The sequence below is a fragment of the Rheinheimera aquimaris genome (assembly GCF_020531985.1).
Taxonomy (GTDB): Bacteria; Pseudomonadota; Gammaproteobacteria; order Enterobacterales; family Alteromonadaceae; genus Alishewanella; species Alishewanella aquimaris.
In genome coordinates, this window is record NZ_JAJAVQ010000002.1 from 461,372 (window position 1) to 519,042 (window position 57,671).

The window sequence follows — 57,671 nt, forward strand, 5'->3', positions numbered from 1 at the left end:
CCGGGTACAAAATCACCACAAAAGCCGCCGTCGGGCCACTGATGCTGTAACGGGAGCCACCGGTCAGCGCAATAATAAAGCCAGCGATAATAGCGGTGTACAAACCGTACTGTGGTGCTACGCCTGACGCAATGGCCAGTGCCATGGCCAGTGGAATGGCAATAATGCCAACGGTCAGGCCCGCCAGCATATCTTTGCTCAGTTTATTGGCGTTATAGCCTTCAGCCAGTACTTCACGCAGGGCATGGCACAGGCGTAGCGAGAACAGATGAGAACGGTCAGACATGACAGCATTCACTTTAAAGCTGCTAAGGAATAAACGTAGTGTAACGCTGGTAAAGGCTTGCGCCTATGCGCTTTTAGTATGGTTGTGTTGCTTTAACAATGGCGCAATACTGCTTAGCTACAATAACTGCCCAGCTAAGCCAAAAGGAATCGTTGTGACTAAAGCCGTTAACTTTGTTTTGCTGTTTGCGCTGTGTAGCCTGATGTTCAAAGTACATGCCACTAACCTGGTTATTGAAAGCTTTAATATTCGGTACGACAACCCTGCAGATGCACCAAATGCCTGGCCCGACAGACAACAGCTGGTTTATGCCCACTTAAACACACTGCAGCCTGATGTGCTGGGTTTACAGGAAGTGTTGCACCACCAACTCAACTGGTTAAGTGAACAACTGCCTGATTATGACTACATTGGTGTTGGCAGAGATGACGGCGTTAGTGCCGGTGAGTTTGTGCCATTGTTTTACAATAAAAATACCCTGACAAAACTGGATGGCGGCAACTTTTGGTTGTCTGAAACGCCGCAGATAGCGGGCTCGATCGGCTGGCAAGCCCATCTTCCCCGTGTGGCCAGTTGGGGGCATTTTGAGAAAAACGGCAGTGATTTTTTTGTGTTTAACGTGCATTTTAGCCATGTAAGTGATGTGGCACGGCAAAAAAGCGCAGCGTTTCTGCTTACGCATATTCCGGCCATTGCAGGCAACAAACCGGTTATTTTATTGGGTGATTTTAATATGCTGCACAATAGTGCTGCTTATAAAACGCTTACCACAGGCCCTTTGTTGCCATTAACTGACACTGCTATACTGGCAAACGCAGAGGGCGCAGGTACTTACAATGGTTTCGCTGCCGGCGAACGGGAGCGTATCGACTATATTTTTATCAGCAAGGGTTTAAAAAGTTCCAGCTACCGCACTTATCAACTGAACGTCGGCGGTGTGTATATTTCTGATCACTTTCCCATTTCGACAGTCATTACCTTACCGTCAAAGTCGTAAAAAATGGCACTGCACTGAGGTTTTCCCCGGTGCAGTTTTCCATTGTTGTTATCGATTTGATAAACAGGCAGCAGCCGTGATTACGGCTTAAAGATATTGCTTAAGCCAGGCAGCGGTTTCCGCATCGGCTTCGGCGTGGTTGGGTATCAGATAATGATCGGCACCTGTATATTCAATATATTTATGCGGTTGCTTTTTCTGCTTAAGTGCTGCGGCCATAGTTCTGGCCTGGGACACATCAATTCGGTCATCCTTCTCGCCATGCAACAGTAAGATGGGCAACTGTTGCGGCAGTTTATCCAGCCAGCGTAAAACCGAGCGCTTGGCTAATTCGGCACTTTTATTGTTGGCATAGTCAGGAATAAATTTTTCGTATACGTTGTTCATTGAAGGTCTGGTTTGCAAAGCAATTTCAAGATCTGAACCGCCGGATTTAATCACCAGAGCTTTTAACTGCGGCATTCGGGTTGCTGCGAGATAACTCATAATACTACCGCGACTTACACCAATCATTGCTACACGTTGGCTGTCTGCTGTTGGCATGCCTTCAATAAGTGGGAAAAGGTTGACGACGTCATTAACATCTGTACCACCAAACTGGTCAAGCATGATGTCGCGGGATGCCGATGCTGTCCAGCCCGCCGCCCCACGGTATTGACTGGCGATGACAATGTAGCCTTGCTCGGCAAAGCGCATTAGGTTTTGCTGAATAGCCCCATAATGAATTTTACTCAGTGTCGCGTTCCCGCCGCGGTTATAAATGATAACAGGTAGTTTCTGATTATTTTGTGCGGCGGCTTTCGGTCGCAGCATAACGCCTTCAACCAGAATGCCGTCCGACTCATAAACAAAGATCCGGCAATCGATATTTTGCTGGCGCGTTTCAACAACCGCTCTGGGAAATTGCTCTTCAAACGCAGCGGAATTAAATTTGGGCTTGTTACTCAACATAGCTGCCCAGCTGTCATAGCTGGCAAAGGGGCCGATATAACAGCTGAAATTTTCTTTTAGTGAACTCGCACTGGAAAACGCCGGTAATAACTCCGGCCCTTTTTTCGTTTTGGCCGGTTCTGCTTGCAGCACAGGGCTTAGTAGCATAGCACTGAGTAAAATCAGTAAAGGTTTCATTAACTTTCCTTGTTGCATTTGGTTGTTAAATGTCAAGGTACAATAAATTAACAAGATGAATCTGACAAGCAAAGAAAAAACCGCCGCTAATAAAAGCCGGCGGTTTCAGGGAGAACATGTTGAAGGGATATTTACTGTGTGCTTTGTAAAATCAGTACGCCATTGGCGGCGAGCTGCTGGTTTTTAAGATCAAAAGCCCAGCTGGCGCTCAGGCCATCACGCGCTATATCGCTGACATCCTGCGCGCTGTCACTCAGGTTCAGCAGAAACAGGCTTTTGCTGCCGTTAAGCTCGCGGTTTATTTGCACCAAACCGTTGTCGTGCTGGGTGACCTGATAGCTGCCTTGGGTACCCAGTTCCGGCCGCTGCTTTTTCAGAGCAATCAGCAGTTTATATAGCTGCCAAATCGAATCAGGTTGTGCCTGCTGCGCAGCGACGCTGCGATCCTGCGCATTAAGCTGACTGGCCAGAAAGTCCGGGTACCAGTTGCGGAAGTTAGCGCCAAACAGCTCTTGCTGCTCTACCCAGCTGGTATCGCTTTGCGTAAAGCCCGCCTGTTTGCTGTTATCCCACAGCATAGGCGCACGTTTATACACATCGTGGCCTGTGCCGCCCTGGGTTAGGCCAATTTCTTCGCCGTAATAAATGTAAGGTGTACCCGGTGAGCTAAACAACATAGTGGCTGCCTGTTTAGCTTTGGCATCCTGCTCACTCAGCTGGTAGGCGATACGCTCTTGATCGTGGTTGGTCAAAAACGGTGCGAAAAAGCTAAGTGGCGCGACTGAGTCAAGGCGCTGCTGTACATTTTGTTGTAACACCGTGGCATCGGCGGCTGTTTGTTTGTTCGAGCCCATAGTGCCAAACTGCGCTTCAGCGCCGGCATCTGGTTTTAACAAACCCAGAATTTTATAACCCACTTCAAAATCAAAACCCTGATCAAGCGCTTTGCCATCGCCATAATAACGCGCGGCTACCGGTATATCGACCCAGGCTTCACCCACCAGGTATGCTTGTGGGTTCACACTTTTAACGTATTGATTAAAGTCTTGCCAGTAGGCGATGGTTTCATCGGTATCGGCCTGCGCATCCGGGCCGCCTTCCATTGCAAAACGCACGGCATCTAAACGGAACCCGGCGACACCCCGGTCCAGCCAGAATTTAGCCATTTTTTTCATTTCTGCAATTACATCGGGGTGGCGCAGGTTTAAATCCGGCTGGCTGGCACCGAAAGCCGCGTAGTAGTAAGCATTGCGGGTTTTATTGTAGTGCCAGACTGCACCAGGCTGGTCGTTGTTACTCCAGGCGTGGCCCCAACCACTGCCAGCGGCGGGCATGTCGTCGCGCCAGATAAAATAATCTTTATACGGTGCTTCACCCGCGGCTGAGCGTTTAAACCAGTCATGCTCGCTGGAAATATGGTTGATCACCAAATCCAGAATCACTTTCATACCGTGGCTATCGGCGGCGCGCAAAAAGGCGTCAAATTCTGCCATGCTGCCGTAATCGCTTTCTACCTGATAAAACTCGGTAAAGTCGTAACCGTGGTACGACGGTGCTTCAAACATCGGCGTTAACCACAGCGCATTTACGCCCAGCTCCTGCAGGTACGGCAGTTTGGCGGTCATGCCGTTAAAGTCACCATGGCCGTCGGCATCGGTGTCAAAGAAACTACGCGGCCAGATCTGATAAAACACGGCTTGTTGCCACCAGGCTACATCAGCTGTTTGTTGTTGCGCAGCGGGTACTACCGGCTTAGTAGCTTGTGGCTCAGTTACCTGTGCTGGTTTGCAGCCTGCCAGTAACAAAGACAGTGCCAAGGCAGATAATGTAAAAGCTTTCATCAGATCCCCGTTTAAACTTTATTTGTGCACCATAGCGCTGCAACGTGGCGCTACTATGCTTGATAATGGTTCGTAATAACGCCAAAACAGTGCAACAACAAGATGAATACGTATGCACAGTTTTGCGCAATAGCGCTGCCTTCGTGTAGCTTAGTTCGATCTGTTGCGCTTACACAGAATAATAAAATCATCCGGGGAGCGGGTATGAAACAACCTAAGCTATCTTTCTGGCAGATCTGGAACCTCAGCTTCGGCTTTTTAGGGGTACAGATAGGCTTTGCACTACAAAATGGCAACGTCAGCCGTATTTTGTCAGATCTTGGCGCCGACTTATCGTCATTATCATTATTCTGGCTGGCCGCACCTATTATGGGGCTGTTGGTTCAGCCAATAGTTGGTGCAGCGTCAGACCGCACCTGGAACCGGTTGGGCCGCCGTCTGCCGTTTATGCTCGGTGGTGCTGTGGTGGCGGCTACCGCTATGGTGCTATTGCCAAACTCATCGATGATGGTGGCGTTTATTCCGCCGATGCTATTTGGTCTGGTCATTTTTGCCATTAAAGATGCCGCTTTTAACGTGACCTTTCAGCCGTTTCGCTCCCTGGTATCGGATATGGTGCCACCAGAGCAGCGCAATCTGGGGTACTCGGTACAAACCTTATTGATTAATATCGGTGCTGTTTTTGGCTCTATTCTGCCTTTTGTGCTGACTAACGTGGTTGGGCTGGATAATGCCTCTAAAGCCGGGGAAGTGGCGCCGTCTGTCATTTGGGCATTTTACATTGGTGCGACAGTACTGCTTGGCAGTGTGCTTTGGACAGTATTTCGCACCAGAGAATATGCACCGGAGCAGTACTTTGCTTATAAGGGGCTGGATGCCAAAGCGCACGAGTTAGCCGTGCAAACGCAAAAATCGCGCTCGCTGGGTGAAAAACTGACGGATTTCTGGCAAACCATGCTGGGTATGCCAAGCATTATGAAGCAGCTGGCCCTGGTGCAATTTTTCTCCTGGTTTGCGCTGTTTATTATGTGGACTTACTTTCCGGCCGCTATTGCACAAAATACCTGGGGTGTTGGTACCGAGTGGTACGATGCTGCCTATATTGCCCAGATGGGTGGCATACCGGCGCATATCGCCGCGGCAAAAGGCGCTGCCGGTGACTGGGTCGGCATTTTGTACGCCGGCTACTCGTTATTTGCGGTGCTGTTTTCGCTGGTGATGGCTAAACTGGCCAATGTGTTCGGCCGTAAGTTTGTTTATTCAATGGCATTGCTGGCGGGTGGCGCAGGTTATTTAAGTTTTGCGTTGTTTACCGACCCCAGCATGACCCATGTTGATCTGTTCATCACTCAGGTAGACATTCCGCAGGGCGCTTTAGGGCTAATGTTCCCTATGGTCGGGGTTGGTATTGCCTGGGCTGCCATTCTGGCCATGCCCTATGCGATACTGGCAGGTGCATTACCGGCAAATAAAACCGGGGTTTATATGGGCATTTTTAACTTTACCATCGCCGCACCGCAGATTGTGTCCGGTCTGATTGCCGGCTGGATTTTAGGCTCGGTATTTGAAAATCAGGCAGTCTATATTGTCATGCTGGCTGGTGCGGCTATGGTGCTTGGCGCATTGTCGGTATGGCTGGTTAAAGAGCAAGACACGCAAGCGCAGGTTTAAGCCGGTGTCCCGTTAAATATCTCGCCCGGTTTAGTCACCGGGCTTAGTCTCGCTAGTGCCGGTTGGCAGCGTCAACCTGGCAATGGCCCCTCCTTCAGCGTGTTCCAGACGGCCGAAACTGCCGCCGTGCTGGCTGGCCACCCGGGCGACAATAGCCAGTCCCATACCATGATGAGAAACACCGTCGCTGACATTCTCATTGCTATGCCAGCCGGCACCGTCGTCAATAATGTCAATCTGGCAGTTACTGCCGTTATTATTAACTTCAACCCAAACATGGCCGTGGCAGTAGCGTAGCGCATTGCTGATAAGGTTTGACAGTGCGCGTTGCAGCAGTTTTTTATCGGCCTGAATATGTACCGGCGCGCCGGGGAGCAGACTGAGCCGGTGTTCAGAGTTGGCGGCGAATTTCTCCAGTAGCTCTTGCAGCAGCGCATTGACATCAATATCCGTTAGCTGCAGATCAGAGCGGAAACCCTTTTGCGCCAGACGCAGATAATCGTAGACATTGTCTTCAATTTCCTGCAAGTTGCGGCGGATCTGTTTGCTGTCACTGTCCGGTAGTTGTTCCTCCAGCCGCAGCATAATAAAGCGCAACCGCGCCAGCGGCGTTTTTATATCATGGCATACTGTGTCGGCCATTTCGCGCTGCAGCAGGTTTAAATCCGCAATGGTTTGGTTCATCCGGCTTAACGACAATGCCAGCGGCTGCAGGTAAGATTTTTCACTTAGCTGAAATGCCGGCAACCGGCCTACAGCCACTTCTTTCAATGCGCTCTGGCGCAGTATTTCTACGTCACGAAATACATTGCGGCTGAGCCAGAACAAAAACAGCAGTAACAACAGAATAAATACATGCACCAAATCGACGCTGAAATCCAGATTCTGCGGCAGGTTAAGCCGGGTCATACAGAGTAATTCGTCATCCGGCATAGCGCCACACAACGAGGCGTTGCCCAGGCTGTCGCGCATAATTTCCAGCTGGTAGTCAAAACCAGCCAGCGGTTGCCACATACCGGCAGGGTAGGTAATAAATAAGCTGTCGGGGCAATCGTCGGTATCGCTTATCCGGCAGCTTAACCGCAACTGGTTGTCTTTATCATGCAGATAAGCCTGCTGCAGAATACTCTGTGCCGCGACGACAATGTCATTGCGCTGATACATCAGGCTGTATAACTGGTTTAAGCTAAAAAACAGCAGCAGCACCAGCAACACTATGGCGAAGTAAAACCTCAGCATGGCAGAGTTCATTCGGTACCTGCCTCATTAGCGTTATAGGTAATGCAATAACCTTTACCCCAAATATTGCGGATATTCCATTTATTGTCAGCGGCTTGTAGCTTCTTGCGCAGCCTGGACGCCCGGCCGTCAAAGGTGCGGTCAGCACCGTCGTATTCACGGCCAAGCTGCTCGCGGAACAGCCGTTCGCGGCTGACCACAACAGCATAGTTTTCAGTAAGGGTGATTAGCAGTTGCAACTCGGCATCGGTCAGGCTGAGCTCTTCGCCTGCTACGCTGACGGTAGCGCTGCGCTTATCAATGTGCAGATTAGCCTGTTGCAGCACATCGCCTGTGGTTTGCGCGCTATGCGCTTCAGATAAAAAGATACGCACCTTTGCCAGCAAAATGCGCGGGTCCAGCGGTTTTAACAGATAATCCTGCGCCCCCAGTTGCAGCCCCTCTAACTGGGCCGCGACCGAAGTGACTGCTGTCATAAATAAAATCGGCCCTTTAAATTGCTGGCGAATTTGCCGGACTAAATCAAAGCCATTACTGCCGGGTAACATTACATCACAAACGATCAGGTCAAATCCCTGCGCCAGCAGCACCTTTCTGGCCTTTAGTGCATTGCCGCAATGGGTAACCTGGTAGCCTTCATGCTGCAGAAAATCCTCTACCAGCTTTGCCAGTTCCAGATCGTCTTCAATCAGCAAAATATGGCTATTCATTGCAGTAACCACCAGCCGTTACGGCTTTTATTCAGTAGTTGCTCGCCTGACTCAAGATCAACGCGTAATAACCTGACCTGCCGCTTTGCCAGTACTTTGCCATTGTGCGGGTTTTTCAGAAAAAATTGCGTATCTTCAGCGATTGGCAGTGATAAGCTGACATTGTCAGCCTGTTGCCGGCATAGCAAAGGCGTATCGGGTTGCTGTTGTTGATACAGGCAAACTTCTTGTGCATGCTGCCAACTGGCAGTCAGCTGCAGTATGCAGGGCTTGCCGGCATGTTCAATACACAGCCTGGGTTTTATCAGCAGCTCATTGGCGGCTGAGGGCAGGGCCAGCAGTAAAGCCAGGGTACAAAGCAGCTTCATGGTATTGAAGTTTCCATGTTCAGGTTAGCTTGAGTGTGCCGTGCAGCTTCGCCAGAGTAAAGCCCCAAGCTGTTGTTGCCGATCTACGGCCAGGGGTGCTAAGCCCCGGCCGCTTATGCTCAGAACTGATAACGGATATCGACACCGACAGTGCGCGGTGCGCTGATACTGGTTACCGGTGTGCCAAGGGCTGCGGCTGCAAAGCCGCCGATACCGCCAATACTGTCATGATCGGTCAGGTTTTTACCCCATACTGCCAGCTGCCACTGCGCATCTGTTGTAGCCCAGCTCAGCCTTGCATTCAGGCTCTTCTGATCAGCAAAATAGCCCGGAATGCTGTAAGCGATATCCAGTAAATCCGGGTCGTCTGCGCGGGTGTTCTCTTCGTACACATAGTCAACATGCAGTTTAAACTGGCCGTTAGCCAGCGTGTACTCCGGTGCCCAATCGGCGGCTAAGGTATAAGAGTCGGCTGCAGAGCTTTTCTCAACATCTGTCACCAGGTCGCCATCGGCGTTATAAAACGGCTGCCATTTCGATTCGGTTTTACGGTATTCGGTAATCAGGCCCAGTTTCAGCGTTTGCGTTGCCTGCCAGTCCAACACCAGCTCGCCGCCGTGGATGTCCTGGTCGCCGTTTATCACTATTGGAATGGCCACACCGGCATCAGGTTCTTTACTGCTGACAGAGCGCTGGCGGTTGGTTAAGTCCATCTGGTAAGCCACCAGCTGTACACGCAGGCTTTGCCACAAATCAGCTTTGTAGCCAAGCTCAATATTGGCGACTTCTTCCGGCTCAAAGGGGGTGATGGCTGATCTTGGATCTAATGAATCATAACCACCTGATTTATAGCCGGTTGAATACGACAAATACAGCATATTGTTTTGATTGACGTTATAGCGCGCCACGGCGCGACCGGTCAGTTTGCTCCAGCTATCGCTGGCATTCAGCTGTGGCATCAGCGGAAACAGAAATTCAGTGATACCCGGCAACGGCGCAGCAAAGGGGCGCTCAGTAATTTCCCAGCTGAAATCTTTCTCATCACGGCTGTAGCGTAAGCCGGCAGTAAACCCCCAATTATCGTTAAGCTGAATATCCAGGTCGGAATAAATACCATAAGAGGTAAAATCACCGGTATTGATAATATCTTCGCTCCACATTTTGCCCGCGTTGGACGGGCCAAAGATTTCCGCTACCCCCAGGCCGGCGCCTATTGCATCGTATGTCAGGTCACCGGTTGCGCCAATCGCTGCCACCAGCTCCGGGCTGAATGGCTCGGCACCCAGCATCTGTAGCAGGCCTGCTACGGAAGGGTCTACCATTGCCATCACGCTGAGCATGCTGGCCCAGTCGGTTGGTTGCCAGATATGATCGGCAGGTAAGCCTAACTGGCCTATCATTTCATCCGGGATGCCGTTTTGTTGCAGGGCGCCAATCAGCTGCTGGTTCAGATTATCGGTGGTGAGCCGGGCGATTGTATCCGCCAGAATGTTCAGGCTGGTTTTCTGATACACCTTTTCTTTGCTGTACGTTACGCCACCAACATAGTTAATATTGCCATGCTGGTAATTCAGCTGTAATTCGTTATAGAAAATATCCGAGTCTTCAAAGTTAATGGTATCCAGATAACGGGTTTTATCAGCGGTACCGTCAGCATCGTCACGGCCAGATACCTGCCACTGCCGTTTTGAGCTTATCAGCTTACCTGACCACTGCTCGTTAAAGTCATGATACAGCTTCAGTGAAAACGCGGTCATGTCACGCCATTCATGGCCGTCAACCACATCGTTTTCAATGCGGCGATCTGCCGGGTTCATGCTGTAACTGTAACGGCTGATGCCAATGCCCGGGGCATAGCCTTGGTCGACATCGTCCCAGTCGTAACTGAGTTGTAGTTTAGTGGCTTCAGTTATCTGCCACAGTGCAGCCAGCCTGGCCGAGCGGTGGTTGACGCTGCCGAGCTCTTCTCCCCGGTAATCCGGGTTAACGTTGTCGACATAAGCATCGCGCTGATTGCTCATCAGGTTTAGCCGTAGTGCAAAATTATCACTCAGCGCTTTGTTACCCATCAGCTCATATCTTCTGAGCGCATAATCGCCCAGTGTCGCCTTAACAAAAGCTTCATCATCTAATGCCGGTGCGTTAGGGATCATATTCACTACGCCTGCAGCCGCATTTTTACCAAACAGGGTGCCTTGCGGGCCTTTTAAGATCTCGATGCGCTGCATATCGGAAAACAGCACGCTTTGCGCCGCGCGCGGCAGGTAAAAATCATCATAAAAAATGGCTACTGATGGGTCGCCGCCGGTGCTGATGTTACTGCTGGAGATACCGCGTATTTCAGCCGAGGCCTGAGCAACCGCCTCTTTGCTGAATTTAAAGCCCGGCGTGTAGTCTGCTATATCGCCAAGCAGGACCGAGCTGGTTTCTTCCAGATCAGTAGCGGTAATGCTGTCGATAGCCAGCGGCACATCCATCACATTCTGCACCCGCTTCTGAGCGGTTACCGTGATGGTTTCAATAGCAGCTTTGTTCTGTTCTGTCTCTGTTGCGGCTTGTTGAGCACTGGCCTGATTTAACGCCCCTGTCAGGGCCAGGCCGATACATAGTGCTATCGGTGTTCTGCTGAATATTGTGATGTCGCGCTGTAGTGCTGCCATGCCATTCCCCTGACTTTTTGTTGTTCTAATTATCTGCCGGTTGCTGGCCTGACCGCGTTATTTCCGCGCTGATTTAACCGCCCCTGCAGTACAGCTGATAGTAAACCTGCCGCTGCTGAAATAAACCGATCTGGACAATTTTGTACACTTTTCAGTTTGAACCTGAGCTGGCGAAAACGCACTCTACCGGCAAGACGGCACGGCCTTCTGCTGACAAAAAATGGGTGCTCTATGCAATATAAACTGATGCTCTGTGCGTTGTTGTGTGCTGTATTCAGTGGCGATGGCCAGGCTGATATGCCTGTTGCCGCGGCCACTTGCGGCGCCTGTCACAATGCGGCTGTGGCTACCGCCACCGGCGCACCTGAGCTAAATGGTCAGCACGAATTCTATTTACGTAAGCAGCTTGAGCAATGGCAAAACGGCAGTCGCGGCCAACACCCCGATGACAGCCGTGGCCAGCAGATGGCCGCGATTGCAAAGACACTAACCGCCGATGATATCAGCACGCTGGCGCGATACTTTAGTCAGCAGCCTTCAAGCCGTGTTGCAGAACCTGGCAGTGATGCCGCATTGCTAGATAAAGGCAGGCGTATATATATCGGCAATTGTGGCGCCTGTCATGGTGACAAAGCCCAGGGCAACGTGGCGTTGAATGCACCGGCGTTATCTATGTTGACTAAGGATTATCTGGCATTGCAGCTTAGCCATTTTCACAGCGGCGTGCGTGGCACTGCGAAAAGTGACCGGCCCGGCCGGCAAATGGCTCTGATCGCCCGCGGTTTATCACCGGCCGATATGCAGGCCGTGGCTGCCTACATTGGAGCTGGCCTGCCATGATAGTAACTGCATTGCTTTTTAGCGCCCTGACGTTAGCTGACGGCTTTAGTTTAAGTACGCATTGCCCGCCCAGTTTTGAGCTGACGGCAGATAACCGCTGCACACTGGTGACCCGTTACGACGCTTACGATTCTTTGCAGAATAAAGGCGTCGGCGGCACCCGTACTGCATTGCCGGCACATCGCGATGGTTTCAGCCCACAGCAAATTGACCTCGGCCGCTATTTGTTTTTCGACCCGCTGTTGTCGGCAAATCACAAACAAGCCTGTGCCAGCTGTCATCAGCCCGCACGCGGTTTTACCGATGGCAAAGCGCTGAGCACCGGCACCTATGGCGATATTGGTACGCGCAGTGCGCCCAGTTTGTGGAATGTTGGCTTTTTAAAAAAATTGTTCTGGGATGCCCGTGCCGGTTCACTGGAACAGCAGGCGCTTATTCCCATCGTAGCGCCGCATGAAATGGCGAACTCGCCGGCGCAGCTATTAGCTGATTTGCAGGCCAATGCATATTACCCGGCGCTGTTCAGGCAGGCTTTTGCAGGCACGGATCAGATAGATATGACACAGGTTGCCACGGCGCTCAGTGCATTTCAAAGCTCACTGATTTCCCTTAACAGCCGTTATGACCATTACGCGCACGGCTATCATCAGGCGCTGACCAAGCAGGAAATTAAAGGCATGAATGTGTTCCGCTCTTTTGTCGCCCGCTGTGCCGAGTGCCATACCCCGCCGCTGTTTACCAATCAGCAGATAGCAGTGATAGGCACACCTGAGCCCGATGGTATGGCCTTTGATGCCGGCGCCGGGGCAGAACCGGGCCATCAGAAGCTGCGTGGCGGCTTTAAAGTGCCGACGCTGCGTAATATCGCGCTGACTGCGCCCTATATGCATTCCGGTCGTTTCGCCTCACTGGAAGAAGCGACAGAGTTTTACACCAAAGGCCGCGGCCATGCGGTGCCAGCGGGAGAAAACCTGCTGCTGCACTGGCATATCTGGGAGCCAAAACTGACGGCGGAAGAAATCAGCCAGATAGCGGCGTTTCTGGGCAGCCTGACCGATCAAAGCCTGCTCCCGGCCACGCCGGCACGGCTGCCGTCCGGCCTGGCGTTACCTGATGAATTACAACAACCCGAACCAAAAACAGGGGTAACAGAATGAAAAAATCAACTTGGGTACTGGTGATATTGCTGCCAGTGGCGTTTATTGCTGGCCGTTATCTGGCAGGTGGCAGTCAGCAGGCACCGGCGCTGGTAGCGGAATCAAGCTATGGCGGCGGGGCGGCGGCAGGTAATGGTAAAAAGTCGGTGATTGATCATGGCGCGCCGGGCAAAGTGCATCAGGTCAAGCCCGGTCAGTTGATTATGGATGCGGTGCGGGCGGCAGAACCGGGCGATATTATTCAGGTGTTTCCCGGCGATTATATTGAGACGGTGTATATCGACAAAGACAATATCCGTTTAAGCGGTGTGATTATTGAAGGCAAAAGACCACGCCTGGTGGGCGAAGAGCGTTTAAACGATGCCATTTTGTATTCCGGTAATAATATCCTGATCGAAAACTTCTTAATTACCAAATACAAAGGCAATGGCATTATGGGCCAGGCCGGTAATAACTTCGAAATCCGTAACAACATTATTGTCGATACCGGTGTGTACGGCATTTTCCCGCAACTGGGCGAAAACGGCCTGGTAGAGCACAATATTATCTCTGGTATTGAAGATGCCGCTATTTATGTTGGCATGAGCGACCACGTGCATGTGGCGAACAATGAAGTGTTCGACAGTGTGGCCGGTATTGAAATAGAAAACAGCCGCCATGCGGTGGTAGAAAATAACTTTGTGCACAATAACACCGGCGGCATACTGGCTTTTGTTACGCCGGGTTTGCCGATCAAAGACACTGTAGATGTCATTATCCGCAATAACTGGATCAGCAATAACAATACAGCTAACTTTGGCGCTGTCGGTTCTATGGTGGCAGGCATCCCGGCTGGTACCGGTATTTTGATCATGGCGGCGGATGAGGTCATCATCGAAGATAACCTGATCGTCGGTAATAAAACGGCGGGTATTATTATTACTGACCATCAGAATGCACCAAACACCACGCTGGATCCGGAGTCTGACCCGACACCAGACAAAGTGATGATTTTAAATAATCTGCTGTATAACAACGGTTTTGATACTATCGCTGAAGCCAAAGTGTTGATGGCAACCGAGTTTAAGCAGGGCCAGCCTGATATTATCCGCGTCGGCGACAGCAATGGCAGCTGCATTAATAACCCGCAGCAGTATATTACTGTGGGTGTAGACAGTTGGCCGGCTTGCAGCTATACCAATACCGACAGCATCGTTAATTATCTTTTGGACCAGCCTGCCGCGCCGCGCTCTGTAGCGGCAGAGGATAAAGGCAAATATGCTTATCTGGGTATTTGTACCGGTTGTCATGCCTATACCGGGCGCTTAATTGGTCCACCGGTACAAGTTATTCAAAGTCTTTATATGGATGACCCGCAAGGCCTGGCAGATTACATTGCCAACCCGGTGAAAAAGCGCGACGACTATCCGCATATGCCGAAACAGGACTATCTGGACGCGGAAACGCGGCTGGCGGTAGCTGAGTATATGCTGCAGGTTGCCAACTAAAGCACGGCCTGCGTGAACAGCGGCAGGGTTAGTGTTCTAACGCCTGCTGACGCTGCCGCTCATACTCTTCATAGCTTTGCGCCATGCTTTGCATACACTTGTCGTATTCCGCTGCTGGCGCCCGCATACATTCGTTGCGTTTATTCTGCTGCAGGTTCTGATAGGCCGCTTTGTTACTGCAGCTGGCAATGAAAAGCAGCATAAGCGTTAAAACGACGGTTTTCATAGGTTCTCCTGTTATATCAGCCAGATGTTGCCACAGTATAGCTAGCTTTGCGCCATTGGCGGTAGCGCTACCCCAGACAGTAAAAGGTTACCGTATTACGGCCGCTGCGTTTTGCGTCATACAGAGCATCATCGGCCTGTTTTAGCAGCCGCTCAAACTGACCGGCGCTGAAGTGGCTGCTATAAACGGCGCCGATGCTAATTGTCAGGCCAAGCGCTTTGCCATCCACAACCCGTGCTTGCTGTTCAACCTGCAGGCGCAGGCGCTGGCTGATATTGCGGGCTTCTGTTTCAGTGGTATCGGGTAAGACGATAGCAAATTCTTCGCCGCCAAGGCGGCCGATAAAGTCTGTTTTACGCAATTCCTGTGTCAGAATTTGGGCTACCTGCCTTAATGCCACATCTCCGGTGTTGTGGCCATAGTTGTCGTTTATCGCTTTAAAATGATCCAGATCCAGCATCATGACTGTCGCGGCAGTGTTATCGCCTTTGCGCGTAAGGTAGGCAATGGATTCCTGCAGAAAATAGCGCCGGTTTGGTAATTGTGTTAATTCGTCCTGATTGGCCTGGCGTAGCAGTGTTTGCTCGCGGGTTATGAAAAATATCAGGGGTAACAATACTGCGGCAACGGTAGTCAGTAACAGGTGGCTGCTCAGTATCCATTGCAGTATGTCAGCGACAGCAACGGGCAGCGCAGTGTTCCAGTAGCGCAGGTACAGGTAGATTTCCATCAGCATGGTAAGGGCATGCAGCGCCAGCACCGTTTGCAGCAAACGATTAATAAATCTGGGGGGCTCGATCTGCTGCAGTAGTTTCACGCCCCAGACACAGCTGGTGACGATGACCGCAGCATTTAATACGGCAGCGCTATAGTGATAGCTATAGCTGCTACCCAGTGCAAGCAGATAAACCAGCATCCAGCCAGTTATTGGCGGCCATGGCAGTTTAGCAAGAGGGCCTTCAATAAAACGCAACAAACCGGTGGCTACCAGCAGTGGTGGCAGCGCCAGCAGAGCATGCGCCAGTAACACGCTAAATACAGCTGGCACCTGATACACCCGGCCAGTGGCAAGCAGGCTTGCTAATACAAAAATAAAGCAGGCCGCAGCCCAGTGCCGAAATGCGCTTTGCTGAGGCTGCAACCTTGCCAACAGAGCCATATAAAGGGCAACCAGCAAATTGACAACCAGTGTCACGACGATAAGCGTGGCTAAATCGAGATCCGGCATATCCAGCTTGGGTATTGGAAAAGACCCGAGTGTAACCAGATGCTAACAATTTGGCCAGTGTTTCTGTTGTAGGAATAGTGGCACTGGTACTCAGTGCCAGCGCAACGTTTAGCGGTGCTGATCCAACATAATCTGGTTGCCGTCTGGGTCTTCCAGGATGATATGCTCCGGGCCGCTGCTGTCCAAATCGGCAGGCTTTTTAAGCTTTACACCCTGCGCCACTAGCTGGCGCTGAATATCGCGGATATCGGTAAACTCCGACAGATGCTGTGCATTGCTATCCCAACCCGGGTTAAAGGTCAGAATGTTTTTGTCGAACATACCCTGAAACAAGCCGATTACGGCAGTACCATTTTTTAATACCAGCCAGCCCTGGTTTTCGTCTCCGCCTTTGTAACTAAAGCCCAGCTTTTCATAAAATTCTTTTGAGGCGGCCAAATCTTTTACTGTCAGGCTGACTGAGAAAGCTCCGAGTTGCATCATCACTCCTGGAAAAGTTTTTTATCAGCTTAGACGGCACTGGCTTGTTATGCCAGCCTGCGGATCTGAGCCCGGCTGCTACACTTGGAGGACTATTCAACTCAGAGGAGGCATAGTGACTGTGAAACCTGCTAGCACTTCTGCTGCCCGGCTTCACCCGTTTCATGGGGTACTGCTCGGCGGTGCATTCGCATTCTTCTTCGCCACGTTGCTGTCAGACTTTGCTTATATCGCCAGCTACCATATTCAGTGGAGTAATTTTGCATCCTGGCTGATTACTGCCGGTTTGCTGTTTTCCGCGTTGATATTGCTATCGGCCGTCGTCAGTTTGCTGCGGCCGGCATATCGCGTTAAAGCTTTTGTTATTTACACTGTCTTGCTGTTATTGATCTGCGCGCTGGCGCTTTTAAATGCGTTAATTCATGCCCGGGACGCCTGGGCTGTCATGCCAACAGGCGCGGTATTGTCAGGCATTGTTATGTTATTGGCCGCGCTGGCAAGCTGGCTTGGCTTTTCCCGTTTCGGGGTAGGAGGTGCAGCATGAAGCCATTATTCCGCTGGCCGGTGACCGTGCTGCTAGGGTTGTTATTGTCGGCTTGCACAGATAACGACGATGCACGTGGAGAGGCTAATTATGGCCTTAATCCGGTATTGCCGGAGCCTCAGTATGGTTTGTTACCTGATATGAACATTGCTGAGCCTGCGCCCTGGGGCAACCTGACACCACAGGTGCCCGAAGGATACAGCATTGCTGCTATCGCGACTGACCTTAAAGTACCCAGACAAATGTTACTGCTGCCAAATGGCGACATTCTGGTGGCGGAAGGTAAGGGCGGCAATGCACCGGCACTAAAACCCAAAGATGTGATCGCAGGTTATATAAAAGCCAGCGGCACCACGGCGGTTGAAAGTGGCGACCGGCTGACACTGCTGCGTGATGCTGACGGTGATGGCCGCTATGAGTTACAAACAGTATTTGCCGACAACTTAAATGCACCATACGGGTTAGCGTTGATAAATAACACCCTGTATGTCGCGAATCAGGATGCGGTGGTGTATTTTGCCTACCGTGAAGGACAAACTCAGGCTGCGTCAGCCGCCAAAACGTTAACCGGCCTGCCAGCAGAAATTAACCATCACTGGACCAAGGCCATGACAGCCAGCGCTGATGGCCGGTTTTTATATGTCGGCATCGGCTCCAACAGTAATATCACTGAGCGCGGTATGATAGCAGAGGCTGGCCGCGCGATGATCTGGCAGATAGATGTCAGCACCGGTGCCCACCGGCCATACGCTACCGGCTTACGTAACCCGACAGCGTTGACGATTCAACCACAAACAAGCCAGCTATGGGCTGTAGTGAATGAACGTGACGAGTTAGGGCCAGACCTGGTGCCGGATTATCTGACATCGGTTAAAGACGGCACCTTTTACGGATGGCCGTACAGTTACTGGGGACAAAATGTCGATCAGCGGGTTCGGCCACAAAACCCTGAGCGGGTAGCCGCTGCCATTAAACCCGACTATGCGTTAGGTGCCCATGTGGCAGCGCTGGGGCTGGATTTTTCCGACCCTGCTTTGGGTGAACGCTATGCAGATGGTGCCTTTGTGGGTATGCATGGCAGTTGGAACCGCAAAAAACCGGTTGGTTATAAGGTGGTATTTGTGCCATTCAGCGCTGGCAGCCCGGCTGGCGCGCCGGTGGATTTTGTCACCGGTTTTCTTGGCACCGACGGCAAAACCCGTGGTCGTCCGGTGGGGGTACTGGTTGACCCGGCCGGCGCCCTGCTGGTTGCTGACGATCTGGCGAATGTGATCTGGCGGGTTACGCCTGACGCAGGGGCTGGCGCTGCAGATTAATGATGTTAACCACCGCATTGGCTGAGCGTACGGCGGATTCCAGTAGCGGTACGCCGTCATGTGCCCAGGATCCGCAGAAAAACACTTTGCGCCCAGGCTGCAGGTGCCACTCAGTCAGTGCAGCGTGCACACTGGCGGTACCTGCATGCACAACGGCGCGCTGAAGTGGAATACGCGCCAGCACTTTATCGTTGTCAGGGGCAAACAGTGGATTCCAGGTTTGAAAGATGTCGTCGCTGCCATACAACGACGGCTCTACCTGATTCACCCAAACAGTGAACATGGGTTTGCGCAACGCTTTATCCATCTGAAAATTCAGCGCTGTCCAATCCTGCTGCCTGGCCGGCATTAACCGGTTGTCCTGGTGCACCCATAGTTCGCCAGAGTCAAAGCGGATAGTGCTTAATATCTGGCGTTCATGGCTGAACTGGCTCTGATCCAGAAAATCCAGCTGATTAGCCTGGGTTGCCACTATCACCCGGTCGAAAATTCCGCCTTCACCTTTGGCGTTAGAAACGGCTACGCCTTGCTCAACATAACGCAGCTGTTGAACCGGACTGTTACTGAAAAAACGCAGGCCTTTGGCCAGTTGTTTAGCCAGTGCCGGTGTGCCGCCGGTTAACCGGCACAGTGCTTTGCCGTGCAAGATGCTGTGCAGTAGTGGCAATAACTGCCGCGCCGGCCAGTTCAGCAGGTGCTTTTCTTCACAGGTACAGATGGTCGTTAAGATAGGCAGGATCAGGCCGCGCCAGAATAAGCGGTCAAAGCTATGTTGTTTCAGCACCTGTGCCAGCGTAATGTCGGTGGGCTGCCGTACAATACCGGCAGTAATACGGCGTAATTGCCACAGGCCGAAGCCAAGACGCAATGCCCGCCGGTTCAGATAACGCCAGGAGCCAACGACAGGCCAGTGCAACAGAGGCAACGTACTGCTGCGAAACCAGGTAGCACCGTTGGTCCAACTGCAGGAGCTATGGGTTTGTACATCGAAGGTATCTACTCCCACGGCTGTTGCCAGCTGCAGTACGCTGGGCCAGCTATCGGGGCTGAGTACCCGTAGCGGTATATCAACCAGTCCGTTGCCGGCTTGTAATGAGTGTGCATCCATGCCATGGCTGCCGCGCGCTTCAAACACCGTAACGGCATGACCACTGCAACGTGCTTTATAAGCTGCTGCCAACCCTGCCATGCCGCTGCCAATCACTGCAATCGAATAGTTTGCGCCATTCGCTGTCATATCACTCCTCCGTTACAGCATTGTAAACACAGTGTAGTGGTAAATCGGCAGTGATGTACCAGACAATATGCAACCAAATGGTTGCATATTGTCTGGTACTGTGCTTTAGTTAATGCACAATCATCATCAACAACGAAAGGAAAACACAGTATGCAAAATGTTATTCAGCGTGAACTGACCATCAATGCCAGTGCCGAGCGCATTTATAACGCCATCGCCGATGCTCAGCAGGTGGTGAAATGGTTCCCCGAAGCGGTCAGCGGTGAGTATCGTGAAGGTGGCCAGGCCATAATGAGCTTTGGTGACATCGGTCAGAGCAGTATTTATATCGAAGCAATGACACCATATCGCTATTTTGCTTACCGCTGGGTGCCGGGCAGTAACCATTTTGTCGGCGATGTGCGCACTGTGCCTAATACTCTGGTAGAGTTTCGCATTGAAGAGCTTGCCAGCGGTGGCTGCAAAGTCAGCTTAACCGAAACCGGTTTTGCCGATTTACCCATGGATATTGCTGAGGTTAGCTATGGCCAGAACTGCAGAGGCTGGGATTTTATGCTGCAGCGGCTGCAACAATATTTCAGCACGGAGACAAAATGAGCCAGACAGCGGTTGTACAAATTTTTAAAGCCCTGGGCGACCCGGTGCGGCTGCAGATCGTGCAGCGGCTGTCGAACGGTGTGCCACTGTGTATGGGCGAGCTGTCAAAAGATCTTGGCATCAGCCGCCAGGGCGCGCGTAAGCAAATTCAGGCTCTGGTGTCGGCAAACGTAGTACAGCTGCACCCGGGCGGGCGCGAAGTAAAAGTGCAGTTAGATGCGGCAACACTGGCACAGGGGCGCGATTTTATTGCCGCGCTGGAAGCACAGTGGGATCAACGCTTACAGGCATTAAAGCAATTTGCCGAGCAGTAAGCTATGCCTGAAGAAAGCACGGCATTATCGCTGTGCTTTATTGTAGGCAACCAGCGCATTGGCATGGCCGTGGCCAAGGCCATGTTCTGTTTTTAAAAACGCGACCTGCTGCATATGTGGCAGCGTTTGCACTGTGCTGAGTAAATCCAGCCAGTGTTGCACCGGCTGGCCATAGGTTTTTTCTATCGATGGAAAATACGAGGCAGGGCCTTTTACTGAGTTCGCTGTTGCCATGTTGTTGCTCCGGTTATCTGGTTATCGGCAAAGCATAGTCGGTTAAGCATAGGCCTATTCGACAACGTTTAACGTTTTTGCGCAATAAAATAGGTATGTAGCTCGGGGTACTGGTCATACTCGACATGGCGGATAGTGCAGCCGGCGTTTAGCAGCAGTTCAGTAAAACCGTTAATACCCAGACTGGCGTAATACACTTCCGGGCCCATCGCGGTATTGCTGTGCTCACCAGCCTGTTCAGTGCCGCCGCAGGAGAAAATCAGTACGCCACCACTGCTGAGGCTGGCGATCAGTTTATGCATTAAGACAGCTTGTTGCTGCAGCGGCACATGCCAGATGCTGTCCCAGGCGCTGATAAAATCGTATTTTGCGCTGATTTCCCATTTGCAGATATCCTGCTGATGAAAGGTCAGCTCAGGCTGGCGCTGCCTGGCTAAAGCAATCATCTTTGCTGACACATCCACGCCTTCAGGGGTAAAACCTGCATTTAGCAGCAAATCGAGAATACGGCCGGTGCAGCCACAGCCGACATCCAACGCTTTACCACGGTTTTTAACGAAGGCCAGCGCGCGCTGATGTTGGGCAATACCATTGCTGCGGTCAAAGCCATCGCGCAGCCATAAGTGGGTTATCTCATCATAAGCCAGGCCGGTTTGTTCTGGTTGCATAGGAGCCCTGTATTCAGCTGTTCTGTACTGGAATAGTTGGCATCAGTTTACGCGCTACCGTCGTGTTCGACCACCAGTATGCGCGCTTCGCCACGGGGATGGGCCACATGCTCGGTACCGACAGCGGCAAAAAAGATATCGCCGGCGCCAAGCTCGGCCGTTTCTTCAATACCATTGTGCCGGTAATGCATATCGACAACGCCATCCAGCACGACAAACACCTCCTCACCGTCGTTAACGTGCCAGCGGTAAGGCTGATTCGTCCAGTGCAGCTTAGTGGTAATGCCGTGCATATTGGCGATAAGCTGTGAGCCCCAGGCCCGGGGCGCGGTAAAGTCTTTGCTTCTTATCACTTGCATGGGCTGTGCACTCCAAACTATTAACGGAAATGCTTCTGGTATTCGCCGGGGGTGCAACCAAAGGCTTTATTAAACATGCGGATAAGGTTGCGTGGGTCGTTAACGCCAACCTGCTGGCTGATATGCTTTAGGCTGTAGCCATCGCACAGTAATAAACTGCGGGCTTTATCCAGCCTCAGCTGCTGCAGGTATTGCATTGGCGACATCGCAAACCGGCTTTGAAATACCCGCCGGAACTGACGTTCACTTAATGCGGTCTGGGCTGCCATATCGGCAACACTGACAGGTTGCGCCAGATTATCCAGCAACCAGCTTTGCAGCCGGGTAAAACGCTGTTCGGCACTGTGTTGTATCTTCAGCGGGCTGGCATATTGTGATTGCTTGCCGCTGCGGCGCAGGTACATGACCAACTCTTGTGCGATTGCCTGCGCTATCGCCACACCCAAGTCTTGCTCTATGACTGCCAGACAAAGATCAATACCTGCTGTCATACCGCCTGACGAGTAGAACTTATCGACCATTACATACAGCTCAGTCGCGTTAACCTGTACCTTGGGGTAGCGCTGTTGCAGGTCTTTGGCAAAACGCCAGTGGGTGGCAAGCGGTTTGCCGTCGAGCAAACCGCTATGCGCTAGCAAATAAGCACCGGTACAAATAGACAGCAGCTTTTGTGCACTGCTTGCACACTGTTGTAGCCAGGCCATAAAAGCAGGATCGGCGGCTAAGGGGCGCGCCCCGGCGCCACCGGGCAGCACCAGATAGTCAATCGCCGGGCAATCCTGTAGCGTATATTCGGCACTCAGTTGTAAACCGTTCTCCGCTTTTACCGCTGTAGTGGTTTGTCCGATGGTAAACAGCCGGTAATACGGTTGCTGTCCGGTTGACTTAAGAGTTTGATTAACCTGACCAAAACAATCGACTGCCGCTGCAAGATCCAGTGCCTGGATCTCTGGGTAAATTAACACGCCAACGTTTATCATATTGCGCCCGAATGAATAACCAAGGCTGCACTGTAACAAAATTAATGCTGGCCGAGAGGACATTTAATTCGCAATTCCGGCCATTGCAGGTGCCACAAACATGACGCTGGTTTTTACGGCTAAATTCACGCTGACATTGCGGGCATTGCCACATTACTGTCTCCATGCTGACCTCGCTGCTCACTATTATGCAGTAGCAGTGTAGCGTACAGCGTTAATCTGCTGCCGCAGCTTCTGACCGCTGGGCATGATATGCTCCCCAATCCCTCATCTGCAGTAGCAAAGGGGTTAAGGTTTTGCCGTATTCTGTCAGCGAATACTCAACATGAGGCGGAACAACTTCTAACACTTCACGGCTAATTACGCCGTCATCAACCAGTTCTTTCAGCTGCATTGTTAGCATGCGCTGGGTGATGCCATTAATCATTCTTTTCAGGGCATTGAAGCGGCATTTTTCATTTTCTAACAGGTTAAACAGGATAATCGGCTTCCAGCGTCCGCCAATCACCTTCAGCGTTACCGTTACCGAGCAACCAAAAGGTTCGTCATAGTTCATTTTCCAGCGCTCATTGCAGTATAAAAAATGATACTACATTACAAAAATGTGCGTACTTATGCAAATGAAACTATTGCTGTAGACTGCGGAAAATGTAAATTTTGGAGAAAAAAATGAAAGCTGTAGTGATAGAACAATTTGGTGCTTCAAATGTCATGAAACTGGTTGAGCAGGCCACGCCTAGCCCGGGTTATGGCGAAGTGCTGGTCAGGGTAAGGGCGGCGTCTGTCAACCCTGTTGATATACAAACCCGCAGAGGCGACTATAAAAGTGCTGTTACCTTACCGGCCCGGCTGGGTGTTGATTGCGCCGGTATTATTGAGAAAGTGGGAGAAGGTGTCGCTGACTTGAAGGTGGGCGATGAAGTATTTTATGTGCCGAGATTACTGGAAAATGAAGGTAGCTATGCAACGCACCATGTCGAGAAAGCGTCAATAGTAGCGAAGAAGCCAGTAAGTATCTCTTTTGAACAAGCGGCCACCTTACCGCTGGCGTCTGGTACCGCATGGGAGTGCCTGGTCGAGCGCGGCCGGCTGAAAAAAGGCGACAAAGTGCTTATTCATGGCGGGGCCGGTGGCGTAGGCGTATACGCTATTCAGGTAGCCAAATATTTTGGCGCACATGTTGTTACCACTGCCAGTGCAGATAACGCCGACTTTGTGAAAATGCTCGGTGCTGATGTCTGTTACGATTATCGCAGCGAATCTTTGTATACCGATCTTCAGCGCGACCATAGTGCTGGTTTTGATATTGTGCTGGATACCGTCGGCCAAAAAACCATAGAAAACAGTTTGTCACTGTTGGCTGCAGCGGGAAGAGTGGTATCGATAGTTGACATGGCGGTACCGCAAAACCTGATGGCGGGCTGGTTAGCCAATGCCGAGATCCACTTTGTTTTTACCACCCAATCGGCCAAGCGGCTGACTGACATCGCCAAGGCAGTCGACGCAGGCGGCATTAAACCGATCGTCGAGCGGGTGATGAAGCTAACGGAAATAGTGGCGGCGCATAACCTTATTGAAGCCGGAAGCCGCAAGGGCAAGATAGCCATCTCGGTAGACTAGCGGGCAACTCGCATTATTCCGGTTGAATTATTTGCCAGGCAAACCATCACAGCTGGGTACGGCGTTAAGATCTTTCGCCCAGCTGGCGCGGCTTTTAACAAAAATCTTGGCCGTTGGCGCTATGGTGACTTCGCTATCAAGGCAGCCGGCAGGAACGACCACACAGCCAATACTGGCAGCTACTGTCGGCAGCGCCGAGCCACAGTGTTTGCAGAAGCTTTTGCTATGGCGTGTATTGGCGTGCTGGTAAGTGGTAACGCTGGTTTCCCCTTGCAGCCAGTTAAGTGTTGCTTCAGGCGCAAATAAGTTAGCTGCATGGGCTGAGCCAGTGTCTTTTTGGCAACGGCTGCAATGGCATAGAAAGAACGATGAAAACTCGCCGCAGAGGCTAAATTTAACCGCCTGGCATAAGCAGGAACCCTGATGCTGTGTTGTCATAATGTCCCCTTAGCATATAAATGCGTTGTTTACCGCCGCGCCTGCTACCCAATAGGAAAGACTTACAGCAGCGGCTTAATCAAACTAGATAAGTTATCCTGCTTGGCGGCATCAAGGGCAGTGAACAAGTTGTTCGCTGCTTCTGAGAACGCCGTTTTGGCTTCTTCGTATACTGTTTTGCCTGAGGCTGAAAGCATGACCAGGCTGACCCTGGCATCGCGGGCATTAGCCTCCTTCTCTACCAGGCCAATTTTTTTCAGCGGGTTAAGCAAGCGGGTAATACCAGATGGGCTTAACCCGACACGCTCGGCCAGTTCACTGCGGCGCATTTTCTGAGCCGGTGCTAAATACAATTGGTTTAGTACAAAGTAATCAGATAAACCCAAGCCATGCATAGAAAGCGCGCCCCCGACTTTTTTCTGAATAATGCTTTGCAGGTTCATCAAATCGATAACCAGATTTTCTGCGATATAGTCTGACATAATAAATTCTCTTGTGTGATACTTGACTGCGCAAATATATAATCAATTTATTGAGTGGTCAAGTATAAATCAAACATGTGGCAAGTTTATCTGTCAGATACTGGTTTGTTATGCTACCTCTTTCGCCAAAGGCTATAGCGCGAATGCGGGCAGCACGTGAATGACTATATCGACACAAAAGTGCGCAACCATAGCTGCGAACAGGCTCCTTCGCCAGAAGCACCAACCATATAAGATGCCAACAGTGGTGTTACCTAATACTGTCCCTGCAATAGCAAAAGGCGATCCGGCTCCATAAGACAACAACTGTGGTAAGTGGGCTACAGCAAACGCTACAGCAGAAATGACGATGATGCTCCATATCACTACCGCATGGAATTTTCTGTCTGGAAAAAGATGAAATCCGCACCATACCAAAAGGGTCATCAAGCCCAGTCGAAACCAGACCTCTTCTGCAACGGCAGCGCCAAATGATACCGACAATCCACCGACCACACCCCGATGTCCATACGCGGGGATTTCCGGCGGCAGATGCGACTCACTGAATTGGCGTATCAACAGAAGCAATGCGCCGAGAGCAAGCCCAAGAACACAAGCTAAGCCTGCATGCTCTGCGAATTTACGCAAACAGCCGGATTCACCAGACAAAAATGCAGCGAATAACGGGCTTCCTAGCCCGACCTGAGGCCCCAATTGTAAACCGCACCAAATCGAAGGCAGCGTAATCACGCTGAGATACAGCAGGCTGGGCAATACAATCGAACTGAAACTCAATGAATTATCTACTCTGCCGAAAGCTAAACTCACTAGTTGTGCCGAAATTATTAGCACAAAAAGAAAGGCGAATAGTGGGAAAATGGGCTTTTTTCGTGTCTCAACCAAGGCGTCGGCTGAATCTAAATGCTTCTGCACCGGGCAGTTTCCTCATTTTTGGTTAATGCCCGCCAAAAACGTGAGCTACGTACGTTGAGTCGCGTAGCTCAGCAGCGTTTCATTTCTATTAGCTAAACTAGCTAACATTTAACTGTATATCAAATACGTGTCAGTGATTATTTAACACTAACGTATATCCAGCACCAAAGTACCGCGTGCTGGCACGGTGAGTTGCTTGTCCAGCTTGATCGTTTTGCCGCTAATCACCTCAGTTGCGGTTTTACCCTGCGGCAGCACTTCGCTAAAGCGTGCGAGATCCAGCGTTACCGGCTCAGATTGTTTGTTCATTACTACCATCACGGTTTGCTTATCGTTGTAACGAAAGTACGTGTAAGTGCCGTTTTCGGGCGCGAAGTGCATCAGCTTACCGCTGTGAATAGCTGTGGCCGTTTTGCGCCAGTTCAGCAGGGTTTTCACCAGTTGCTGCGCGCTTTTTTGTGTAGCATTTAAGCCTTGGCCGGTAAAAGCGTTCACCTTGTCGCCAGCCCAGCCGCCGGGGAAATCAGCGCGCACTTTGCCGTCATCGCGGAACTTCGGGCTTTGCATGGCTATTTCGGTGCCGTAGAACATCTGCGGTATACCACGCATGGTTAGCAGGTAGCTGATAGCCATGCGGTACAGGTTAATATCTTCATTCAGCAGCGAGAAAATACGCGCTGTGTCGTGGTTGCCTTCAAAGGTAACCAGATTAAACGGGTTGGCGTAGATATGATCGTTACTGAGCATTTCATACAGGCCAATCCAGCCACCGTTCCAGCTTTCATCGTCGTTCAGCGCTTTTAGCATGGCGTCGTACAGCGGAAAGTCCAGCATCGCTGGAGTGTGCGATACATAACCGTCTTTATTTTGTTTACCCGCCTGCCAATACGAAACGATTAGCGGGTTGGGGCTCCACTCTTCGCCAACAATATTAAACTGCGGGTACTCCAGCATAATACGCCGCGCCCATTCGCTTAAAAACTGCTTGTCGGCATAGCTGTAGGTGTCTTCACGGATGCCGGACAGGTTGGCATATTCTACCCACCAGATACTGTTCTGAATAAGGTAAGTCGCCAGCAGTGGGTGACGCTGGTTTAAATCGGGCATGCTGTCGACAAACCAGCCGTCGGTAAACTGTGCACTGTCGATTTTACTGGCGTAAGGGTCTTGCACAGTGCTGCGGCTATGGTTGGTGCCAATAAAGGGTTTTCCGGTTAAAAACTCCTGATTATTCAGCCAATTGTTATCTGGTAAATCTTTCAGCCACCAGTGCTCGTTGCCAATGTGGTTCAGAATAATATCCTGAATTACCTTAATGCCTTTGCTGTTGGCCGCGGCAACGAAATCGCGGTACTGGCTGTTAGTGCCAAAGCGGGCGTCGATGTTGTACAGATCGGTAGCGGCATAGCCATGGTACGAATAAGCGCTTTGGTTATTTTCCGTCAGCGGGGTTGGCCAGATAGTGGTGTAGCCCATATCGGCAATGTAACCCAGCGCACTTTGCATACCGGCTAAATCGCCACCGTGGCGGCCATTGTCATCAGCACGGTTTAGCTTGTCCGGCATACCGGGCTGATTGTCATTCGCCGGGTTACCATTGGCAAAGCGATCCGGCACCAGCAGGTAAATAACATCGGCAGCACTGAAGCCCTGACGCTTAGCAGAGGCTTCACGTCGCTTAAGCAGCGGGTAATTATGGCTAAGTACTGTTTCGCCGTTGTGGCTAAACTGCAACGCGATATCACCAGGCTTAACGTTGGCCGCCAGCTCCAGGTTTACAAACAGATAGTTCGGGTTATTGGTGCGTTCTACTCCGGTTAGGGTTACGCCATCGTAGTTAAGCGCCGGGGTTAGTTTGGCAATATCTTTACCGTACAGCATCAGTTGCAGCTCTGGGTGCTGCATACCGGCCCACCAGTTAGCCGGCTCTAAGCGTTCGATTTGAAAAGCCGGTGCTGCCTGGGCGTTAAGGCCACAGCTTAACACTGCCGCTGCCAACATGTTTTTAGATAATAAGTTTTTGTTATACATTATTTTTCTGCCTTAAAGCGAATAGCAGCACCGCCACTGGTGGCCAGCGGCAGCGTTAAGCTGTCGGCGGCAGTAACGCTTTTCTGCTCGATGATCATCTCGTACGGCTTGGTGCGCCAATCGGCGTCTTTGCCGTCACGGTAAATTTGCGCCGTAAAGCGCTTACCGGCCGGTAAAAAGTCCAGTTTTACTGTTACTGTGCGCGCTTGTTCGTCAGTCAGCGCGCCTAAGTACCAGTCAGCGCTGTGTTTATCCTGGCGGGCAAACACAACAAAATTACCGACTTCGCCCTGCAGAGCTTTACTCTGCGCCCAGTCGGTTGGCACGTCTTTAATAAACTGAAAGGCTTTCGGGTGCGCGGCATAATGCTCGGGTAAGTCGGCCACCATCTGGATCGGGCTATACAGCACCACATACAGCGCCAACTGTTTAGCCAGCGTGGTTTGTACCCGGTTCTCGGCATCTAACCCTTTATAGGCCAGGTTAAAAATGCCGGGGGTAAAGTCCATCGGGCCGGACAGCATACGGGTGAAGGGCAGCATCGCGGTGTGCTCCGGCGGGTTTGGTGGTGAGCCCCAGGCGTTGTACTCCTGGCCACGGGCGCCTTCGCGGCTGATCCAGTTCGGGTAAGTGCGGCGCAGGCCGGTGTCTTTAATTGGTTCATGGGTGTTAATACTAAGCTGGCGTTTCGCCGCTTCGGTCACCGAGTACAGATAATGGTTTACCATTAACTGGCCGTCGTGCCACTCTTTACGTTCTATGCCGTTTTCGTCTATGTGGGTAGCCTGGCCACCGTCGGCCACATAACCGGTTTTAATCTGGCTGACGCCGTGTTTGGCGTATAAATCATAAGCGTCGGCCATTTGCGCTTCGTAGTTGCTGATATGGCCCGAGGTTTCGTGGTGGCCAATCAGTTTCACGCCTTTTGCTTTGCCATAGGCAGTAATGGCGGCTAAATCAAAGTCCGGGTAAGGCGTAGTGAAGTTAAACACAGCACCGTTTAAAAACCATTCACCGTCCCAGCCCTGGTTCCAGCCTTCTACTAACACACCGTCAAAACCGTTTTTGGCGGCAAAATCAATATACGCTTTAGTGTTAGCTGTAGTGGCGCCATGCTTGGGGCCGCTGCCCCAGCTTTGTGTTTCCAGGTGCATGCCCCACCAGATGCCGGCATATTTCCCCGGTTTTACCCAGGACACATCGCCGAGTTTATTCGGTTCGTTCAGGTTTAAAATCAGATCAGAATTTAACAGGCCTATGGCATTATCTGCTATCTGAATGGTGCGCCACGGCGTGGTGAAACTGCCGTTGGTTTTAACCCGGATACCGTCTGACCAGGGTGTTAAATCGCTTTTCAATACACCGTCGCGCTGCTGATCCAGCACCATGCCGGCAAAATCAACCAGTGCTGCTTCATGAATACTCAGATGCACGCCGGTTGGCAGTTTAAAGGTAAAAGGTGTATGAGCGCGGTCTACCTCGTTCAGCGCTGTGGTGCGGTACAGCATTTCGTAGCGGTTCCAGCCCCGGCCCGGGATCCACCAGGCGGTAGTCTGTTTACTGTCGTTAATGCGAAACTCGGTCAGCTCGTCAATAATATCCAGCTTATCCACACCCTGGTCTGGCACTTCGTAACGAAAACCGAGGCCGTCGTTAAACAGTTTAAAGCGCAGTGTAAAAGGCGCCTGGCGCTCAGGGTGTTTTAACGTCACCACCAGTTCGTTATGTTGATCTACAACTGTTTCGCGCTCGCCCCACGGCTGTTGCCAGGTTTGGTTAACACTGTTGCGGCTGTGTGCGGTAATTTTGTAACCCTTACCTAAGGCAGGTAGCTGTAAAAAGCGAAAGCCCAGTGCCGAGGGCGCGATAACCTGCTGCTGATGAAACTGCACCTGATAGGTCAGGGCAGTGTCATCCAGCGTCAGTTCAATACTGCCATCGGGTGAGGTAACACTAAGGCTGGCTGCCAGCAGTGAACACGGCGTAAGCAAAGCTGCCAGCAGGCAGGGAATGACAGACAGGCGCATAAAGATTTCCGGTACAGTGACAAAGCTTTTACCCTAGAGCATTGCACCAGTTTGCAGCAAGGTAAAAGCCGGCACTGCATACGTATTCAGCCACTGCCCTGACCAGTGAGTGTGCCACTGTTATCCGGTTAATGCTGCAATTTGGCGCTGTAAAAAGCGCTGCTCCGGTAATTGTTTACACAGCTGCAGTGCTTGCTGATAGGCATACAGCGCCTCTTGATTGCGGCTAAGTTGGCGCAGTAAATCGGCTTTGGCAGCATACAGCAGATGGTATTGGCTAAGTTGCCCGTGCTGTTGCAGCTGTTCAATGAGTGGTAACGCTGCAGCCGGGCCGTCACGCATTGCTATGGCAACTGCCCGGTTTAATGCGACTACCGGTGACGGGTCGGCCTGTGAGAGCAGGTTATACAGGCCGCAAATCTCCTGCCAGTCGGTTGCGGCACTGCTTGGCGCTTCACTGTGTAATGCGGCTATGGCTGCCTGCAGTGTATAGGGGCCAATACGGCGGGTACGCAGTGCCCATTGCACCAGTTCGCCGCCTTCGCGTATTTCATCCTGTTGCCACAGGCTGCGGTCCTGTTGTGGTAATAATACTAACTCGCCGTCGCCAGATACCCGGGCGTGGCGGCGGGCATGTTGCAGCAGCATCAGCGCCAGTAAGCCGGCGGTTTCGGCGTCGGGCAGCAGTTCAAGCATTAAGCGGCCAAGCCGGATAGCTTCGTCACTTAAACTGATATCAAGCAGCACTGTGCCCATAGAGGCTGAATAGCCTTCATTAAACAGCAGGTAAATGACCTGTAATACCGCATCCAGCCGCTGTGGTAACTCGGCCGGCGGCGGTACTTCATACGGGATGCGGGCGTCGCGTATTTTACCTTTCGCCCGTACGATGCGCTGCGCCACAGTGGGCGCGTTGGTTAGAAAAGCACTGGCAATTTGCTCGGTAGTCAGGCCGCATACTTCACGCAGTGTTAATGCCAGCTGGGCATCGGTGGCTAAACTGGGGTGACAGCAGGTAAAAATCAGCCGCAGCTGATCGTCCGCAATTACCTCAGGCTCGGCAGCATCTTCTGTGCTCAGCTGTGCCAGTAATTCATTGGGTAAGTGGGTTAAGCGCGATGTTTTACGCAGCTGATCTATGGCTTTAAAGCGCCCGGCAGATACCAGCCAGGCCACCGGGTTTGCTGGCAGGCCCTCGACAGGCCATTGTTGCAACGCTGCATGAAAAGCCTCGTGCAGCGCTTCTTCGGCCAGCTCAAAGTCACCCAGCAGCCGGATCAGCGTCGCCAGTACCTTACGTGATTCACGCTGGTACATGGCACTTAGCTGAGCGCGTACCTGGCTGGCCTGAGCGGGATTAACCGGCATTGATCTGCAGCCAGCTCAGACGTCGAGCTGACGTACCGGTCGCACTTCGACCGAGCCAACCCGCGCAGCCGGTATGCCGCTGGCGATCTGTATTGCCTCGTTTAAGTCATGGGCATCTACCAGATAAAAGCCTGCCAGCTGTTCTTTGGTTTCAGCAAAGGGGCCATCAGTAATACTGACTTTACCGCTACGCACCCGGATGGTGGTGGCAGTGCTGACCGGTTGCAGGGCTTCTGCCGCCAGCATGCGGCCACTGTTATGCACTTTTTCCGCATAAGCCTGGCACTCGCTGTCGTGCGGGCTGTCAGGCAGGCTGTGCAGCGTGTTTTCGTCACTGTACACCAGACAAAGGTATTTCATGCTGTGCTCCTTATGGGGTTAGGTCTGACAGAATAGCACCGGTTTGCATGTCAAATGGCATCGAGTAATGCTCGTGCACCACTTGCCAGCCATTACTGCCATGTTGCCAGCACTGGGTGGCGCGCATCCAGCATTTTTGCAGTTCGCCTTTGTCGTTGGTGCCACCGCAGTGGGTTAAAAAGTGGGTAAACGCCAGCTGTTCTGCAGCTTGTATTTGCAGCTGGTGCATTTCAAAAAAAGACTCGCCGCTGCAAAACTCCATACAGCGTTGCCAGTGTGCGCGGTAGTCGGCCAGACCTTTAAACTGCAACTGACCAATGGCGTCGAAGGCGACAATGTCGTTATGGTAGATACTGGTAATAGCCGCGACATCTTTTGCTCTTACCGCACGTAGCCAGCTATTTAGCAAATCGCTGATCTGTTGTGCCTGTTTTACCTGATTCATTTGTTGCTCCTGTTATTACCATCCAAGGTATAACTGGTCGCAATAGGCGGCACCGATTCGACAGGGCGGTGAAATTATTTACAGACTTTTTTTCGGTGGCAATGCAACATTGGCGAAAATAAGCCCGGCAATCAGTGACATAAAAATTAAAAAAGTTTGCTGGCCAATGCCGTCGGATACGACAAAATCCTGGCCGGAAATCAGTGAGTTTAAGCCAATATAAGTTTTACTGCCGGGTACCAGTACGATAAGGCCGTGCATCGCCACGATAACCGCCGGCGCCTTTGCCAACCGGGTAAACAGGTTGCTATACAGGCCAACGGCAAAAGCACCGAGAAACGCGCCCAGTGTATAGTCGAACATAGCGGCGCCGGTAATACTGACGGCATAGGCAATAAAACCCGACGCCAGTGACCACAGTGTATATTTAAGCCGGCTTTTAAACAGAATAATCAGCGAGATACCTAAAATGCCAATCGCCAGCCAAGCAAAGCTGTGTGGTATCGGAGCAGGCTGCACAAAATCGACCGTGCCAAACAGACGAAAGCCCAGCGCTATACCCAGAAAAGCGCCAAAGTACAGCTTAAACAGCAGCATTAGCGCATCCATAATGCGGGCGTTACCTGACACCAGGTGCCGCGCCGCCAGTTCGGCAAAGCCCAATGTTAATGCCAGGCCGGGAATAAACGGAATAATCGCCGACAGCACTACTAAGCGGATATTAACGCCGGGGTCGATATAACGGCTGATGGCGCAGGCAGCCAGTGCAGCGGCCAGTGCCACTAAAGGTTCAAGCATATTGGCAATACGCGCTGAGCGCGCAGCCCAAAGCATAAAGCCGTATACCAGCAACGACAGTAAAGACGACCACAAGACATCGTTCCAGCTGGTGGCCATTAACATGGCAAAAGCGCCGCCGGACATCATCATCGCCAGCGCCGTAGCGCCTTTGCCATAAGGGTTAGGGCGGGCGTCTATTGCATCCAGCAGGGCATCGGCTTCGTTCAGGCTGACTTTACCCTGCAGCACCTGATCGGCCAGTTCGTCAGTGCGTGATAAGGCACCAAGATCCAGATCGCCCGGGTTAACACGGGCGGCATGGGTATATTCTTGCTCGTGGCCTTCGGTCCAGAGCACAAAGGTCATTGATGTCGGCGAAATGATATAAGAGCCTTTCAGACCAAGGTGGATGGTCAGCTCGGCCAGGTGGGCTTCAAGCCGGTATGCCGGTGTGCCGTACTTATGCAGCATTTTGCCGATTTTGACGATAAATTTACGTTTCTGGGTAAAGTCGGCATTTAGCACTTAGCGCGTCCATCGGGGTTGTTAACCCGGTCATTGTAAAGGAAAAACTAAATCAGATATATGCAAAGCAACATTACTATCGCCAAGGCTGATCGATTTGCTTTAAACCGACCGTTGAAGCCCTGGACGGGCGAACAAATTCGTCGGGAACGAATTTGAACAGCTCCGCTGGCCCAGAGGGGGAACTTCGGGAAAGAAGTTCATAAACGAGCCTACAGGGATGTATTTACGGCGTGTCGGTGTAAGCAAACCGGTCAGTCTTTTTCTCAACCGACCGGATGTATCCGGTTGTCAGCGAATCGCTAGTTGGGTCAAATCCGCTTGCCAGTCAACTTTAATACTCAGCTGCCTGCTGGCTTTATCGTAGTACGCCACATTTTCTAACCGGGCAAAGCGTGCCGGTTGCGGCACCAGCTGAATATAACGGCCATCAATGCTGATATGCGACGGCTTTGCGCTTTGGTTATGCACTACCAGCGTAACCTCGCGGCTTTGCGGTTTGCCGTTGTAGTCGCCGCTGCGGCGCAGCTCAAACTTCTGCGTGCCGTTGTCATTAAGGTAATAGAAGTTCAGCCGTTCAAACTCGCCTTTGGCAATGGCGTCCGGCGTTTTTCCATCATCCTCATACATTTCGCCTTTGGCACAGTCGATACTGCTATCAGCGTAATAGTGCAGGGTCAGCTGTTCACTGCTATAGTCCTGTGTGCTTTGCACCGGCTTTGTCATCGGCACAAAGCTGCCGGCTTTTACCAATACCGGTATAGTGTTTAGTGTTACCGGCACTTCAACTTTAGTTGTGCCCGCGTAGCGCTTGGTACTGAAGTAATCAAACCATACACCACCTGGCAGCTGCACCGGCCAGCTTGTTACACCAGGTTCGGTTACCGGCGCCACTAAGAAGGCATCGCCCCAGAGGTAGCTGTTTTTTTCATCGAGCAGAGCGGTGTTGGTTTCATCATAAAAGAACAACGGCCGCATCAGTGGCATACCGCTGACACTGTTCTGATAGGCCAGGGTGTAGTTATACGGCAATAACTGATAACGCAAATTCAGCCAGGGCCGCAGTGTGTCGATGGTATCCTTGTCATGGAACACCAGCTCAGGTGCAATATGCTCCTGCGCGTGCGGGCGGAACACCGGCTGAAATACGCCGTACTGCAACCAGCGGATATACAGCTCCTTATCAAACGTTTCACCGCCGGCAAAGCCGCCTAAGTCGGAGTGGATATAGCCAAAGCCGGATAAGCCCATCGTCAGTGCCAGCTCGACCTGAGGTTTTAACCCGCCCCAGCTACGGTCAACATCGCCGGTCCAGGGCACCATGCCAAAGCGCTGGCTACCCGGCGCGCCGGCCCGCATCATAATAAAAGGCCGTTTAGCCGGGAAATGCTGTTGCATGCCGCTGTAGACCATGTCGGCCCACTGATGGCCAAACGCATTGTGTACTTCGTTGGCCATACCGATGGCATGCACGGTATCTTCCGGGTGTACTTCCGGTTCGCCCAAATCGCCCCAGACGCCGGCCACACCTTGCTCAGTCAGGCTCTGATAAATCTGCCAGAACCAGTTTTGGCCCTGCTCGCTGAACACGTCAATCAGGCCGGTGTTGCCAAAGTAAAAATCAAAGGTTTTAGGCTGGCCATCAAGCCCTCTGGCGATGGCGCCGGCTGCAACTGCCTGTTGCCAGCGTTTTGATGTGGTCAGCACAAAAGGCTCGGTGACTAATATGGTGTTAACGCCGTCTGCGCTGAAATCGGCCAGCATTTGCTCCGGGTGAGGGAAGGCAGTGCGGTCCCAGTCCAGGTTGCCCATATGGCCCTGAATATCCGGGCCGAACCAGTATAAATCCAGCACTATGGCATCCAGCGGCAGTTTGGCATCGCGGAACTTTTGCACCACGGCACGGGCTTCTACCTCAGTATGGTAGCCAAAGCGCGACGCATAGTTGCCCAGCGTCCAGCGTGCCGGCAGTGGCTGCCTACCTGTTAAGGCGGTGTAGTTACTGACCAGCTGCGGGTAGCTGTCACCGGCGACGACAACATAACTGCTGCGGCCACCTTCAGCACTAAATTGCAGTACGTTTTTGTCTGTAGCACCTAAATCGGCTTCGCCTTTAGCGCTGTTATCAAACAGCAGTATGTATTTATTGCTCGATAGCAGCAGTGGCAGGCTGAAATACATCTGGCTGGATTCAGTGCTGTAGCCATAATGCGCTTTGTTATACAGCGGAAACTTCTGCCCGCGCCGGTCCATACCCAGTGCGCGTTCACCGCCGCCCAGCAGCTTTTCGCCCGGCGTTAGCGCGAAACGAAAGCCATGCTGCTGGTTGTCAGCATTTTGCACATAACCCTGCTCTTCGGCGAGCAACAGCTTGCCGCTACGGTAGTAGCTAAGCTTCAGCGGTGATTTTTCAATGTTCACTGTTAAGCCGGCACTGCTTAGTATCAACTTATCGGCAGTTTCCTGTAGCCGTAGCGCAATATCCGCCGGGCTCTGGCTGATTGAGAACGACGGCAGTTGTTTGACGCCTTTTGCCTGATAAAAGGCTTCGACCACATCGTTCTGATAGAAGTTTAGCGTGACGGCACCCTCGTCGGTGTCAACAGTGAGTGTGCTGCCCTGCAGATTGTGCTGCTGGTATTGCGCTGCCAGCAGCGCAGGTGCTGACAAAAAAACAATAAAAATCAGTAATAAGCGCATGGTTTACAGCTCCAGGATCACAGAGGCTAAAGGTGCAAGTTCCAACGCTATACTGCCTGTACCATTGCTTACCGCTAATGAATATTGGTTGTTGTTAAGAGCGTCGGTCAGGCTGTACTGGCCATCGCTTAACTGCCAGCGGTTCATCAGATCGGCCGGCAGTGTCAGGTTAAAGCTCACTGCAGCGTCGGCGTTAAAATGGCTGACAACCACCAGTTTCTGCTCGTCGCTCCAGCGGGCAAACGCCAGCTGTTGTTCGCTGTAACCGCTATTTGCTGCCAGGTTTGCACTGTGCAGCTCGGCGTATTGTCCCATCAGCGCCGGCGCCTTAGCGGTAAAGCTGAGTAGCCTCTGATAGTAAGCATGCAGGGCTTTATCATCGGCGTTTAACGCGCCGCCATCAAATTTGCCGCCATTCATCCATTTTTGATGCTGTGGCACGCCCCAATAATCAAAAATAGTGGTACGGCTGGCTTTGCCAAAACCGGCGTCTGCCGTGCCCGGCTCGCCAACATGCTGACCAAAATACAGCATAGTGGGCGAGGTACTGATGGTAGCTGACACGACCATCGCAGGCAGGCCTTTTCTGGCATCGCCGGCGAATTCCGGCGCGGCGATACGCTGCTCGTCGTGGTTTTCTAAAAAGTGCAGCATATGGTGCTCAATGTCAGCCATGCGCTGCTGGGTTTCAATCAGTGCCGAGGTTGGCCCTTTGCCCTGCATCACAAGTTTCAGGCTGTCGTAAAACTCTACTTTGTCGTACAGATAATCCATTTTGCCAAGCTTAATATAGTCGCGGTACAAATGCGGCTGATACACCTCGGCTAATAAAAACGCCTGCGGGTTGGTTTGCTTGATGTGCGAGTTTAAGTAGCTCCAGAACTCCACCGGTACCATTTCGGCCATATCGTAACGAAAACCATCGACGCCTTTGGCCAGCCAGTACTGGGTGATATCGCGGAACTTGCGCCAGGAGTCTGGCACGGTTTTGCCTTGCCAGAACTGAAAATGCGCCTGCCAGTCTTTTGCAGCATAGTCTGCCGGTAAGCTGTCAAAGTCATAGCTGCCATCTGGTTTTACGCCGTAATTGATTTTTACTGTTTCATACCAGTCGTCAAAGGCTGGCTGGGCTGCGCGAGAGCCATTACCTGTCCATTTTGCCGGATACTCGGCAAACTTACCGTCGGCTAACGGATGCGCTTCACCGCCCAGAACCTGATAGCTGTCCTGGAAAGCCGGCACGTTAAACGCCTGGCCAGGCACGTAATAGAAGTTATTATCGCGGGCATACTCGACAGTAGTGTCATCATTGGCGCCAAAATCCTCAGTGCCTTCAGGGTTCGACAGCGACTGATAAGAGCGGGCGACATGGTTCGGCACTATGTCTATCAGCACTTTCATACCATGCTGATGGGTGCGGGCGATCAGCTGTTCAAATTCAGCCAGCCGGTTGGCCGGATCGGTGGCCAGATCGGGGTTAACGTTATAGTAGTCTTTGACCGCATAAGGCGAGCCGGCGCGGCCTTTGATAACGTCCGGGTCGTCATTGCTGATGCCATAAGCGCTGTAATCGTTAACCAGTGCATGATGTGGTACGCCGGTATACCAGATATGGCTGACGCCCAGGGCTTTTATTGCGTCCAGCGCCTGGGGCGTAAAGTCGGCAAATTTACCCACGCCGTTCTGTGCCAGCGTGCCCCAGGGCTGATTAGTGTTGTTAGTGTTGCCAAACAAGCGGGTGAATACCTGATACACCACAACTTTATGTTCAGTTGCCGGACGTTCAGCGGCAGGCTTTGCTGCTACCGGTTCGGTTTTTGTCGACATGGCGGGCTCCGGTGCTTTGCTGCATGACAGCAGCAGGCTGCCTGCGACACTCAGCAACAGTATGGTGGCGCTCTTACGCATAGATTCTACCCTGTGTTGTAGTTTTAATAGATTTGCTGCTGAGTGTATTACAGCTGACATGCATTTCTATGCTGCATACGTATGCAGCAGTCTGAATTTACGCGCTATACACTATAGTCGTAGGGCGCTTCCTTTTCCGCTCACCTGCACTATGATGTAACAGAATCAAGTTGTTATCGCGAAGATGCGGAGCCTGTCTATGTTCAATTTCTCACTGAAAAATAAAATGCTGCTGCTGGCGGTGTTACCAATGGCAACCGTTGTGTTGTTGCTGATGTTATTGATCTACAGTCAGATGCGCGCGATGGGAAAAGAAGAGATCACCCAGTTTCGTGCAGACATGATGCAGGAGAAACAGGATGCGCTGGAGCACCATGTCGCGATAGCTATCAGTGCGGCGACACCTTATATGACCGGCAATTCACTGGATGCTGACCAGCTGGAAGCCGCTAAAGCGGTGATCCGGGCGATGAAGTTCAGCGATGATGGTTATATGTTTGTTTATGATCTGGATGGCGTAAACATAGTACATGGCTCTAATCAGGCATTGGAAGGGCGTAACCTGATCGATCTGAAAGACCCGAACGGCGTGTTTTTAATTCGTGAGCTGATAGCGGCGGGTAAAAAAGGCGGTGGCTTTGTTACCTATATGTGGGATGAAAAGACCCGCGGTGGTTTAACGCCTAAGCTCGGTTACGCTGCCGCAATGAACAACAACCGCTGGATTATCGGTTCCGGCTTTTATATCGACGATATCGACCGCCGTGTTGCCGGCAAAGAAGAACAGATTAGCGAACGGATCCGCGATACCTTACTGCTGATTATTGGCGGCGCCATAGTGCTGTTGGTACTGGTGGTGCTACTGGCGCTGTTTGTCGCCAATATGGTGGTGAAGCCATTACAAAAAGCCTCGGCGGCGCTGATTGATATCGGCCAGGGCGAAGGCGATTTAACGCAGCGCTTGCAGATTGAAACAGCTGATGAGGTTGGCGAAGTGGCGCGCGGTTTTAATGAGTTTGCGCAGAAAATTCAGCAGCTGGTCAGTGAGGTTAAGCAGGCTGTCACAGCACTTAGCCACAGCGCGTCAACTATGCAGCAAATTGTCAGCCTGACCGATCAGGATGCAGGCACACAAAAAGCAGAAACCACTCAAGTGGCTGCTGCGGTATATGAAATGTCTACTGCGGTACAGGAAGTGGCCAGCAGCGCTGGTTTAGCCGCTAGTGCGGCACAAGACGCTGACAAAGAGGCTGTCGGTGGGCAGCAAAGCGTGGCTCAGACCATCAGTTCGATTAATAAACTGGCCGAAGAGGTCAATACTGCCGGTGATGCGATTGAACAGCTCGGCGCCAATGCTGACCAGATAGGTTCTGTTGTTAACGTGATCCGCGGTATTGCCGAACAAACCAACTTACTGGCCTTAAATGCTGCCATTGAAGCTGCCCGTGCCGGCGAGCAGGGCCGCGGTTTTGCAGTAGTGGCTGATGAGGTACGCACATTGGCGACCCGCACCCAACAAAGCACTAACGAAATTCAGCAGATGATTAACCTGTTTCAGCAGGGTACCAAAGATGCCGTGCAGGTAATGCAGCGCGGCCGTGAACAGTCTATCCAGACCGTGGCGCAGGCTGACCAGGCGCGTGAGTCGCTGCAAACCATTACCAAATCGGTCAGCACTATTACCCAGATGAATATCCAGATCGCAACGGCAGCAGAAGAGCAAACCGCGGTAGCGGGTGATATCAGCCGCAGTATCCATGAAATTGCGCAACTGGCTGATCAGGCGGCGAATAATGCCTCACAACTGGCCAGTTCAACCGGAGAGCTGACCGAGCTGGAGCGACGTCTGAGTGCTTTGGTACAACGCTTTAAGGTGTAGCAGTTTGCAGAGGAGGCTGTGGCAATGGCCTGCGCACAAACCAGCGGCCCAAATGCCACAGCAGCCACAGCGACAACAGAGGAAATACCAGCGTCTGCAGGCTGTACACCACTATCAGCTGAATAAGCTTTTCCACCATGGTATCGGAAAAGCTTTTCATCGCGGAGAACATGTCATTGGCTTTGGCCGCCATTTGCCGCAACCAGCTGAGCGAGCCATCGTTGGCGTTGGTAACGGGTTGTTCAACCCGCTGCAGCGCAGCTGTTTCACCGGTTAATGCTGCTTCTGCCGCAATACGCTGCGGCTCCAGCACCCAGTCTGACAACTCAGCCACGCCAAAAGCCGCCAGCGGTACGCCGATACGGATCACCAGCAGTACAGCGATAAAAATACGCAGCAAGTAAGTGCTGCTGGCCCGCCAACTGGCTGGCCCAATGAACACCAGCAGAGTCGATACCAGAATGCCGCTGCCAAACAGGGGCAGCGCCGCCAGTTTGGCAAATTCGAGCAAGAACAGTTGTAAACCGATAGACGTCATCGCAATAACCATTAAATCGGAATAGCGCACCGCCATATCCTGCAGCGGTTTAAGTAACTGGCCCGGTTTAACACTGGCAACACCGACACCGACTTCAGCTTCTGACACAAAAGCAATGCCGCGGTCAATCAGCCGGGCAGTAGCGAAAGAGGCGCTACTGAGTAGCAGGCTGTGCTGTAACACCGAATGCGCTTTATTATCCAGCGGTGCCAATGCCGGGTTAACCACGCGCTGCTGTAAAATACCACTGTACAGTGCCGCAGCCAGCGCCAGGACGGCCAGCAATATCACTAATATACGCCGGGTAGGGCTGAGCTGGCGGATATATTTCATGCAGGCCTCCATCAGTGGTGACTTAGACACTCAGACGCAAGAGTGTAGATCAGCTATCTGAGCCCAGTATTAACGATATTGCCGTACAGATAAAGTAAAGGCACCAAATGGTGCCTTTACTTAGGGTTATACCAGCTTTAATGGCGGCGGTTGTATCTGCTGCGGCGCAGGACTGACAACGCCAACAATGCCAACAGCCACGGATTGACCGCACCGCCTGAAGATTTCTCTGGCGGTGTCACTACCGGCGGTACTGCCTGTACAGTGACACTTACTTTGGCTTGCGCTGTGCCGCCGCGGCCGTCACTGATTTGCACACTGATCTCATCAGTACCGCTAAACCCGGCCTTAGGTGTATAACGCAGCGTTTGAGCAGCGGTTATCGCCACTGTACCCTGCTGTGCGGCGGCGCTGCTGATGCTTAGCGTATCGCCATCGGCGTCACTGGCGTTGGCCAGCACGTTAATTTCAATCGCGGTTTTATCATCTGTACTGGCGGTACTATCTGTCAAAGACGGCGGCCGGTTATAGTAAACCGTCACATTCGCTGTGGCATTGGCACTGCCATTATTACCATCTGCGATGCTGTAATTTACCACGGCATGACCGATAAAGTCCTGCGGTGGGGTATACCACAGGCTTTGGCCATCTTCGCTGATAACAACAGTGCCAAAGTTAGCGGATGCCTGCTGAATAGTTAATGTATCGCCATCAGCGTCGGTATCGTTGTCCAGTACGTTAAGCTGGTGCGTCTGATTCCACTGCACACTGTAGGCATCATCACCTGCTAGTGGCGCTATGTTATCCGTTACCGGCACTGCGACGGTACCGGGGTCAACTACAGCAGAGTTTACCTGGCCGTCGTCATCGTTCGGGCCGCCATCTTCGATGGTTAGCTGCACACACCAGTTGCCTGCGATAAGGCCTGGTTGCCATTGCGCAGCGCCTGGCGGTGGACAATAGCCTGTTGCCCCTGTCGCAGATGCAACAAGGTTATTACTGTCGACGACAAAGCTTTCCCATTGCCCACGGCTGAACTTACGATAGATACCGCCTGCAGGGATAGGTGCAGCTTGCGGGATCACTATGCGCACGGATTGCCCTCTAGCTGGCAAGTCAGTTACAGCAAAGTCGAATATACCGCCGACCGCTTTGAAGCCGGTGTCTGCAGGTATGCTGTGTACGCTTTGTAATTCGTTACTAAACAATTCTGCGCCGCCTGACTGGCCCGCCAGCGCAAAGCGACCTAAACGGCAAAGCACACCCGGATCACATTCCATTAGGAACGCATTGGTGGTATTAATTTGCTGCGGCAGAATATTAGTCGATGGCATATTGTCGAGATAATTAGGAATACCATTACCATCTACATCTCCACTGCCTTCCAGCGCATCAGGAAGGCCGTCTTGATCGGTATCCTGATTGGTATCCAGTACGGGCAACGCGGCAATAACCCGGAAATAGTCTGCAGCTTGCACCGTTGTACCCGCTGAATCTGTTACTTCAACCTGAACTTGCTGTGCGCCGCTAAGGTTGTCTGGGGCAAAACGGATGCTATCGCCATTATCAGTAAAATCGATGTTTTGCGGTAACTGCCAGCTGTAGCTGTGGGTATCGCCAGTGTTTACATCCGTAACGCTGGCCTTAACCGTTATCGGCCCGCCAATTGAGGTTACCAGTGATGTCGCAACGCCTTGTTGCATTACCGTAAGCTGTACCATTGGTGGCAGGTTTGCTTCTGTAATAGTAACGGAGGTGCTGGCATTGGGTGTCAGATTAGGGCCGCTGCTTAGCGTAACGATAACGTCTTTTTCGCTTACGTTACTCAGGTCTGCAAACACATTAAAGTCAATGCTGGCGCGCAGTCCTGATGTGATCTGCACAGTCCCAGCTACTAAATCATGGTCGCCAGCCGCTGCTGAACCACCCACACTGTAGCCTACTTCAACCGGGTAGCTGGGGGCTTCACCGTTTAGGATGATGTCAACAGTCACCTTGCTGTTGTTGGCAACGGTCTGGGCTTTGCTAAGCGATACTAAGGGTTGCACACGCAGTACCTGGCTGGCGGTACTGCTCACACCTTCTGCATCGGTGGCAGTCCAGTACAGCTGATGTTCACCCGGGCTAAACAGCAGGCTATCTTTATCCAGAGCCACCGCCAGGCGGTTACCATTACGGTCAATGGCCATGGCTACGCCAACATCAACTTTCGTAAACAACCCAGTTGCATTGACAGTCAGGTCGTCTGGTACCGTAACGACCGGGGCATCCGGATTACTGCCTTCTATCTGCAGTGCAACATCTGCGCTGTCGTTGAACTCGCCATCAGTAATGCTGTAGCTTAGATGTATAACGCCACTAAAGTTTTCTGGTGCCGTTAACTGTAACTGATTATTTTGCACCAGCACTGTTCCAATACTGGTTTTGGCAAAGGTAATGCTCAGGCTGTCATTATCCGGGTCGGTATCGTTCGCCAGCACATTCAGTGTATAAGTGCCGGACAGGCTAAACGGCAGGCTGAAGCTGTCATTTTCAGCTTGCGGTGCTTCGTTTACGGCGACGACCTGCAGATTAAAGGCTGGCAGGCTGGCACTTAGCTCACCATCAGATACCGAGATCACAATGCTCTGAGTCGTGCCGACATCGCTGCGCTGCGGCGTACCACTCAGTGCTCCGGTGCTGGTGCTGAAACTGGCCCAGGCCGGTTTATTGCTGATACTGAACGTAAGCTCGTCACTATCGCTATCTTCAGCTACAGGTTCAAACAGGTAGGCCGTATTCATATTCACACTGACAGCAGGGGTGCCACTAATGGTAGGTGCTGCATTGCTGGCGGTAACCTCTATGCTAAAAGCGGGCAGTGCAGCACTGGTGGTACCATCAGAAACACTGATAATAACACCGGCGGTCACGCCGACATGCTCAGACGACGGTGTACCGGTTAAGGCACCGCTGCTGGTATTGAAGCTGGCCCAGACTGGCATGTTAGTAATGCTAAAGGTCAGCGTATCGTCATCAGCGTCAGCAGCCGTTGGTACAAAGCTGTAGGCATTGCCTTGCAATACTGTTGTTGCCGGTGCCCCGCCAATAGTGGGTGCGCGGTTCGACTGTTGCGGTGTCACACTGTTTGATGCACCTGATGCAGCACTGGTACCGGCAGAGTTGGTAGCGGTAACGGTAAAGGTGTAAGTCGTACCATTGGTTAGGCCAGTAACGGTTAATGGCGCACTGGCCCCGGAGGCAGTAAAGTTGCCCGGGTTCGACGTCACGGTATAGCTGCTGATGGCTGTACCACCATTAGAGGCAGGTGCAGTAAAGCTAATCGTCGCCTGGCTGTTGCCGGCAGCCGCAGAGCCTATGACCGGCGCGCCCGGCAGAACCGCATTAACGGCGAAGGTGCGGCTAACCTGGGTTGCCGGCAAATAGCTGGCATTACCGGCTTGATCGGCATTAATGGTACAGCTACCTGCTGTGACAAACGTTAAAGCGCCACCGCTGGTAATGGTACAAACAGCAGTAGTGGATGAGGTAAAGGTCGGTGTTAACCCCGAATCCGATGTTGCTGTCAGTGTTGGGCTGGTACCAAAGTTCTGCGCCCCCGGATTTGCAAAGGTAATAGTCTGAATAGCTGCCGGGGTAATGGAATTAGATGCAGCCGACGCAGGGCCAGTGCCGGCGGCATTATTTGCTGTGACAGTAAAGGTATAGGCCTGGCCATTGGTTAACCCGGTTACCACTATCGGCGACGCAGCGCCATTTAACGGTGCAACATCTGCCGGGTTTGTTGTTACTGTGTAGCTGGTAATCGCGGAGCCGCCGGTATTCAGCGGCGCCACAAAGGCAACGCTGGCCTGGGTATCGCCCGCAGTCGCTGCCGGGCTGGTTGGTGGCGCGGGAACTACAGGGTTAACGGTGAAAGAGCGGCTGATCTGGGCAGCGGGTAGATAGGATGAATCACCTGCTTGGTCGGCATTAATGGTACAGGTACCAGTTGTGACGAAGGTCAACGTTCCGCCTGTTGTGATAGTACAAACACCGGTTGTTGATGAAGTAAACGTCGGAGTTAGTCCTGAGTCGGATGTCGCTGTCAGTGTTGGCGTGGTACCAAAGTTTTGCGCGCCCGGATTATTAAACGTAATCGTTTGAACTGCCGCGGGTGTTACTGAGTTGGAGGCGGCTGATGCTGCGCCGGTGCCAGCACTGTTAGTTGCCGTGATGGTAAAAGTATAGGGCGTGCCGTTAGTTAAACCGGTGACGACAATCGGTGATCCGGCACCAACGCCGGTAAAGCCGTCTGGATTTGATGTTACGGTATAACCGGTAATCGTCGTGCCGCCGGTATTGGCTGGTGCTGTAAAGTTGACGCTTGCCTGAGAGTCACCTGCAGTGGCAGTAGCTACCGTCGGCGCACCGGGAACTACAGCATTAACCGTAAAGGTTCGGGATACCGTTGTTGCAGCATTAGTGGCAGCATCACCCGGCTGATCGGCATTGATGGTACAGCTGCCCGCGGTGACAAAGCTCAGAGCGCCACCGCCGGTAATGGTACAAACCCCGGTTGTGGATGAGCTAAAGGTTACGGTTAAACCAGAGTCTGACGTTGCGGTTAACGTAGGTGTGGTACCAAAGTTTTGCGCCCCCGGGTTGGCGAAAGTAATGGTCTGGGCTGCTTTGGGTGTTACAGCATTAGAGGCTGCAGAAGCAACACTGGTGCCTTTTGCATTCGTCGCCGTTACCGTAAAGGTGTAAGCAGTGCCATTGGTCAAGCCGTTAACCGTAATATTGCAGGCTGCCGGGCCCGCACAATTGCCTGTGGCTCCACCCGGGCTGCCTGTTGCAGTATAAGTGGTAATAGCAGTGCCGCCATTATTGACAGGTGCGGTAAAGGTGACAGTTGCCTGACTGTCACCCGCTGTGGCGGTGCTGATAGTGGGGGCATCAGGAACCGTGAGGCCATCCACCAGCACAGAGGCAGTACTGGCGACATTGTTTAATGTCAGATTCATATTATTGCCAACAGTGTCTTTTAAGGTGCCACTGTTAGCGTCAATTGTACCTGTAATAGTTACGCCGTTAGCATCAAAATCGCCGGGAATTACTGTGTAACGGAACACTATCGCCGGGCTTCCGCTGCCACTAAGATAGCTAGCCTGGCGGGTTGTGGCCCCCACAACAACGGCAATTTGTGGCGTGCCGCCACTGGTATCCACAATAATGTTTTCGCTGGCATTAACAGTAAAATCAAGGTTTTGCCCAGCAATGTAAGTGTTATTGGCAGGTACTGACACGCTGGTAACAGTTGGGGCAACCCCATCAATAATGATATTTTTATTTGCACTTAAGGAGTTCGATGTGCCGGGAGATGCCAGAGTCAAAGAGGCACTGTTGCCAGCAGCGTCTCTGATAGTGCCGCCATTGAGCGCAAGAGCGTTAATTCCAACGTAATCCAGATCAGCGCTGGTATCGCCAGCCTGCACCGTATACGCGAACGTTAGCTGATTAGATCCCGTGCCAGTTAAGTAGCTCGCTATTCGATCTGTGGTGCCGGTTTCCAGAGTTAACTGCGGCGTACCAGTCACAGTGACTGACTCGCCGAAGCTCACTTGGATGCTGATTGAGTCACCTGCCTTGTAAGTGCCGTTAGCAGTGCTGGAAGTGACTGAAGTGACAGTTGGCGCGGTATGGTCAAACGTGTAAAGCTGACCACTGGTATAACCGGTAGTAATCGCATTTCCAGCAGTGTCCGCGATACCCGTACCGGCATTGTTCAAATCTAACCGTAGTGTTCCGTCGCCACTGATGCCGTTGACTGCAACAGTATAGGTGCTGGCATTGACCGGAGTGACACTGGCAACGGAGCCAGAGGTGGTGCCGGTTGCGGTCATTGTAAAGTCGGAAGTATTAACACCGGTCACGTTTTCGCTAAAGGCCACCGTGTAATCAACATTGGTTGCATTAGTGAGAGCGCTAGTGACGCGGTTGATGGACGATACGGTTGGGGGAGTGGCATCCGGCGCTTTTATGTCGTCAAGCGTCACGGATTTAAAAACAAAATATCTATCTGATGGAGGGGTGCCATTGTAACTAATGACAAATCGCTTCAGATCGTAGTTGCTACCAAAAGTCGATGTTAAGTCGATTGTCTGAGAGGCGTTCTGGTTATCGCTGAAACAGCGCGCAGTTGTCACAGTTACATTTGTACTACCCACATTGCTGTTGGCGCTGTTATACCCTGTGATGACCAGGTTGACACTTGGTGTCCCCGGAGGCCCGCTATCGACGCAAAGTTTTAATTCATGCAATTCAAACGTACTGGTAAATGCTGCATTAGCAGCAAACTGCAGCCGTGCGCCTATATAGTCAAAGCTCCCATAGCCTCCTGAGGTATCAACCGCTGTCATTCCACCATCAGTACCGGCAGTATCAAAATTAGTAACCCCGCCCTCCAAACCACTAATTACAATTCTGTTGTCTGGCGTAGTGATGGAAGGTGTGGCATACGCATAAGCAAAGTCCGCCGGTCGGTATGTTGTTGGCGCTAATACTCCGCTAAAATCTGCCAAAGCTTTGGTTGAGAATGCTGCTCCAGTATTTATGTCTCCACGCTGAATTTCTAACTCCCAGTCACCACCTTGTTCCGGATTGCCGGTAAAGTTGTTTGAAGCAGCTAAATCAGCATGAGTATTGGTTTGCAGGATATCGAGAAATTCGGCGCCGGCGTCGCCTTGTGCCAGATTACAACCGTATAGCAGCAGGTCAGCACCGGCTGCCAGTGCGCCATTTAAGGCACTAAACAGGCTTAACTCAGTTTGTAACTTTGCCGCATCAATACGGCCACTGCCAAGCAGTAAGGCACCTTGTTCAGCATGTGATACCAGATGCAGTGCCGTTAGCCCCTGATACTGCTGCAAAATAGCAGTGAGTTGCTGCAAGCCGTCGGTGTCAGCAGTTAGCTCAACAATGTCGGTGCCTGGTTTGGCGGCCTTATAAAACAGCGCTTTATCCGGTACCGCGCTGTCTATAATAATCAGTTCGCGTACCGAGCTGGCCTGCACCAGCTGAAGCTGATCCTCTGCAGTATTGGCAGCGGGATTAGCCTTGTTTTTGTGCGTATTGCCAGGCAGTACAAGATCGGTAGCTGCTGCTTGTCGGGTCGCTGCCAGATAACTGCGCTGATAAGTATTGCTACCGGCAACTGGCATGGCATAACCAGCCAAAGGCAGCATCAGGCCGGATAACGCGGTAAGAATATTTTTTTGCATCGTTATGATCCTTTACTTGGCGCTGTCAGAGGTTTGAGTTGCAGCAATAATGTGGGCGGCGGTGCCGGTTTTGTCTTGCCAGAAATCCATATCCTGATATTTAGCGAATAAATCCGGTGGCAAAATACTGCGGCGTGATTTGAACTCCACTTTTTTTCTGACGGAATGCAAACCTTTAACGCCAAGTTTTTGATCAAAATCGCTTTCTTCGTAATCGACCTGGTCAAAATTATGTTTAAACGGCGTTTCGCCAAGAAACTGATACAACAATTCGATGCTGCGAGCCGGGTGCCGTGTCAGAATATCGTAATCAATCAGCAGCAGCCGGTCTGAGAACTCACCGTAGTAAGCTTCTTTCAAAGCAGTCCAGGCGCTTCCAACGGCGCCGCCGGCATTAATTAATGCTTCGCTGCGGCTATATACCGTTTGCCGGTTGGTTGCGTTAAACATTCTGCTGTAGTCAAATGGATTCTTACGGTAAATCACTTCAAAGCTATCCATAATCCAAGCGGGATTACGCACACAGCAAATCACTTTAAAATCGTCAAATAATTCAACCAACTGATGCATCTTGGCTGTCCAGTGCCGATTAGTATCGAACAACACGGGTTGGTCTTTGTCGGCGTAGTAGGCATCGAACAACGCCCGGCAAATTGTCTTACGTTTAGTTTCATCAAAAAACGAGTAAGACTCGCTGGCCGCGCCCATTTGCTCTAAAGCACCATTAACTAAACCGGCGACCGGACTGCTCATTGCAGCATGAAAACGCGGATTTTGACGAAGGATACCAGCTAACAAGGTCGAACCAGAGCGAGGTAAGCCAGAAATAAAGTGGATCTGTTGGGGCATTAGAGCGGCACATCATTGTAGTTATTTTAGGCAAGTTTGGGGGATGAAAGCATCTGCCGCAAGTTATATATTCAGTTTGTGTTCATTTTATTTTTCAAAAATTTCAGGCTTTACTGTTGATTATTTTAGCAATATCAGAATTGTACCAAACACAGTCAGCAAAGCCCCTAACCAAGCGCCCCAGGCTGGGCTGAGTTTGTACACCAGCCACAGCAGCGGCAGTACTACCACCGGGCTGACCGACGATAAAATCGCTACCATGCCGGCGTCACCATAGCGCAGCGCATATAGCAGTAAAGTCATGCCGAGCACCATCGACAGTGCAGCATTACCCAGTACCAGTAAAAACACCTTTTTTGTCATGGGCAAATAAGCGCGGGCAACTCTCACGCCGAGCATAAAAATCAACTGGTGCAGCAAAAAGGCAGTAGTCATACGCACCGCGCTGGCCGATACTGCATCGATATCGGTTTCCATCAGCGGTTTTAACATTAAGGTGGCAACGGCCTGACACAGTGCAGAGAGCAGCCCCAGTGCAATGCCGGATTTCAATTGGCTTTGGTTTGCCTCCCAGGCATGTTGCTCGGCTTTACGCTTGCCGAATAGAATCGCCACCATCACACCGCTAATCAGCATGCTGCTGCCGACCAACGTCCAACCCCATTGGGTTTCGCCTAAAAACAGATATGCCAGAATGACTGAGAACAGCGAGTGGGTAGCAAACAGCACTCCGGCGCGGCGCGGACCGAGCCGGTTCATTGAGGCAAACAGGGCGGTATCGCCGATAAAAATACCAATCGCGCCGGATAATACCAGCACGGTGCTGCTGCTTAGTGTGAGGCTGGCCCAGCCGCCACTGCTTAGCGAGATGCACCACAAGATGCTACCGGCACACAGCATACGCCAGCGGGTAAAGTAAAAAGCGCCCAAGTGGGTAGAGGCTTGCGCCGACATTAAGCTGCCCAGTGCCCAACAGGTTGCGGCGGCCAGGGCCAGATACTCGTAAGACAAAAGGTTAGTCCGGCGAAAACAGGTGGCGTATTATAAAAAGGCCACTGCAAAAATACTATGGAAACCCGGGAGTCATTATGGCCGATCGCCATGTTGCCACGCTTCGTCATCGTCTGGCTTGTCAGTTAGATCCCAGCCTTAACCGTCAGGATGGTTTAACACCGCTCAATGCGCTGATTACACTGGTTATTATTATTGGTATCGTCATGGCGGTGCTGCAAACTGAGCCAAAACTATACCGTGGCAATGAACTTTGGTTTCGCTTTAGTGAGTTGTTGTTTGGCAGCCTGTTCCTGCTGGAATACTTGGCGCGGGTATGGACCTGCATTGAAAACGACGGTATTAAACATCGCTGGCAGTATGTGTTTTCATTTGTGGCATTGGCCGATCTGGCCGCAGTATTAGTGGCGTTCTCAGTATATCTGGGTAACGGCGGTATTTTGCTACGTTTACTGTTGCTGATCCGCATTATCAGGCTGGCGCGGCTGGGGCGATTTTCTATTGCGCTCGATTGTATTCTGGAAGCGGTACGTAGCCGAGGGTACGAGCTGTTAATCAGCGCGATTTTTGCCGGTATTTTGCTGCTGGTGTCATCCACGCTGCTGTATTTGGTCGAAGGGCCGCATCAGCCTGAAGCCTTTGGCTCGATATTACGCAGTGCCTGGTGGGCCATCGCCACTCTGACCACCGTCGGTTACGGCGATGTGTATCCGATCACCAGTTTAGGCCGGTTTTGCGCCGGCTTAACGGCTATTACCGGTGTCTGCATTATTGCGGTGCCTACCGGCATTCTGGCGTCAGCATTCAGCGATGCTATCAGTGTGGCGAAAGAGCGCCACCGCAAACTGCCAAAAATTCTGGAGCGGGAAAAAGACTAGGCAGGTTCAGCGCTTTTTCGGGATCCATGCCCAGGTCATCTTAGCGCTGACCGGCTCAACATTGACGCTGTCGGTAATGGTTACCGCAACGGTGACTTCGCCTTTATCCTCGTTGTGCATTGCCGCGATTTGCTCGTCAGTCAGCGTGGCGATGGCGGTTAGGTCACCGCTGGAGCGTTTAATGTAGTCTATCTGCATTTGCTTTAGCAGCGGCAATTTGCTGTCGGGCAGGTGAATGCCGACTAAAAAGCCGGTGGCCGATTCGGCCAGCAAGCCGGTAGCGGCAGCATGCACTGAGCCAATATGATTCTGCGCCTTTTTCCGGTTTTTCAGCCGCAGCACCGAGCGGTTGCCTTTTAGCTCTAACACTTCTACACCGGCGGTGCCGGCAAACTTAATTACCCGGCCAAATACCGTGCTTAGTGCAAAGGCCTGCAACGATTTTGGCAGCTGATAGCACTTATTGACGATGCGCTGCAGTTTATTGGGTTTGGCTTGGCTCATTGTGGTCTGACCTGTTGTGGCTTTTGCGCACTATGCCAAGTGGCTGCACCAAATGCAAGGGTGACTAACACCATAGTTCACTCACCGGCGTGTCGGGGCTAAAGTGTGCACCCAGTTGGGCACGAAACAGTTCGGCACAGGCCAGTGCATCGGTAGCGGCATGATGCGGTCGGTAGTGCGGCAAGCCATAGCGTAAGCGGCTGTCTGCTAACCTTATCGATAGTGGCTTTTTACCGCGAAGTTGCTGCCACAAGCTCAATGCTTTGCGCCGGTGCAATCTGGCCTCCAGCACCATAGTATCAATTACCGGAAAGTAAAAACTTTGCCCCAACCGTGCGCTGACTGCGGCATGCAGAAACGGCCGTTCAATGCCACGGTAATGCACTATCACCACTTTGCCCGCCATCAGCTGGAGTAACTGCGGTAACACGCTGCTGAGATCCGGCGCCTGCTCAATATCAGAATGGGTAATACGATGCAGCGTAACCGATTCATCACTAAGGGCAAAACGAGGTTTTAACAGCCATTGCTGTGCCTCTGACGCATAAATTTGCGTTAAGTCCATTGGCAGCAGGCCAATGCTGACAATACCGCTGCTGGCAGGATCCAGCCCGGTGGTTTCAATATCCAGTGCCAGCAAGGGCGTGTCGCTAATCGGGGTGTCAGGTGCCACCATACCGGCCTGATAAAACTGCTTTAGCAGGGTATGCTGATTGTGTTCAGCTTGCTGCTGGTAATACTGCTGCCAATCGCTGATGGCCGGGTCGGTTTGCCGGCTGGTGGGACGTTTTAGCCCGGACGGGCCCAAATACAGCATAGTCAGGCCCGAAAGTGAAATTTAAGGAATTTTTGCGCATTACTCAGCACCGAAAAGGCTTCTTTTAAATGTTTACGCTCAAACTCAGACAGCCGCTCCGGCACGACATTGTTGTCTGGCGTTTCACCGGCCTGCAAGGCCAGAGCTTGCTGGCGGATACGCGTCATGGCGATCACTTCACAGGCGTCACGTAAATCTTCACCGCGGCCGTTAGGCAGCACCTTGGCGGCGATAATATCACGCAACCGCTCAAAAGAGTTGGTGGCGGACGAACCCAGTGCCAGCGCGTGCACGCGGATTAAATCGGCCATCGGGGCCGTGCCGCGGCGTTTGATATTCAGGCTGTTGTTTTGCCGGCCGTCGTTTTCCATCACAAAGTCTTTAAAAAAGCCCAGCGGCGGCGTGCGTTGCAGCGCATTGCGTGTCATGCAGGCGAGAAACTGCGGCCGGGTTTTTGCTGTGGAAGCGATCAGCTGATTTAGCTCATCAGCCCATTGGGTTTTACCCCAGACGGCGTCTAAATCGAAGAAAATATTCGCATGCAGTAAACGTTCAGCGCTGGGCTGTTCAATCCAATCGGTAAAGTACTGCTGCCACACTCGTAGCGGCTGGCGCCACTGGGCGTTGGTGGCCATAATATTGCCGCTGCAATAGCTGTAACCGCACTGAGCCAGGCCGTCGCAGACAAAGGCCGCCAGCTGCTGAAAATAAGCATCGTGCTGGCTCGGATCAAAGCTGTTATCCAGCACCAGAGCATTGTCCTGATCGGTGACAATAAGCTGCTCGTCACGCGCCATAGATCCCAGCGCTAAAAAGCAATAAGGTACCGGCGGCGGCCCCAGTTGCTGTTCAGCCAGCTCCAGCAAGCGCTGTTTAAAACTGCGGCCAATGGCCGCCATGGCGCTGCCAATCATATGTGAGTTGGCGTCTTCATTTACCATCCGTACAAAGCAGGCTTTAACATCTTTTAGCAGGGCGCTGAGCTCCGCTACCGATTGCTGACGGAAAATACTGCTGACGACAAATAAGCTGTTTTGCGACTCGTAACGGATAATATCCGATAACGCCAGCACACCCACCGGGCGCGCCTGCTGCATTACCGGAAGGTGATGCACATTGTGGCGCAGCATCAGCATCATGGCTTCAAACAGATATTGGTGTTGCTCAATCGTGACCAGGTTGGTAGACATAATGTCGCTGACGCTGGTTTCCGATTTTAACCCGGGGGCAACTAAACGGGAGCGGATATCGCGGTCGGTAATAATGCCCGCCAGTGCTCCGGTTTGCGCTGTTTCAGCCTGGTTTGTGCTTGCAGTGTCATGCACTATTAACAAGCAGGACACACCATGTTCTGTCATGGTTTGTGCTGCCTGCCATACATTGGCGCTACTGGCCAGACACACCGGCTCACGCTGTAGCAGGGTGCTTATTTTCGCACTGAGTAAGTCGGCTTCTGCCTGTTTCGCCGCCCGCGTCGATTTACGTCGTTCGGTATCACCTACTTCAACGTAGTCGGCAAAAAACTCATTATTGTCAAATAGCTGCTGAAATACATGCTCGGGAATAAAGTAAATTAACGTGTCTTCCAGTGCGGTTGCCGGAAAACGTACCTTGCCGCCACGCAGCAGGCCTTGCTCGCCGAAAATACCACCTTCGCTTAAGCGGTTGTACAAATCGCCATTACGACGGAAGGTTTCCACCGCGCCGCTGCGGATCAGATGCAGCGCATGCAGCGGTTCGTTGTAGCGCAGTATCTCGCTGCCGGCCTGAAAATAACCGACATTGATACTTTGCGCTAACTGCAGTTGCTGCTCTGGCGGCAATTCCTGAAACGGTGAATGCCGCTGCAAAAACTGCAATATTTCAATTTGCTCTATTTCCATTGTGCTTATATTCCTGCCTGCGTATATGCCACGGTCTCAGGCTCGGGGCTCGGACATCAGGCCTTTTACCACTGCCACGCAGGCAGCCAGTAACACCAGCGTAAACGGAAAACCGGTTGATACCGCCATCGCCTGTAATGCCACCAGGCCACCGCCTAAAATCAGCGCTATGGCGACCAGCCCCTCAAAGGTACACCAAAACACACGCTGTGGTGTCGGCGCATCAACTTTGCCGCCCGCCGCAATAGTATCGATAACCAGTGAGCCTGAGTCAGATGAAGTGACAAAAAACACCACCACCAGAATAATGGCAATAAAAGAGCTGATTTGCGCCAGCGGTAATACATCTAGCATGGCAAACAATTGTAAGGGTAGCTCGGCACTGGCGGCCACTTCATAACCTTGCTGTACCAGTTGGCTTATCGCTGTGCCGCCAAATACGGTCATCCACAGTACACAAGCTAAAGAGGGGATCAGCAATACTGAAATTAAGAACTCGCGCACGGTGCGGCCGCGCGAAACCCTGGCGATAAACATGCCGACAAAAGGGGACCAGCTGATCCACCAGGCCCAGTAGAATGCAGTCCAGCCTTGTGAGAAATTGACATCTTCGCGGCCCAGCGGGTTAGCCAATGCCGGTAAATGCTGCAGATAAGCTGCAAGGTTGGCAACAAAGCCGCTGGCGATGGCCAGGGTTGGCCCGACAATAATCACAAACAGCAGTAACAACGCCGCCAGCAGCATATTAATTTCGGATAAACGTTTTACCCCGGCTTCCAGCCCGGCCAATACTGACGTCAGCGCTATAGCAGTAATGCCAATTACCAGTAGTATTTGCGTGGTATTGCCTTGCGGCCAGTCAAACAAATAATGCAAGCCGGCGCTGGCCTGAGAAGCGCCCAGCCCCAAGGACGTGGCCAAACCAAACAAGGTGGCAAACACCGCCAGAATATCAATAATGTGGCCGGGCCAGCCCCAGATACGTTCACCCAGCAGTGGATAAAACACCGAGCGTATGGTCAGCGGTAAGCCTTTATTAAAGGAAAACAACGCTAAACCGAGCGCCAAAATGGCGTAAATCGCCCAGGGATGCAGCGCCCAGTGATAAATAGTCGCCGCCATACCAAGGCGCTCGGCTGCTAACGCGTCACCGGCGGCACCGGCCAGCGGTGCCCAGTCGGTGCGCACACCGTCGGTAACGGTAACACCACCATAAGCACTACTGAAATGTGACAGCGGCTCAGATACGCCGTAGAACATCAGGCCTATGCCCATGCCGGCAGCAAACAGCATGGAAAACCAGCCGCCGTAGCTGAAATCCGGTGTGGCTTCCGTGCCACCCAGGCGTACCTTGCCCAGTGGCGAAATAATTAAGCCCAAACACAGCAACACAAAAATATTGGCGGCGGACATAAAAAACCAATCGAGATTGCTGGTAAGCCAGCTGCGCATGCTGCTAAATACCGGCTCTGCCTGTTGCTGAAAGCTGATGGTCAGTACCACAAACAGCACCACCACCAGAGCTGAAATTAAAAACACCCGGTTATGAATATCCAAACCAAAAGGGCCGACCTTGATCAGGATATTGTCCTGACCTATCTGATAATCGGTGTCTATCGGGTTAACTTTGCCATCCGGGATCATCGGATCTTTATAATCTGTCATGCTGTTGTCCTTGTTATGGGTTCAAAGCCGCAGCGGCGGTTAAAAGTAGTAGCCGATATTAATGTTAAAACGACGCTCGGTTTCGGCGCTGTCACCGGCAGCACTGCCGCCGACGAAAGGCTGATTCCGGGCATGCACTAAATCAAAATAGGTAAATAAGCCGCCGGCGGCGACAGAGAAGCCGGTCACGTTCATCATGGTGTCACGGCTGTTGTCAGACTTGTCGTACACCAAACCATAGTTGTTATAAAACTGCAGCCCGGTAACCGGCCCCCACTCAACTGGCAGGCTATAGGCCAGATTAATGGTGCTGGTTTTCGCTTTGGCAGCAATGCTGTCGTAAAACGCATAAGCGCCAACAGCCATGCGTTCAACGTCATCGATATCGTAATGGTATTCGCCATGTTGCAGTTGCAGGTTCCAGCGTTGGTAATGGCTGTTCAGGTGCAGTGCCCAGGCGTTGTAGCTGCCGGCGCGCGAGTTGCCGTTATGCAGGCCGCCGGCCAGGGCGGATAACCCCAGCTCAGTGGTAAAGTCGCTGCTGTGTTCAAATTGATAAGCAAAACGACCAGCAAAAGTGTTGTATTCGCCGACTGGCTGCGCCGGGTCGTCATAGATGCCATCATCGCCCAGACGGTAGCCAACTACGTCATACGAATAGCGGTCGGCGCGGCTACTGACATAGCCATCGACGCCTCCGAGCTCATCATTTTTAAAAAAGCCCAGATCCAGTTGCCAGTTATCGGCCAGTTGGCGTTTAAACAGCAGGCCCAGATCGTGATCATCTTCCAGCCCCAGATAATAGTTGGTACTGAAGAAGTAGTTATGCGAATTGTATGGCCAGTTGCCAAAGGGTACCTGCGTAATACCGGCCTGCACCTGCCAGTCTTCATTTAACTGGTAGCCAACATAGGCGTATTTGACGGCGGTCATATAATCAAAAAAGCGGATTTCGGCATTGAGCAGCACATCACCAATGCTGCCGTTTAGATTCAGCCGAAAAATATCAAAATCAAAATCGCCGCCGCGGTTTTTATTGCCGTCACTGTAGGAAGTATGGCTGTAATTAGTCCGGATAGCGCCGCCCAGTTTAATGCCGTCGCTGTCATTCGTTTCCTGTTTGCTGACTGCTTCGGTCTGTTGCTGTACCAGTAGTGTCGTCGTTTTTTTGCTGGTGACTTCCTGTTCTGCCAGCCGTTGTTCAAGTGCGGCAATTTGCGCCTTTAGCGCTGCCAGTTGCTGTTTAATGTCGTCGGTGTCAGTGGCATGGGCTGAGAAATGGCATAGCCCAACAGCAGCAATCAGATTGATACTGCGAAGTGAAAACATAATAAATCCTTATTTTGTATCAGATTTAAAGCAGGAGGGCTTTAAAGAATAGCGCAAACTGACGCTAAGGCCAAGTTAAGTGGCCAACAGGACGTTGACCAGAGCAAGACGAAAAGCGGTACAGGCTAGAAAATACCCGAGGATAAGTAGCGGTCGCCACGGTCACAAATAATCGCCACGATTACGGCGTTATCATACTGCTCTGCTAATTTAATGGCAGCATGCACGGCGCCGCCGGAGCTGACACCGGCGAAAATGCCTTCTTCACGTGCCAGTTTACGCATCGCATTTAGCGCATCCCCTTGGCTGATATCGATAATGCTATCTACCCGGCTTTTGTCGAAAAAGCCTGGTAAATACGCTTCTGGCCAGCGGCGGATGCCCGGAATGCTGGCGCCTTCAGCCGGTTGCAGGCCTATTACCTGAATAGCGCTGTTTTGCTCTTTCAGAAAACGCGATACACCCATAATAGTGCCGGTAGTGCCCATGCTGGAGACGAAGTGGGTAATTTTATGCTGGCTTTGCTGCCAGATTTCGGGCCCGGTGCTGGCGTAATGTGC

At 51.9% G+C, this 57,671-nt stretch carries 49 protein-coding genes (2 of these 49 running past the window's edge); 12 read left to right on the plus strand and 37 right to left on the minus strand.

All coding sequences use genetic code 11. The features are described from left to right. A protein-coding gene (gene dauA, locus LHL18_RS07020; RefSeq protein ID WP_226766369.1) for a C4-dicarboxylic acid transporter DauA crosses the window boundary here: on the minus strand, nt 1-286 show its start. Its footprint begins 1,460 nt before the window's first position; only the first 286 of its 1,746 coding nucleotides appear in the window; its start codon is at nt 284-286; the stop codon falls past the left edge of the window. A gap of 154 nt (nt 287-440) precedes the next feature. On the opposite strand from dauA, the gene LHL18_RS07025 reads away from it, so the two are divergent. Next, nucleotides 441-1,283, plus strand: a complete 843-nt coding sequence (locus LHL18_RS07025) for an endonuclease/exonuclease/phosphatase family protein (protein WP_226766370.1) — start codon at nt 441-443, stop codon at nt 1,281-1,283. An 87-nt stretch (nt 1,284-1,370) separates the two neighbouring features. On the opposite strand, the gene LHL18_RS07030 is transcribed toward LHL18_RS07025, so the two are convergent. Both LHL18_RS07030 and LHL18_RS07035 read right to left on the minus strand, forming a co-directional pair. Then, entirely contained in the window at nt 1,371-2,411 is a 1,041-nt protein-coding gene (locus LHL18_RS07030; protein WP_226766371.1) for an alpha/beta hydrolase family protein, read from the minus strand. Between the two features lie 131 nt (nt 2,412-2,542). Beyond that, entirely contained in the window at nt 2,543-4,252 is a 1,710-nt protein-coding gene (locus tag LHL18_RS07035) for an alpha-amylase family glycosyl hydrolase (protein WP_226766372.1), read from the minus strand. A 204-nt stretch (nt 4,253-4,456) separates the two neighbouring features. On the opposite strand from LHL18_RS07035, the gene LHL18_RS07040 reads away from it, so the two are divergent. Next, nucleotides 4,457-5,923, plus strand: a complete 1,467-nt coding sequence (locus LHL18_RS07040; protein WP_226766373.1) for an MFS transporter — start codon at nt 4,457-4,459, stop codon at nt 5,921-5,923. A 30-nt stretch (nt 5,924-5,953) separates the two neighbouring features. Here the strand turns inward: LHL18_RS07040 and LHL18_RS07045 are convergent, their stop codons facing one another. The 4 genes from LHL18_RS07045 to LHL18_RS07060 form a co-directional block, all read right to left on the minus strand. Continuing rightward, the gene (locus LHL18_RS07045) at nt 5,954-7,174 is read right to left on the minus strand and encodes a sensor histidine kinase (protein ID WP_226766374.1); all 1,221 of its coding nucleotides are present in this window, start codon (nt 7,172-7,174) and stop codon (nt 5,954-5,956) included. Then, complete coding sequence (locus LHL18_RS07050; RefSeq protein WP_226766375.1) at nt 7,171-7,872, minus strand: response regulator transcription factor; 702 nt, start codon at nt 7,870-7,872, stop codon at nt 7,171-7,173. Before LHL18_RS07050 ends, LHL18_RS07045 begins: the two co-directional genes overlap by 4 nt. After that, on the minus strand, nt 7,869-8,240 hold the full coding sequence (locus LHL18_RS07055; RefSeq protein ID WP_134052832.1) for a DUF3019 domain-containing protein: 372 nt from the start codon (nt 8,238-8,240) through the stop codon (nt 7,869-7,871). The genes LHL18_RS07050 and LHL18_RS07055 overlap by 4 nt, the downstream gene beginning before the upstream one ends. A gap of 119 nt (nt 8,241-8,359) precedes the next feature. Then, nucleotides 8,360-10,900 (minus strand): TonB-dependent receptor, encoded by a 2,541-nt coding sequence (locus LHL18_RS07060; RefSeq protein WP_226766376.1) that lies wholly within the window; start codon nt 10,898-10,900, stop codon nt 8,360-8,362. Between the two features lie 231 nt (nt 10,901-11,131). On the opposite strand from LHL18_RS07060, the gene LHL18_RS07065 reads away from it, so the two are divergent. Genes LHL18_RS07065 through LHL18_RS07075 form a run of 3 tightly spaced genes read left to right on the plus strand, consistent with a single transcriptional unit; the run spans nt 11,132 to nt 14,384 of the window. Next, nucleotides 11,132-11,740: a c-type cytochrome gene (locus LHL18_RS07065; RefSeq protein WP_226766377.1), complete on the plus strand. Its 609-nt coding sequence runs from the start codon at nt 11,132-11,134 to the stop codon at nt 11,738-11,740. Continuing rightward, complete coding sequence (locus LHL18_RS07070) at nt 11,737-12,897, plus strand: cytochrome-c peroxidase (RefSeq protein ID WP_226766378.1); 1,161 nt, start codon at nt 11,737-11,739, stop codon at nt 12,895-12,897. The genes LHL18_RS07065 and LHL18_RS07070 overlap by 4 nt, the downstream gene beginning before the upstream one ends. Continuing rightward, nucleotides 12,894-14,384 (plus strand): parallel beta-helix domain-containing protein, encoded by a 1,491-nt coding sequence (locus LHL18_RS07075; RefSeq protein WP_226766379.1) that lies wholly within the window; start codon nt 12,894-12,896, stop codon nt 14,382-14,384. Before LHL18_RS07070 ends, LHL18_RS07075 begins: the two co-directional genes overlap by 4 nt. A gap of 28 nt (nt 14,385-14,412) precedes the next feature. Here LHL18_RS07075 and LHL18_RS07080 read toward each other — a convergent pair whose 3' ends face one another. From LHL18_RS07080 to LHL18_RS07090, 3 genes are all read right to left on the minus strand, one after another. Then, a complete protein-coding gene (locus LHL18_RS07080; RefSeq protein ID WP_226766380.1) occupies nt 14,413-14,610 on the minus strand; it encodes a hypothetical protein in 198 nt (65 codons plus the stop codon). 67 nt (nt 14,611-14,677) lie between these two features. Next, nucleotides 14,678-15,838, minus strand: a complete 1,161-nt coding sequence (locus LHL18_RS07085; RefSeq protein WP_226766381.1) for a GGDEF domain-containing protein — start codon at nt 15,836-15,838, stop codon at nt 14,678-14,680. A 108-nt stretch (nt 15,839-15,946) separates the two neighbouring features. Further along, nucleotides 15,947-16,321, minus strand: coding sequence for a VOC family protein (locus tag LHL18_RS07090; RefSeq protein ID WP_226766382.1), 375 nt, complete (start codon nt 16,319-16,321; stop codon nt 15,947-15,949). 112 nt (nt 16,322-16,433) lie between these two features. Between LHL18_RS07090 and LHL18_RS07095 the strand changes: the two genes are divergently transcribed. Together LHL18_RS07095 and LHL18_RS07100 are read left to right on the plus strand one after the other, a co-directional pair. Further along, complete coding sequence (locus tag LHL18_RS07095; RefSeq protein WP_226766383.1) at nt 16,434-16,862, plus strand: DUF2231 domain-containing protein; 429 nt, start codon at nt 16,434-16,436, stop codon at nt 16,860-16,862. Next, nucleotides 16,859-18,178 carry a PQQ-dependent sugar dehydrogenase gene (locus tag LHL18_RS07100; protein ID WP_226766384.1) on the plus strand — a complete coding sequence of 440 codons (1,320 nt, stop codon included), beginning with the start codon at nt 16,859-16,861 and terminating at the stop codon, nt 18,176-18,178. Before LHL18_RS07095 ends, LHL18_RS07100 begins: the two co-directional genes overlap by 4 nt. Here the strand turns inward: LHL18_RS07100 and LHL18_RS07105 are convergent. Beyond that, complete coding sequence (locus tag LHL18_RS07105; RefSeq protein WP_226766385.1) at nt 18,144-19,415, minus strand: FAD-dependent oxidoreductase; 1,272 nt, start codon at nt 19,413-19,415, stop codon at nt 18,144-18,146. The genes LHL18_RS07100 and LHL18_RS07105 overlap by 35 nt on opposite strands. Nucleotides 19,416-19,565: 150 nt before the next feature. Here LHL18_RS07105 and LHL18_RS07110 point away from each other — a divergent pair, with 150 nt between their 5' ends. Both LHL18_RS07110 and LHL18_RS07115 read left to right on the plus strand, forming a co-directional pair. Continuing rightward, nucleotides 19,566-20,012, plus strand: a complete 447-nt coding sequence (locus LHL18_RS07110) for an SRPBCC domain-containing protein (RefSeq protein WP_134052819.1) — start codon at nt 19,566-19,568, stop codon at nt 20,010-20,012. Then, on the plus strand, nt 20,009-20,326 hold the full coding sequence (locus tag LHL18_RS07115) for an ArsR/SmtB family transcription factor (protein WP_226766386.1): 318 nt from the start codon (nt 20,009-20,011) through the stop codon (nt 20,324-20,326). Before LHL18_RS07110 ends, LHL18_RS07115 begins: the two co-directional genes overlap by 4 nt. A gap of 24 nt (nt 20,327-20,350) precedes the next feature. Here the strand turns inward: LHL18_RS07115 and LHL18_RS07120 are convergent, their stop codons facing one another. From LHL18_RS07120 to LHL18_RS07140, 5 genes are all read right to left on the minus strand, one after another. After that, nucleotides 20,351-20,560, minus strand: coding sequence for a DUF4287 domain-containing protein (locus tag LHL18_RS07120; RefSeq protein WP_226766387.1), 210 nt, complete (start codon nt 20,558-20,560; stop codon nt 20,351-20,353). Between the two features lie 68 nt (nt 20,561-20,628). Next, complete coding sequence (locus LHL18_RS07125; protein WP_226766388.1) at nt 20,629-21,228, minus strand: class I SAM-dependent methyltransferase; 600 nt, start codon at nt 21,226-21,228, stop codon at nt 20,629-20,631. A 47-nt stretch (nt 21,229-21,275) separates the two neighbouring features. After that, the gene (locus LHL18_RS07130) at nt 21,276-21,587 is read right to left on the minus strand and encodes a cupin domain-containing protein (protein WP_226766389.1); all 312 of its coding nucleotides are present in this window, start codon (nt 21,585-21,587) and stop codon (nt 21,276-21,278) included. Between the two features lie 20 nt (nt 21,588-21,607). Beyond that, entirely contained in the window at nt 21,608-22,567 is a 960-nt protein-coding gene (locus tag LHL18_RS07135; RefSeq protein ID WP_226766390.1) for a GlxA family transcriptional regulator, read from the minus strand. A gap of 214 nt (nt 22,568-22,781) precedes the next feature. After that, nucleotides 22,782-23,123: a winged helix-turn-helix transcriptional regulator gene (locus LHL18_RS07140; protein ID WP_226766391.1), complete on the minus strand. Its 342-nt coding sequence runs from the start codon at nt 23,121-23,123 to the stop codon at nt 22,782-22,784. 113 nt (nt 23,124-23,236) lie between these two features. Between LHL18_RS07140 and LHL18_RS07145 the strand changes: the two genes are divergently transcribed. Continuing rightward, nucleotides 23,237-24,187, plus strand: coding sequence for a zinc-binding dehydrogenase (locus LHL18_RS07145; RefSeq protein WP_226766392.1), 951 nt, complete (start codon nt 23,237-23,239; stop codon nt 24,185-24,187). A gap of 27 nt (nt 24,188-24,214) precedes the next feature. On the opposite strand, the gene LHL18_RS07150 is transcribed toward LHL18_RS07145, so the two are convergent. The 11 genes from LHL18_RS07150 to LHL18_RS07200 all read right to left on the minus strand — a co-directional run bounded on the left by LHL18_RS07150 (nt 24,215) and on the right by LHL18_RS07200 (nt 38,163). Further along, nucleotides 24,215-24,625 carry a GFA family protein gene (locus LHL18_RS07150; protein ID WP_226766393.1) on the minus strand — a complete coding sequence of 137 codons (411 nt, stop codon included), beginning with the start codon at nt 24,623-24,625 and terminating at the stop codon, nt 24,215-24,217. Between the two features lie 62 nt (nt 24,626-24,687). Then, entirely contained in the window at nt 24,688-25,107 is a 420-nt protein-coding gene (locus tag LHL18_RS07155; protein WP_226766394.1) for a MarR family winged helix-turn-helix transcriptional regulator, read from the minus strand. Between the two features lie 132 nt (nt 25,108-25,239). After that, on the minus strand, nt 25,240-26,019 hold the full coding sequence (locus LHL18_RS19770) for a CPBP family intramembrane glutamic endopeptidase (protein ID WP_226766395.1): 780 nt from the start codon (nt 26,017-26,019) through the stop codon (nt 25,240-25,242). Between the two features lie 147 nt (nt 26,020-26,166). Beyond that, entirely contained in the window at nt 26,167-28,050 is a 1,884-nt protein-coding gene (locus LHL18_RS07165; protein ID WP_226766396.1) for a glycoside hydrolase family 13 protein, read from the minus strand. After that, a complete protein-coding gene (locus tag LHL18_RS07170; protein ID WP_226766397.1) occupies nt 28,050-30,077 on the minus strand; it encodes a glycoside hydrolase family 97 protein in 2,028 nt (675 codons plus the stop codon). The genes LHL18_RS07165 and LHL18_RS07170 overlap by 1 nt, the downstream gene beginning before the upstream one ends. 120 nt (nt 30,078-30,197) lie before the next feature. Next, nucleotides 30,198-31,445, minus strand: a complete 1,248-nt coding sequence (locus LHL18_RS07175) for an RNA polymerase sigma factor (RefSeq protein WP_226766398.1) — start codon at nt 31,443-31,445, stop codon at nt 30,198-30,200. A 15-nt stretch (nt 31,446-31,460) separates the two neighbouring features. After that, a complete protein-coding gene (locus LHL18_RS07180; protein WP_134052793.1) occupies nt 31,461-31,805 on the minus strand; it encodes a YciI family protein in 345 nt (114 codons plus the stop codon). 10 nt (nt 31,806-31,815) lie between these two features. Further along, nucleotides 31,816-32,250: a YybH family protein gene (locus LHL18_RS07185; protein WP_226766399.1), complete on the minus strand. Its 435-nt coding sequence runs from the start codon at nt 32,248-32,250 to the stop codon at nt 31,816-31,818. Between the two features lie 78 nt (nt 32,251-32,328). After that, on the minus strand, nt 32,329-33,555 hold the full coding sequence (locus LHL18_RS19775; protein WP_226766400.1) for a threonine/serine exporter family protein: 1,227 nt from the start codon (nt 33,553-33,555) through the stop codon (nt 32,329-32,331). Nucleotides 33,556-33,846: 291 nt separating this feature from the next. Then, on the minus strand, nt 33,847-36,255 hold the full coding sequence (locus LHL18_RS07195; protein ID WP_226766401.1) for a glycoside hydrolase family 31 protein: 2,409 nt from the start codon (nt 36,253-36,255) through the stop codon (nt 33,847-33,849). Nucleotides 36,256-36,258: 3 nt separating this feature from the next. Next, complete coding sequence (locus LHL18_RS07200) at nt 36,259-38,163, minus strand: alpha-amylase family glycosyl hydrolase (RefSeq protein WP_226766402.1); 1,905 nt, start codon at nt 38,161-38,163, stop codon at nt 36,259-36,261. Between the two features lie 199 nt (nt 38,164-38,362). On the opposite strand from LHL18_RS07200, the gene LHL18_RS07205 reads away from it, so the two are divergent. Further along, the gene (locus LHL18_RS07205) at nt 38,363-40,042 is read left to right on the plus strand and encodes a methyl-accepting chemotaxis protein (protein WP_226766403.1); all 1,680 of its coding nucleotides are present in this window, start codon (nt 38,363-38,365) and stop codon (nt 40,040-40,042) included. Here LHL18_RS07205 and LHL18_RS07210 read toward each other — a convergent pair. From LHL18_RS07210 to LHL18_RS07225, 4 genes are all read right to left on the minus strand, one after another. Further along, on the minus strand, nt 40,032-40,913 hold the full coding sequence (locus tag LHL18_RS07210; RefSeq protein ID WP_226766404.1) for a hypothetical protein: 882 nt from the start codon (nt 40,911-40,913) through the stop codon (nt 40,032-40,034). The genes LHL18_RS07205 and LHL18_RS07210 overlap by 11 nt on opposite strands. Before the next feature lie 137 nt (nt 40,914-41,050). Continuing rightward, nucleotides 41,051-48,175 carry a DUF4347 domain-containing protein gene (locus LHL18_RS07215; RefSeq protein ID WP_226766405.1) on the minus strand — a complete coding sequence of 2,375 codons (7,125 nt, stop codon included), beginning with the start codon at nt 48,173-48,175 and terminating at the stop codon, nt 41,051-41,053. Between the two features lie 12 nt (nt 48,176-48,187). Then, nucleotides 48,188-49,024, minus strand: a complete 837-nt coding sequence (locus tag LHL18_RS07220) for a sulfotransferase family protein (RefSeq protein WP_226766406.1) — start codon at nt 49,022-49,024, stop codon at nt 48,188-48,190. Between the two features lie 120 nt (nt 49,025-49,144). Further along, on the minus strand, nt 49,145-50,035 hold the full coding sequence (locus LHL18_RS07225) for a DMT family transporter (RefSeq protein WP_226766407.1): 891 nt from the start codon (nt 50,033-50,035) through the stop codon (nt 49,145-49,147). A 77-nt stretch (nt 50,036-50,112) separates the two neighbouring features. Here LHL18_RS07225 and LHL18_RS07230 point away from each other — a divergent pair, with 77 nt between their 5' ends. Next, nucleotides 50,113-50,913: a potassium channel family protein gene (locus tag LHL18_RS07230; RefSeq protein ID WP_226766408.1), complete on the plus strand. Its 801-nt coding sequence runs from the start codon at nt 50,113-50,115 to the stop codon at nt 50,911-50,913. A gap of 6 nt (nt 50,914-50,919) precedes the next feature. Here LHL18_RS07230 and LHL18_RS07235 read toward each other — a convergent pair whose 3' ends face one another. The 6 genes from LHL18_RS07235 to cysM all read right to left on the minus strand — a co-directional run. Further along, complete coding sequence (locus tag LHL18_RS07235; protein WP_134052773.1) at nt 50,920-51,417, minus strand: DUF4442 domain-containing protein; 498 nt, start codon at nt 51,415-51,417, stop codon at nt 50,920-50,922. A 64-nt stretch (nt 51,418-51,481) separates the two neighbouring features. Next, entirely contained in the window at nt 51,482-52,234 is a 753-nt protein-coding gene (locus LHL18_RS07240; protein ID WP_226766409.1) for a 3'-5' exonuclease, read from the minus strand. Between the two features lie 2 nt (nt 52,235-52,236). After that, the gene (locus tag LHL18_RS07245; protein ID WP_226766410.1) at nt 52,237-54,117 is read right to left on the minus strand and encodes a DUF294 nucleotidyltransferase-like domain-containing protein; all 1,881 of its coding nucleotides are present in this window, start codon (nt 54,115-54,117) and stop codon (nt 52,237-52,239) included. Between the two features lie 36 nt (nt 54,118-54,153). Then, nucleotides 54,154-55,782 carry a BCCT family transporter gene (locus tag LHL18_RS07250; protein WP_134052767.1) on the minus strand — a complete coding sequence of 543 codons (1,629 nt, stop codon included), beginning with the start codon at nt 55,780-55,782 and terminating at the stop codon, nt 54,154-54,156. Between the two features lie 39 nt (nt 55,783-55,821). Beyond that, nucleotides 55,822-57,111, minus strand: a complete 1,290-nt coding sequence (locus tag LHL18_RS07255; RefSeq protein WP_226766411.1) for a porin — start codon at nt 57,109-57,111, stop codon at nt 55,822-55,824. A gap of 125 nt (nt 57,112-57,236) precedes the next feature. After that, nucleotides 57,237-57,671: the 3' portion of a cysteine synthase CysM gene (gene cysM / locus LHL18_RS07260; RefSeq protein WP_226766412.1), read on the minus strand. 450 nt of this gene lie beyond the right edge of the window; the window shows 435 of its 885 coding nt (coding positions 451-885); its start codon lies off the right edge, out of view; the stop codon is at nt 57,237-57,239.

Bases quoted from the DNA above. Each gene is read 5' to 3' on its own strand.
- LHL18_RS07030 (WP_226766371.1), bottom strand. From the start codon at position 2,411: ATGAAACCTTTACTGATTTTACTCAGTGCTATGCTACTAAGCCCTGTG.
- LHL18_RS07035 (WP_226766372.1), bottom strand. From the start codon at position 4,252: ATGAAAGCTTTTACATTATCTGCCTTGGCACTGTCTTTGTTACTGGCA.
- LHL18_RS07040 (WP_226766373.1), top strand. From the start codon at position 4,457: ATGAAACAACCTAAGCTATCTTTCTGGCAGATCTGGAACCTCAGCTTC.
- LHL18_RS07045 (WP_226766374.1), bottom strand. From the start codon at position 7,174: ATGAACTCTGCCATGCTGAGGTTTTACTTCGCCATAGTGTTGCTGGTG.
- LHL18_RS07050 (WP_226766375.1), bottom strand. From the start codon at position 7,872: ATGAATAGCCATATTTTGCTGATTGAAGACGATCTGGAACTGGCAAAG.
- LHL18_RS07055 (WP_134052832.1), bottom strand. From the start codon at position 8,240: ATGAAGCTGCTTTGTACCCTGGCTTTACTGCTGGCCCTGCCCTCAGCC.
- LHL18_RS07060 (WP_226766376.1), bottom strand. From the start codon at position 10,900: ATGGCAGCACTACAGCGCGACATCACAATATTCAGCAGAACACCGATA.
- LHL18_RS07065 (WP_226766377.1), top strand. From the start codon at position 11,132: ATGCAATATAAACTGATGCTCTGTGCGTTGTTGTGTGCTGTATTCAGT.
- LHL18_RS07070 (WP_226766378.1), top strand. From the start codon at position 11,737: ATGATAGTAACTGCATTGCTTTTTAGCGCCCTGACGTTAGCTGACGGC.
- LHL18_RS07075 (WP_226766379.1), top strand. From the start codon at position 12,894: ATGAAAAAATCAACTTGGGTACTGGTGATATTGCTGCCAGTGGCGTTT.
- LHL18_RS07080 (WP_226766380.1), bottom strand. From the start codon at position 14,610: ATGAAAACCGTCGTTTTAACGCTTATGCTGCTTTTCATTGCCAGCTGC.
- LHL18_RS07085 (WP_226766381.1), bottom strand. From the start codon at position 15,838: ATGCCGGATCTCGATTTAGCCACGCTTATCGTCGTGACACTGGTTGTC.
- LHL18_RS07090 (WP_226766382.1), bottom strand. From the start codon at position 16,321: ATGATGCAACTCGGAGCTTTCTCAGTCAGCCTGACAGTAAAAGATTTG.
- LHL18_RS07100 (WP_226766384.1), top strand. From the start codon at position 16,859: ATGAAGCCATTATTCCGCTGGCCGGTGACCGTGCTGCTAGGGTTGTTA.
- LHL18_RS07105 (WP_226766385.1), bottom strand. From the start codon at position 19,415: ATGACAGCGAATGGCGCAAACTATTCGATTGCAGTGATTGGCAGCGGC.
- LHL18_RS07110 (WP_134052819.1), top strand. From the start codon at position 19,566: ATGCAAAATGTTATTCAGCGTGAACTGACCATCAATGCCAGTGCCGAG.
- LHL18_RS07115 (WP_226766386.1), top strand. From the start codon at position 20,009: ATGAGCCAGACAGCGGTTGTACAAATTTTTAAAGCCCTGGGCGACCCG.
- LHL18_RS07120 (WP_226766387.1), bottom strand. From the start codon at position 20,560: ATGGCAACAGCGAACTCAGTAAAAGGCCCTGCCTCGTATTTTCCATCG.
- LHL18_RS07125 (WP_226766388.1), bottom strand. From the start codon at position 21,228: ATGCAACCAGAACAAACCGGCCTGGCTTATGATGAGATAACCCACTTA.
- LHL18_RS07130 (WP_226766389.1), bottom strand. From the start codon at position 21,587: ATGCAAGTGATAAGAAGCAAAGACTTTACCGCGCCCCGGGCCTGGGGC.
- LHL18_RS07135 (WP_226766390.1), bottom strand. From the start codon at position 22,567: ATGATAAACGTTGGCGTGTTAATTTACCCAGAGATCCAGGCACTGGAT.
- LHL18_RS07140 (WP_226766391.1), bottom strand. From the start codon at position 23,123: ATGAACTATGACGAACCTTTTGGTTGCTCGGTAACGGTAACGCTGAAG.
- LHL18_RS07145 (WP_226766392.1), top strand. From the start codon at position 23,237: ATGAAAGCTGTAGTGATAGAACAATTTGGTGCTTCAAATGTCATGAAA.
- LHL18_RS07150 (WP_226766393.1), bottom strand. From the start codon at position 24,625: ATGACAACACAGCATCAGGGTTCCTGCTTATGCCAGGCGGTTAAATTT.
- LHL18_RS07155 (WP_226766394.1), bottom strand. From the start codon at position 25,107: ATGTCAGACTATATCGCAGAAAATCTGGTTATCGATTTGATGAACCTG.
- LHL18_RS07165 (WP_226766396.1), bottom strand. From the start codon at position 28,050: ATGTATAACAAAAACTTATTATCTAAAAACATGTTGGCAGCGGCAGTG.
- LHL18_RS07170 (WP_226766397.1), bottom strand. From the start codon at position 30,077: ATGCGCCTGTCTGTCATTCCCTGCCTGCTGGCAGCTTTGCTTACGCCG.
- LHL18_RS07175 (WP_226766398.1), bottom strand. From the start codon at position 31,445: ATGCCGGTTAATCCCGCTCAGGCCAGCCAGGTACGCGCTCAGCTAAGT.
- LHL18_RS07180 (WP_134052793.1), bottom strand. From the start codon at position 31,805: ATGAAATACCTTTGTCTGGTGTACAGTGACGAAAACACGCTGCACAGC.
- LHL18_RS07185 (WP_226766399.1), bottom strand. From the start codon at position 32,250: ATGAATCAGGTAAAACAGGCACAACAGATCAGCGATTTGCTAAATAGC.
- LHL18_RS07195 (WP_226766401.1), bottom strand. From the start codon at position 36,255: ATGCGCTTATTACTGATTTTTATTGTTTTTTTGTCAGCACCTGCGCTG.
- LHL18_RS07200 (WP_226766402.1), bottom strand. From the start codon at position 38,163: ATGCGTAAGAGCGCCACCATACTGTTGCTGAGTGTCGCAGGCAGCCTG.
- LHL18_RS07205 (WP_226766403.1), top strand. From the start codon at position 38,363: ATGTTCAATTTCTCACTGAAAAATAAAATGCTGCTGCTGGCGGTGTTA.
- LHL18_RS07210 (WP_226766404.1), bottom strand. From the start codon at position 40,913: ATGAAATATATCCGCCAGCTCAGCCCTACCCGGCGTATATTAGTGATA.
- LHL18_RS07215 (WP_226766405.1), bottom strand. From the start codon at position 48,175: ATGCAAAAAAATATTCTTACCGCGTTATCCGGCCTGATGCTGCCTTTG.
- LHL18_RS07220 (WP_226766406.1), bottom strand. From the start codon at position 49,024: ATGCCCCAACAGATCCACTTTATTTCTGGCTTACCTCGCTCTGGTTCG.
- LHL18_RS07230 (WP_226766408.1), top strand. From the start codon at position 50,113: ATGGCCGATCGCCATGTTGCCACGCTTCGTCATCGTCTGGCTTGTCAG.
- LHL18_RS07235 (WP_134052773.1), bottom strand. From the start codon at position 51,417: ATGAGCCAAGCCAAACCCAATAAACTGCAGCGCATCGTCAATAAGTGC.
- LHL18_RS07240 (WP_226766409.1), bottom strand. From the start codon at position 52,234: ATGCTGTATTTGGGCCCGTCCGGGCTAAAACGTCCCACCAGCCGGCAA.
- LHL18_RS07245 (WP_226766410.1), bottom strand. From the start codon at position 54,117: ATGGAAATAGAGCAAATTGAAATATTGCAGTTTTTGCAGCGGCATTCA.
- LHL18_RS07250 (WP_134052767.1), bottom strand. From the start codon at position 55,782: ATGACAGATTATAAAGATCCGATGATCCCGGATGGCAAAGTTAACCCG.
- LHL18_RS07255 (WP_226766411.1), bottom strand. From the start codon at position 57,111: ATGTTTTCACTTCGCAGTATCAATCTGATTGCTGCTGTTGGGCTATGC.